At 63.2% G+C, this 57671-nt stretch carries 53 protein-coding genes and 1 other RNA gene (1 of these 54 running past the window's edge); 7 read left to right on the forward strand and 47 right to left on the reverse strand.

The genetic code is table 11. The features are described from left to right. Positions 1-851 precede the first annotated feature (851 nt). The 13 genes from fliP to VC212_RS16605 all read right to left on the reverse strand — a co-directional run bounded on the left by fliP (position 852) and on the right by VC212_RS16605 (position 14852). Positions 852-1697, reverse strand: a complete 846-nt coding sequence (gene fliP, locus VC212_RS16545; protein ID WP_055854522.1) for a flagellar type III secretion system pore protein FliP — start codon at positions 1695-1697, stop codon at positions 852-854. Position 1698: 1 nt separating this feature from the next. Next, positions 1699-2106 (reverse strand): flagellar biosynthetic protein FliO, encoded by a 408-nt coding sequence (gene fliO, locus VC212_RS16550; protein WP_323526404.1) that lies wholly within the window; start codon positions 2104-2106, stop codon positions 1699-1701. Further along, the gene (fliN, locus tag VC212_RS16555; protein ID WP_055854516.1) at positions 2103-2441 is read right to left on the reverse strand and encodes a flagellar motor switch protein FliN; all 339 of its coding nucleotides are present in this window, start codon (positions 2439-2441) and stop codon (positions 2103-2105) included. The genes fliO and fliN overlap by 4 nt, the downstream gene beginning before the upstream one ends. Then, on the reverse strand, positions 2438-3451 hold the full coding sequence (gene fliM / locus VC212_RS16560; RefSeq protein WP_005996003.1) for a flagellar motor switch protein FliM: 1014 nt from the start codon (positions 3449-3451) through the stop codon (positions 2438-2440). The genes fliN and fliM overlap by 4 nt, the downstream gene beginning before the upstream one ends. A 9-nt stretch (positions 3452-3460) precedes the next feature. Continuing rightward, the gene (locus tag VC212_RS16565; RefSeq protein ID WP_193552442.1) at positions 3461-4012 is read right to left on the reverse strand and encodes a flagellar basal body-associated FliL family protein; all 552 of its coding nucleotides are present in this window, start codon (positions 4010-4012) and stop codon (positions 3461-3463) included. A 165-nt stretch (positions 4013-4177) separates the two neighbouring features. Then, on the reverse strand, positions 4178-5455 hold the full coding sequence (locus VC212_RS16570) for a flagellar hook-length control protein FliK (RefSeq protein ID WP_323526405.1): 1278 nt from the start codon (positions 5453-5455) through the stop codon (positions 4178-4180). Then, positions 5452-5907, reverse strand: coding sequence for a flagellar export protein FliJ (fliJ, locus tag VC212_RS16575; RefSeq protein WP_055854512.1), 456 nt, complete (start codon positions 5905-5907; stop codon positions 5452-5454). The genes VC212_RS16570 and fliJ overlap by 4 nt, the downstream gene beginning before the upstream one ends. A gap of 3 nt (positions 5908-5910) precedes the next feature. Then, positions 5911-7287 (reverse strand): flagellar protein export ATPase FliI, encoded by a 1377-nt coding sequence (gene fliI / locus VC212_RS16580; RefSeq protein WP_005997126.1) that lies wholly within the window; start codon positions 7285-7287, stop codon positions 5911-5913. Further along, positions 7284-7904, reverse strand: coding sequence for a FliH/SctL family protein (locus VC212_RS16585; protein ID WP_055854509.1), 621 nt, complete (start codon positions 7902-7904; stop codon positions 7284-7286). Before VC212_RS16585 ends, fliI begins: the two co-directional genes overlap by 4 nt. Further along, positions 7901-8890 (reverse strand): flagellar motor switch protein FliG, encoded by a 990-nt coding sequence (gene fliG / locus VC212_RS16590; protein WP_055854507.1) that lies wholly within the window; start codon positions 8888-8890, stop codon positions 7901-7903. The genes VC212_RS16585 and fliG overlap by 4 nt, the downstream gene beginning before the upstream one ends. 10 nt (positions 8891-8900) lie before the next feature. Next, positions 8901-10625, reverse strand: a complete 1725-nt coding sequence (gene fliF / locus VC212_RS16595; RefSeq protein ID WP_115553762.1) for a flagellar basal-body MS-ring/collar protein FliF — start codon at positions 10623-10625, stop codon at positions 8901-8903. A 13-nt stretch (positions 10626-10638) separates the two neighbouring features. Next, the gene (fliE, locus tag VC212_RS16600) at positions 10639-11010 is read right to left on the reverse strand and encodes a flagellar hook-basal body complex protein FliE (RefSeq protein ID WP_055854604.1); all 372 of its coding nucleotides are present in this window, start codon (positions 11008-11010) and stop codon (positions 10639-10641) included. 344 nt (positions 11011-11354) lie between these two features. Further along, the gene (locus tag VC212_RS16605; protein WP_323526507.1) at positions 11355-14852 is read right to left on the reverse strand and encodes a glycosyltransferase; all 3498 of its coding nucleotides are present in this window, start codon (positions 14850-14852) and stop codon (positions 11355-11357) included. A gap of 441 nt (positions 14853-15293) precedes the next feature. Here VC212_RS16605 and VC212_RS16610 point away from each other — a divergent pair, with 441 nt between their 5' ends. Continuing rightward, complete coding sequence (locus VC212_RS16610) at positions 15294-16211, forward strand: hypothetical protein (RefSeq protein WP_323526407.1); 918 nt, start codon at positions 15294-15296, stop codon at positions 16209-16211. Between the two features lie 341 nt (positions 16212-16552). Here VC212_RS16610 and VC212_RS16615 read toward each other — a convergent pair whose 3' ends face one another. From VC212_RS16615 to rpoN, 13 genes are all read right to left on the reverse strand, one after another. Further along, positions 16553-17917: a polysaccharide pyruvyl transferase family protein gene (locus VC212_RS16615; RefSeq protein WP_323526408.1), complete on the reverse strand. Its 1365-nt coding sequence runs from the start codon at positions 17915-17917 to the stop codon at positions 16553-16555. 25 nt (positions 17918-17942) lie between these two features. Next, positions 17943-19160 carry an FkbM family methyltransferase gene (locus tag VC212_RS16620; protein ID WP_323526409.1) on the reverse strand — a complete coding sequence of 406 codons (1218 nt, stop codon included), beginning with the start codon at positions 19158-19160 and terminating at the stop codon, positions 17943-17945. 14 nt (positions 19161-19174) lie between these two features. Then, entirely contained in the window at positions 19175-19798 is a 624-nt protein-coding gene (locus VC212_RS16625; RefSeq protein WP_323526411.1) for a UDP-3-O-(3-hydroxymyristoyl)glucosamine N-acyltransferase, read from the reverse strand. Further along, the gene (locus VC212_RS16630; RefSeq protein ID WP_323526412.1) at positions 19788-20933 is read right to left on the reverse strand and encodes a Rieske 2Fe-2S domain-containing protein; all 1146 of its coding nucleotides are present in this window, start codon (positions 20931-20933) and stop codon (positions 19788-19790) included. The genes VC212_RS16625 and VC212_RS16630 overlap by 11 nt, the downstream gene beginning before the upstream one ends. A gap of 3 nt (positions 20934-20936) precedes the next feature. Further along, positions 20937-21590 carry an acetyltransferase gene (locus tag VC212_RS16635; protein ID WP_115561979.1) on the reverse strand — a complete coding sequence of 218 codons (654 nt, stop codon included), beginning with the start codon at positions 21588-21590 and terminating at the stop codon, positions 20937-20939. Further along, a complete protein-coding gene (locus tag VC212_RS16640; protein WP_323526413.1) occupies positions 21587-22321 on the reverse strand; it encodes an SDR family oxidoreductase in 735 nt (244 codons plus the stop codon). Before VC212_RS16640 ends, VC212_RS16635 begins: the two co-directional genes overlap by 4 nt. Next, positions 22318-23082 carry an SDR family oxidoreductase gene (locus VC212_RS16645; RefSeq protein ID WP_323526414.1) on the reverse strand — a complete coding sequence of 255 codons (765 nt, stop codon included), beginning with the start codon at positions 23080-23082 and terminating at the stop codon, positions 22318-22320. Before VC212_RS16645 ends, VC212_RS16640 begins: the two co-directional genes overlap by 4 nt. Continuing rightward, positions 23079-24116 (reverse strand): ketoacyl-ACP synthase III, encoded by a 1038-nt coding sequence (locus VC212_RS16650; protein WP_323526415.1) that lies wholly within the window; start codon positions 24114-24116, stop codon positions 23079-23081. Before VC212_RS16650 ends, VC212_RS16645 begins: the two co-directional genes overlap by 4 nt. Before the next feature lie 4 nt (positions 24117-24120). After that, positions 24121-24342 (reverse strand): acyl carrier protein, encoded by a 222-nt coding sequence (locus VC212_RS16655; protein ID WP_323526416.1) that lies wholly within the window; start codon positions 24340-24342, stop codon positions 24121-24123. 63 nt (positions 24343-24405) lie between these two features. Then, complete coding sequence (locus tag VC212_RS16660) at positions 24406-25515, reverse strand: DegT/DnrJ/EryC1/StrS family aminotransferase (protein WP_115561984.1); 1110 nt, start codon at positions 25513-25515, stop codon at positions 24406-24408. Positions 25516-25632: 117 nt separating this feature from the next. Further along, positions 25633-27117: a sigma-54 dependent transcriptional regulator gene (locus VC212_RS16665; protein ID WP_055854474.1), complete on the reverse strand. Its 1485-nt coding sequence runs from the start codon at positions 27115-27117 to the stop codon at positions 25633-25635. Next, positions 27110-27493, reverse strand: coding sequence for a response regulator transcription factor (locus VC212_RS16670; protein ID WP_005997154.1), 384 nt, complete (start codon positions 27491-27493; stop codon positions 27110-27112). The genes VC212_RS16665 and VC212_RS16670 overlap by 8 nt, the downstream gene beginning before the upstream one ends. Before the next feature lie 8 nt (positions 27494-27501). Beyond that, positions 27502-28905: an RNA polymerase factor sigma-54 gene (gene rpoN, locus VC212_RS16675; RefSeq protein WP_055854472.1), complete on the reverse strand. Its 1404-nt coding sequence runs from the start codon at positions 28903-28905 to the stop codon at positions 27502-27504. A 98-nt stretch (positions 28906-29003) separates the two neighbouring features. On the opposite strand from rpoN, the gene VC212_RS16680 reads away from it, so the two are divergent. Continuing rightward, on the forward strand, positions 29004-29177 hold the full coding sequence (locus VC212_RS16680) for a hypothetical protein (protein ID WP_323526419.1): 174 nt from the start codon (positions 29004-29006) through the stop codon (positions 29175-29177). Here the strand turns inward: VC212_RS16680 and VC212_RS16685 are convergent. From VC212_RS16685 to VC212_RS16770, 18 genes are all read right to left on the reverse strand, one after another. Further along, a complete protein-coding gene (locus VC212_RS16685) occupies positions 29159-29791 on the reverse strand; it encodes a response regulator transcription factor (RefSeq protein WP_055854470.1) in 633 nt (210 codons plus the stop codon). The two genes, VC212_RS16680 and VC212_RS16685, sit on opposite strands and share 19 nt — an antisense overlap. A 70-nt stretch (positions 29792-29861) precedes the next feature. Further along, complete coding sequence (locus VC212_RS16690) at positions 29862-30428, reverse strand: PilZ domain-containing protein (RefSeq protein WP_323526420.1); 567 nt, start codon at positions 30426-30428, stop codon at positions 29862-29864. After that, entirely contained in the window at positions 30428-30721 is a 294-nt protein-coding gene (locus VC212_RS16695) for a hypothetical protein (RefSeq protein ID WP_055854464.1), read from the reverse strand. Before VC212_RS16695 ends, VC212_RS16690 begins: the two co-directional genes overlap by 1 nt. Before the next feature lie 8 nt (positions 30722-30729). Then, positions 30730-31143: a flagellar export chaperone FliS gene (gene fliS / locus VC212_RS16700; RefSeq protein ID WP_055854461.1), complete on the reverse strand. Its 414-nt coding sequence runs from the start codon at positions 31141-31143 to the stop codon at positions 30730-30732. Between the two features lie 150 nt (positions 31144-31293). Then, positions 31294-32619 (reverse strand): flagellar filament capping protein FliD, encoded by a 1326-nt coding sequence (gene fliD / locus VC212_RS16705; RefSeq protein WP_311240113.1) that lies wholly within the window; start codon positions 32617-32619, stop codon positions 31294-31296. A gap of 236 nt (positions 32620-32855) precedes the next feature. After that, positions 32856-34055 carry a flagellin gene (locus tag VC212_RS16710; protein ID WP_323526421.1) on the reverse strand — a complete coding sequence of 400 codons (1200 nt, stop codon included), beginning with the start codon at positions 34053-34055 and terminating at the stop codon, positions 32856-32858. A 318-nt stretch (positions 34056-34373) separates the two neighbouring features. Then, positions 34374-35579 carry a flagellar hook-associated protein FlgL gene (gene flgL / locus VC212_RS16715; RefSeq protein WP_055854455.1) on the reverse strand — a complete coding sequence of 402 codons (1206 nt, stop codon included), beginning with the start codon at positions 35577-35579 and terminating at the stop codon, positions 34374-34376. After that, complete coding sequence (gene flgK, locus VC212_RS16720) at positions 35579-37453, reverse strand: flagellar hook-associated protein FlgK (protein ID WP_115512935.1); 1875 nt, start codon at positions 37451-37453, stop codon at positions 35579-35581. The genes flgL and flgK overlap by 1 nt, the downstream gene beginning before the upstream one ends. An 11-nt stretch (positions 37454-37464) precedes the next feature. Continuing rightward, positions 37465-38655, reverse strand: a complete 1191-nt coding sequence (gene flgJ, locus VC212_RS16725; protein ID WP_323526422.1) for a flagellar assembly peptidoglycan hydrolase FlgJ — start codon at positions 38653-38655, stop codon at positions 37465-37467. A gap of 1 nt (position 38656) precedes the next feature. Beyond that, a complete protein-coding gene (locus VC212_RS16730) occupies positions 38657-39775 on the reverse strand; it encodes a flagellar basal body P-ring protein FlgI (protein ID WP_055854446.1) in 1119 nt (372 codons plus the stop codon). Between the two features lie 10 nt (positions 39776-39785). Further along, positions 39786-40478 (reverse strand): flagellar basal body L-ring protein FlgH, encoded by a 693-nt coding sequence (gene flgH / locus VC212_RS16735; protein ID WP_323526423.1) that lies wholly within the window; start codon positions 40476-40478, stop codon positions 39786-39788. Positions 40479-40516: 38 nt separating this feature from the next. After that, positions 40517-41302, reverse strand: coding sequence for a flagellar basal-body rod protein FlgG (gene flgG, locus VC212_RS16740; RefSeq protein ID WP_006452262.1), 786 nt, complete (start codon positions 41300-41302; stop codon positions 40517-40519). A 992-nt stretch (positions 41303-42294) separates the two neighbouring features. Next, positions 42295-43050: a flagellar basal-body rod protein FlgF gene (gene flgF / locus VC212_RS16745; RefSeq protein WP_055854442.1), complete on the reverse strand. Its 756-nt coding sequence runs from the start codon at positions 43048-43050 to the stop codon at positions 42295-42297. 144 nt (positions 43051-43194) lie between these two features. Then, positions 43195-44418, reverse strand: coding sequence for a flagellar hook protein FlgE (gene flgE, locus VC212_RS16750; RefSeq protein ID WP_055854439.1), 1224 nt, complete (start codon positions 44416-44418; stop codon positions 43195-43197). A gap of 31 nt (positions 44419-44449) precedes the next feature. After that, positions 44450-45121, reverse strand: coding sequence for a flagellar hook capping FlgD N-terminal domain-containing protein (locus VC212_RS16755; protein ID WP_055854436.1), 672 nt, complete (start codon positions 45119-45121; stop codon positions 44450-44452). 37 nt (positions 45122-45158) lie between these two features. After that, positions 45159-45566 (reverse strand): flagellar basal body rod protein FlgC, encoded by a 408-nt coding sequence (gene flgC / locus VC212_RS16760; RefSeq protein WP_005914451.1) that lies wholly within the window; start codon positions 45564-45566, stop codon positions 45159-45161. A gap of 3 nt (positions 45567-45569) precedes the next feature. Beyond that, a complete protein-coding gene (gene flgB / locus VC212_RS16765) occupies positions 45570-45971 on the reverse strand; it encodes a flagellar basal body rod protein FlgB (RefSeq protein WP_055854433.1) in 402 nt (133 codons plus the stop codon). A gap of 578 nt (positions 45972-46549) precedes the next feature. Next, positions 46550-47494 carry a chemotaxis protein CheV gene (locus VC212_RS16770; RefSeq protein ID WP_016901727.1) on the reverse strand — a complete coding sequence of 315 codons (945 nt, stop codon included), beginning with the start codon at positions 47492-47494 and terminating at the stop codon, positions 46550-46552. Positions 47495-47875: 381 nt separating this feature from the next. Here VC212_RS16770 and flgA point away from each other — a divergent pair, with 381 nt between their 5' ends. From flgA to VC212_RS16785, 3 genes are all read left to right on the forward strand, one after another. Then, the gene (flgA, locus tag VC212_RS16775) at positions 47876-48520 is read left to right on the forward strand and encodes a flagellar basal body P-ring formation chaperone FlgA (RefSeq protein ID WP_055854430.1); all 645 of its coding nucleotides are present in this window, start codon (positions 47876-47878) and stop codon (positions 48518-48520) included. Between the two features lie 66 nt (positions 48521-48586). After that, a complete protein-coding gene (gene flgM / locus VC212_RS16780) occupies positions 48587-48898 on the forward strand; it encodes a flagellar biosynthesis anti-sigma factor FlgM (RefSeq protein WP_055854427.1) in 312 nt (103 codons plus the stop codon). A gap of 15 nt (positions 48899-48913) precedes the next feature. Next, the gene (locus VC212_RS16785; RefSeq protein ID WP_055854424.1) at positions 48914-49246 is read left to right on the forward strand and encodes a flagella protein; all 333 of its coding nucleotides are present in this window, start codon (positions 48914-48916) and stop codon (positions 49244-49246) included. Between the two features lie 226 nt (positions 49247-49472). Here the strand turns inward: VC212_RS16785 and VC212_RS16790 are convergent. Next, positions 49473-49548, reverse strand: a non-coding RNA gene (locus VC212_RS16790) — sX9 sRNA. 132 nt (positions 49549-49680) lie between these two features. Between VC212_RS16790 and VC212_RS16795 the strand changes: the two genes are divergently transcribed. Further along, entirely contained in the window at positions 49681-50907 is a 1227-nt protein-coding gene (locus VC212_RS16795) for an ATP-binding protein (RefSeq protein ID WP_055854422.1), read from the forward strand. Positions 50908-51056: 149 nt separating this feature from the next. On the opposite strand, the gene VC212_RS16800 is transcribed toward VC212_RS16795, so the two are convergent. Beyond that, the gene (locus VC212_RS16800; protein WP_046964054.1) at positions 51057-52778 is read right to left on the reverse strand and encodes an EAL domain-containing protein; all 1722 of its coding nucleotides are present in this window, start codon (positions 52776-52778) and stop codon (positions 51057-51059) included. Between the two features lie 3 nt (positions 52779-52781). Further along, positions 52782-54914 carry a PAS domain S-box protein gene (locus VC212_RS16805; protein WP_323526427.1) on the reverse strand — a complete coding sequence of 711 codons (2133 nt, stop codon included), beginning with the start codon at positions 54912-54914 and terminating at the stop codon, positions 52782-52784. Between the two features lie 119 nt (positions 54915-55033). Between VC212_RS16805 and VC212_RS16810 the strand changes: the two genes are divergently transcribed. Beyond that, positions 55034-57671: the 5' portion of an EAL domain-containing protein gene (locus VC212_RS16810; RefSeq protein WP_193552856.1), read on the forward strand. Its footprint extends 149 nt past the window's final position; only the first 2638 of its 2787 coding nucleotides appear in the window; the start codon lies at positions 55034-55036; its stop codon lies off the right edge, out of view.

Here is a 57671-nt window from a genome sequence, read left to right on the forward strand (position 1 = left end):
TCGCTGTCGCTGTCGCTGTCGCTGTCGCTGTCGCTGTCGCTGTCGCTGTCGCTGTCGCTGTCGCTGTCGCTGTCGCTGTCGCTTTGGATGTTGGCTTGGCTTGGCTTGGCTCTGGTGTGAGCTTTGCCCTTGCCCTTGCCCTTGCCCTTGCCTTCGCCTTTTGCCGTTGGCTTCCCATCCCCCATACCGCAGCGGCAAGCCGGGTAGATACAACCCGCAGGGCGGCGCGCATGGATGCGCGACGTTTTTGTAAGGGACATGGATGTCCCTTACAAAAATTTCTACCCGGCTTGCTTACCCGGAGCGCCTTGGCGCGGAGGGGCGCGAGGACGGGGGTGTGTTTCTTTGGTTACTTTCTTTGCACAAGCAAAGAAAGTAACTCGACCCCCGAAGGGGGCCGAAAGCTCTGCAATTGCTTGTGCTTGTGCGCTTGCTTTGATATCGGAACAGTAGGTCAAATGCTTTCACGCCCTACGGGCGCGAGTCACTTTTCTTTGCTTGTGCAAAGAAAAGTAACCAAAAGAAAGCACACCCCGTCCTCGCGCCTTCCGCGCTACGCGCTCCAGGTCCGCATGCCATCCGGGAATTTTTCAAAGGGACGTCCATGTCCCTTTGAAAAACGTCGCGCATCCATGCGCGCCGCCCCTGCGGGGTTTGCCCCGGATGGCCTGCCGCTGCGGTATGGGGCCCCGGAGAAGCGGGAAGCCGGAGAGAAATACAAAGACAAAGCGAAAAGGCGGAAGGCAGAAGGCGGCGCAGATGCTTGAGTGATACAGCTTTGCTGTGCCGACGCTTTAACAAACTCAGTCAGCTGGGGGGAGTGCTACCGCGCGCGCAACGCGCGCCCACACTTACGACGCATTAAAGCTCGCAGCCAGCGTCCCCACCACCAATACCCACCCATCCACCAGCACGAACAACAGAATCTTGAACGGCGCAGAGATCAACATCGGCGACAGCATCATCATGCCCATCGACATCAACACACTCGCCACTACCAGATCGATGATCACGAACGGAATGAAGATCAAGAACCCGATCTCGAATGCCGTCTTCAGCTCGCTGGTCACAAACGACGCCACCAGCACCGGGAACGGCACCGCGTCCGGGCCGGCGTACTTGCCGTCGCCGGCCATGCCCGCGAAGGTCATCAGATCGGTTTCGCGGATCTGCGCCAGCATGAAGGCGCGCAGCGGCTGGGTGGTCAGCGTCCAGGCAGTGGAAAAGTCGATCTGGTTGTTGAGGTACGGCTGCAGGCCGGCGCCCCACATCTTTTGCCACACCGGCATCATCACCAGGGCGGTCAGAAACATTGCCAGGCCCAGCAGCACCTGATTGGACGGGGTCTGGCCGGTACCCAGTGCCTGGCGCAGCAGGCCCAGCACGATGGTGATGCGGGTAAAGGCGGTGAGCACCAGCAGCATCGACGGCAGCAGGGTGATCGCCGTCATCAGCAGCAAGGTTTGCAGCGGCAGGCTCACCGGCTGGTCGCCGATACGGCCGACGCTCACGTTCGGCAGGGTCGGCAACTGGTTGGAGCCGGGTGGCACCGCCGCCGGTGCGGCAGCGGGCGCGGCAGCCTGCGCCATCGACGGCAACGCGGCCGGTGTGGCGGCGGCCAGCAGCGGGCAGCTCATCACCAGCAGGATCAAGATCAGGCGGAGGCTGCGCCCCCAGCGATTCCAACAACTGAACATGTCACGGGTCCTTGCGCAGCTTCTGAGCGAGCAGCTGGGCGAAATTGGGGAGTTGCTTGAAATTGGGCAGCGTGGGTGCAGGCGTGGGCGGCAGCGGTTCGGGCAAGGTGTGCAAGGTGCTGATGCCGCCGGCGGTGACACCCAGCAGTAGCTGCTGGCCGTTCACCTCCACCACCACCACGCGTTCCTTGGCACCCACCGCCAGGCTGGTCACCATGCGCAGGCCCTCGCTGTTGCGGAAACCGCTGCCGGGCATGCGCTTGAGCAACCAGCCCAGGCCGACGATCAGCGCAAGCACCAACAGCAATGCAAAGACCGCGCCAAACAGGCTGGGCGAGGATGGCGCGTGCGCGCCGACCTGGGTGGCCTTGGCCGCGACGGGCGCGGCGGCAGCCAGCAGGCCGATCACCGCAGCCTCCGGATCCGTTCGCTGGGGCTGACCACGTCGGTCAGGCGGATGCCGAAGCGGTCGTTGATCACCACCACTTCGCCATGCGCGATCAGGGTGCCGTTGACGTACACGTCCAGCGGTTCGCCGGCGCCGCGTTCCAGTTCCACCACCGAGCCCTGATTGAGCTGCAGCAGGTTGCGGATCGGAATGCGGGCGCGGCCCACTTCCAGCGACAGCGTCACCGGCACGTCCAGGATGACGTCCAGATTGAGGTCGGTGGCGTTGTGGTCGTGCTCGGCCTGCAGGTTGTCGAAGGTGGCGGGCGCGGCGTCGAGGATGTCGGAGTTCATCATTTGCTGGGGTCCTGGGATGGAACGGCACGCGGGGCTTGCACGCCGGGCGGGCGGACGGCGGTGATCTTCACGGCGTTGTTGCCGTTGGAGACCCCGAATTCGCCGGTGAACATGGGGATTTCTTCCACGCACAGCGGTACCTGTGCGGGCAGATCGATCGGCAGGATGTCGCCGACCTTCAAACCGGTGAGCTGGCGCAGGCTCATGCGCTTGCTGGCCAGCACGCTCGACAGCGTCACCTCGGCGGTGTTGAGCTGCTCGCGCAGCATCACGTTCCAGGAGTCGTCGCGGTCGTTGCGGTCGCTCTGGATGCCGGCATCGAGCAGCTCGCGGATCGGTTCCAGCATCGAATACGGCAGGGTGATGTGGATCTCGCCACCGCCACCCTCCAGCTCCACATGGAAGCGGCACACCACCACGTACTCGCGCGGGGTGACGATGTTGGCGAAGTGCGGGTTGATCTCGGAGTTGATGTACTCGAAGTCCACCTCCATCACCGGCGCCCAGGCTTCCTTCAGATCGGCAAAGGTCTGCTTGAGCATCAGCTGGATCACGCGCATCTCGGTGGCGGTGAATTCGCGGCCCTCGATGCGGGTGTGGAAGCGGCCATCGCCACCGAAGAAATTGTCCACCACGGTGAACACCAGCGTGGGTTCGAACACGATCAGGCCGGTGCCGCGTAGCGGTTTGAAGCGGATCAGGTTGAGGTTGGTCGGCACGTACAGCGAGTGCATGTACTCGTTGAACTTGACCAGGTCGATGCCACGCACCGACAGGTCGGCCGAGCGCCGGATCAGGTTGAACAGACCGATGCGCCACAGCCGCGCAAAGCGCTCGTTGACCATCTCCAGGGTCGGCATGCGCCCACGGATGATGCGGTCCTGGCTGGACAGATCGTATTGCCGCGCCTCGCCGGGCAGCGGCTCCGGCTCGGTATTGACCGCACCGGAATCCACGCCATGCAGCAGGGCATCGATCTCGTCCTGGGAAAGCAGATCACTGACGCTCATGGGCAGGCCTTACTGGGTAACGAAACTGGTGAACAGCAATTCTTCGACGCACTTCTTGCCGGTTTCGCTGGTCATGACCTTTTGCGCTTCGGTCAGCGCGGCCTTCTGCAGCTTCTGCTTGCCGGGCAGATCGGCCACATCGGTGGCCTTGGTCTGCGACAGCAGCATCAACAGGTGTGCGCGGATGGCCGGCGCGTTTTCGGTGATGAGCTTGAGTTCTTCCGGGTCGCGGGTGACCAGCTGCACTTCGACCTGCAGGTACTGCGGGCCGTCGCCGGGGTCGGCCAGGTTGACCACGATCGCCGGGTCCATCGGAAAATACTGTGCCGGCTTGGGCACTTCGGCGACCTTGGGCGCGGCGTGCTTGCCGCCTTTTTCATCGCCCTTGTGGCCCAGAAAGAACCACGCGCCGCCGCCGGCCGCGGCCAGCACGACCACGCCGATGGCGATCAGCAGAAGAGGCTTTTTGCCGCCTTTCTTCTTCTCGTCTTTCTCTTCGGTCTTTTCGGTCTTTTCAGGTTTCTTGGCCGCTGCCACGTTCTGCTCCAGGAGAATGCTCATCCAAGGGATGCAATTGGCATGCCAAAACCGCGACGGTTTCCTGGCACGGCAGGCGCGCGTACACAAAAACCCCCGCGAGCCTTGCGCCGCGTGGGGGTTGGGATGGTCGCAGCGTCGGTGCGACACGCGTTTGTGCAGCGCGCCGGGCTAATCCGGCGCGGTGGCTCAGGCGTAGGCGTCCAGCAATCCACGCTGGCGTAACACCACCGACGGAATTCCGACGGGCGGGCTGTCGTCCAGGGTGAGGCCGTTGCCATCGCGCCCACCGCCGTTGCGGTTACCGGTCTGGTTCTGCTGTTGCTGGCTGACATCGGCCTGGCCCAGCTGGAAACCGTTCTGGCCGAGCATTTCGCGTAACCGCGGCAGGCTCTGTTCCAAGGCCTGACGGGTGTCGGCGTTGGCGGCGGTGAAGCTGGCGTTGACCTTGTCGCCGTCCAGATGCAGACGCACCTCGACCGGGCCCATCTCGTTCGGGGTGACCTTGATGTGCGCGTGGCCGATCTTTTGGTCGGCCAGCCAACTCAGGCGGGCGCCGATGGCATCGTCGAAGGTGTCGCTGCCCATCTCCGGGGTCGGGGTAGGCGAGGCGGCAAAGATCGGCGCCGGGTCCTGCAGGCGGGTAAGCGTAGGCGCGGCGGTCGGCAGCACAAACGCCGGGGCATCCGGCGCGTCCGTTGCGGCGGTGTCGTCGGCCGGGTCCAGCGCCTTGACCGCCATGCTCATCAGCGCTGCGGCTTGCGCATCGCCGCTGACTGCGGTGGTCGAGGTGGGCTTGGCGCCTGCGGCGGCAGCCGGCGCGAGCGCACCCAGGGCGGGCAGGGCGCTCGCGGCGGTTGCGGCAGCAGTCGCTGTAGGTGCGGTGGCGTCGGTCGGCAGTGCGGTTGCGGTCGGCGTGGCGCCGGCCGCATTGGCAATACTGGCGGCCAGTGCGGCGGCAGCGGCGGCGAGCACATCGCCGCCCGGTACCGCCTGGGCCAGCAGGCTCATGCCAAAACCGCCGAGCCCCGCTGGCGGCCAGCCGGCCTCGGTCGGCGTGGCGGCATCGGTGGGGGCGTCCTTGCTGTCCTTGCTGGCGGTTGCGCTCTTGCCGGTCGCGGTGGCTGCACTGCTGTCCTTGGCCGTCGGTTCCTTGGCGGGCTGCGCAGACTTGGTATCGCCGTCCTGGGCGCGCGGGCGCTTGGTCGCATCGCCGGGCGCGTCATCGTTCTGTTCGTCGTCGCCGCGGTTCTTGTCGGGCTGGCTGGATTTGGCCGCGGGCTGCTTGGCCGGCACGCGCTCGGGCGCCTGCTGCGGGGCGTGGTTGGGCGTATTGGCCGGATTGAGCATGCGCGCAAACTGGTCCTGCGCCGGGTCCTGTTCGGACGACGGGTCGCTGTAGCTGGACTTCTTGCCAGTGCTGGCAAGCGCGCCAAGGCCGGCGGCAAACGCGGACAGGGGGTTCATACGGAGTCTCCGTGAGTATCTTCGGCCCGCGCCAGGCGCGAGCGGCGTGCGCCAAGATCGTCCATCTCGCGCTGGTCGCGACGTTCGATCACCTTGTTTTCCTGGGCGCGGTAGCTGGCGGCCAGTTGCTCCAGCACCTGCTTCTCGCGGCTGGCCAGCAGCAGGCGGGTGCGCTCGGATTCGACCTTGGCGATATTGCTTTCCACGGTCTGGGCCTGCTGCAGCACGGCGCTGTCGAGCCGATCAAGGAAGGCGCGGCGGTTGCTCAGCGCGACCGCACTGGTGCCGGCCAGCTGGCTGTTGGCGTATTCCTCGGCGTAGCGGCGCAGTTCTTCCAGGCGCGACTGATGGGTCTCCAGGGTGCGCTGGCGCTCGGCCAGATCGCGGGCGACCTTGTCTTCCTGTTCCTGTGCCCGCCGTAGCAGGGGATCGATTCGCTTGGACTGCATCATGGATTAGTTCTCGGGTTCCACCAGCTGCTGCAGCGCGGACAGGCTATCGCTCAGCAGCGATGCCTTGTGGACGTCCTGGCCAAGGAATTCGACGATCTCCGGCCAGCGCGCCAATGCTTCGTCGGTGGCCGGGTCGCTGCCGCGCTGGTAGGCGCCGATGGCGATCAGGTCGCGGTTGGCGGTGTAGGCAGAGAGCAGGCGCTTGAGCTTGCGGATGCGCAGGCGCCAGGGTTCGTCGGCGATGTCCTGCACCACGCGGCTGACCGACGATTCCAGGTCGATGGCCGGGTACAGGCCGCTGTCGGCAACCCGACGCGAGAGCAGGATATGGCCGTCCAGAATGGCGCGGGCGGCGTCGGCAATCGGGTCCTGCGGGTCGTCGCCTTCGGTCAGCACGGTGTAGAAGGCGGTGATCGAGCCACGGCCCTTGGCGCCGTTGCCGGCACGTTCCACCAGCGCCGGCAATTTGGCGAACACCGACGGCGGGTAGCCGCGGGTGGTGGGCGGCTCACCGACCGACAGGCCGATCTCGCGCTGCGCCTGGGCGAAGCGGGTCAGCGAATCCATCAGCAACAATACGTTCAAGCCCTGATCGCGGAACCATTCGGCAATCGCCGTGGCGCGGTAGGCGCCATGCAGGCGCGCCAGCGGCGGGCGGTCGGCCGGGGCGGCCACGACCACGGCGCGGCGCAGGCCTTCTTCGCCCAGGGTGGTTTCGACGAAATCGCGTACTTCGCGGCCACGTTCGCCGATCAGGCCGACCACGATGACGTCGGCCGAGGTGAAGCGGGTCATCATGCCCAGCAGCGTCGATTTACCGACACCGGAGCCGGCGAACAGGCCCACGCGCTGACCACGGCCGATCGGCAGCATGGCGTTGATGGCGCGCACGCCTACATCCAGCGAGGTGGTGATGGGCTCGCGCGCCAGCGGGTTGATCGACATGCCGGCCATGCTGACGCTGCCTTCGCCGCGGATCGGGCCTTTGCCGTCCAGCGGGGTGCCATCGCTGTCGATGACGCGGCCGAGCAGGCCTTCGCCCACTTCCACGCCACCGCGGCGCCGCGAGGGCACCACGCGGGCGTTGGGCAGCAGGCCGTGCAATTCGGCGCTGGGCATCAGATAGGTCCGTTCGCCGGCAAAGCCGACCACTTCGGCATCCACCCAGCCGCCATCGACTTCGACCTTGCAGGTGGCGCCCATCGGCGCTTCGCAGCCGGTGGCTTCCAGGGTCAGGCCGACGGCGCGGCGCAGGATGCCTTCGCGGATCAGGGTGCGGCCGGCGGTGGGTTCCAGGCCAAGCGTGCCCAGGCGGGTGGCCAGGCGCAGATTGCGTGCATCCAGCCAATCGGCCGGGGTGGCACCGAACAGGGCGCTCACAGGCCCGCTCCGGATTTGCGCATGACTGTCTCCAGCGCGGCCCGCAGGCGCGCTTCCAGGGTGCCGTCCACGCGTACGCTTTCGGCATGTACGCGCAGGTCGCCGCGGCTCAGGCTCATGTCCGGGGCCACGCGGGTGGTGCTGCTGGGCGCCAGATGCGGCAGCAGCGCGGTGATGTCGTCCGGGTGCAGGCGCACTTCGACCTCGCGGCCGGCGCCGCCGACCGCATCCACGGCCTCGCCGACCAGGTCGGCCAGCAGTTGCGGTTCGACCTGGTAGGCACGCCCGACCAGCTGACCGGCGATGCGCACAGCCAGCTCGCCGAGCGCGCCGACCACTTCGTTCTCCAGTCGCGCCAGCGGGCGGGTGAAGTTGTCCAGGATGCCGTCGATCTGCGCGGTCAAACGGCGCACTTCAGACTGGCCCTGGGCAAAGCCTTCGGCATGGCCGCGGGCAAAGCCTTCCTGCTGGGCGGCGTCTTCGATGGCCTGGATTTCTTCCAGGGTCGGCGGGCGCAGCACCGGCTCGTATACGGCCGGTTCGTCGAACTCCGGTTCCGGCGCGGCCAGGGCCATGTGCAGGTCGGGTGCCAGCCAGCGGGTGACCACGTCGTTCATACCATGGCCTCCGCACCGGCGCCGCCGAGGCTGATGGCGCCTTCGTCAGCCAGGCGGCGGACGATGGTGAGGATTTCCTTCTGTGCCGCTTCCACGTCGGCCAGGCGCACCGGGCCACGCGCTTCCATATCTTCGATCAGGATCTCGGCAGCGCGCTGGGACATGTTGCGGGTGATCTTTTCGCGCACCTTGGTGTCGGCACCGCGCAGGGCCAGGCCCAGGCGCTCGCCGGAGACTTCGCGCAGCAGCGTCTGCAGGCCGCGGTCGTCCAGGTCCACCAGGTTGTCGAACACGAACATCAGGTCCTGGATCTTGCTGGCCAGGTCGGCGTCGATCTTGCCGATCTCGCCCAGCACGCCTTGTTCCGGGCCGGTGTCCAGGAAGTTGAGGATGTTGGCGGCCACCTTGATGCCGCCCACGTTGGACGACTTCAGGTTCTGATTGCCGGCAAATTGGCGCTCCATGATGTCGTTGAGCTCGCTCAGCGCATTCGGCGGGATGCCGTCCAGGGTGGCGATGCGCAGCAGCACGTCGGCGCGGGTGCGCTCGGGCAGCAGCTTCAGTGCCTCTGCGGCCTGGTCGCTATCCAGATGCGCCATCACGATGGCGATGATCTGCGGGTGTTCGTTGCGCACCAGGTCGGCGACCGCGCGCGGGTCCATCCATTTCAGGGTATCCAGGCCGGTGGTGTTGCGGCCCAGCAGGATGCGGTCGATCAGGCCGCCGGCCTTGTCGGCGCCCAGCGCCTGGATCAGCACGTTACGGATGTAATCGTCGGCGCCAACGCCCAGCGAGGTCTTGCCGGCTAGTTCGCCGTTGAAGTCGTCCATCACCTTCTCGACCTGATCGCGCGAAATGCCGGTCATGGTGGCCATGGCGATGCCGATCTTTTGCACTTCCTTCGGGTCCATGTGCTTGAGCACTTCGGCAGCATCGCTTTCACCCAGCGACAGCAACAGCACCGCGGCGCGCTGCACTCCAGTCATCGGTTGTGTATCAGGCTTCACTGGCGACCCATCCCTTTACGACTTGTGCGACACGTTTTGAATCGGCTTTGACTGCTTCGCGCGCCACGCGCATGCGTTCTTCGTAGGCGTCCGGCAGGGCGATCGGGGTCTTGCGTTCCTGACCGATCTGCGCGGTGTCTTCTTCCAGGCCGGGCATCAGGTCGTTGTCGTCGTTGACCATCCGCACGTCGGCGCTCTGTGGAGTGCCATCGTTGCCGCCCTTGCGGTGTTTTTCCTTGATCGCGGTCACGCCGGTGAGTTGACGCAGGGTGGGGCGTACCACGCCGAACAGCAGCGCCAGCACCACCACCGCACCGACCAGCAGGCGCAGACCGTTCTGTACGCGCGGGTCTTCCCACCACTTGGGGCCTTCCTCGCCCGCAACCGCTTCCCGCACAAACGGGGCATTCATTACCGACACCGTGTCGCCACGTGCCGCATCAAAGCCTACCGCCTGCTTGACCAGGCCCTCGATGCGGGTGAGCTCGGCGGCGGTGAGCGGCTGCTCGACCATCTTGCCCTTGGCACCGGGGCGCGGGACGTTGTCCAGCAGCACCGCCACCGACACCCGCTTGATGCGGCCGGCCGGCTGACGGGTGTGTTGCAAGGTTCGGTCCAATTCGTAATTGCGGGTGGCGCTCTTGGAACTTTCGGTCGGCGCGGCCGGCGCTGCGGCCTGGCCATTGGCGGCGGCCGGGGTGCCCGGCGCACCGGCGACGGCCGGAGCCGGCGGCTGGCCGGGGCTGTTGCTGGTGGCGCCCGGAGGGCCCTGCGGGCCGGTGGCGCTGGTGCTGCTGTCGCTGACCTGCTCGCTGCGCAGCTTGGCCGGCTCGCCGTTATAGAGCTCGCGGGCTTCTTCGACTACCGAGAAGTCCATGTCCACGCTGACTTCCGGGTTGACCCGGCCCGGGCCGGTCATCGGTTCCAGCAACTCGCGGATGCGCTGGTTATAGGAGCTTTCCTGGCGACGCACCTGTTCGAACTGGGCGGCGTGCTGGGCGGCGTCGCTGTTGGGGTCGGCAATGGAGAGCATGCGGCCGCTCTGGTCGACCACGGTCACGCGCTCCGGGGTCATGTCCGGGATGCTGGACGCCACCAAATTGACGATGGCATCCACCTGGTTGCGCTCCAGGCCCTGGCCACCGCGCAACTCCAGCACCACCGAGGCGCTGGCGACGTCACGCTGGCGGGTGAAGGCGCTGGGCTTGGGAATGGCCAGATGCACTCGCGCCTCGCGTACCGGACGCAGGGTGCTGATGGTGCGCGAGAGTTCGGTTTCCAGCGCGTGCTGGTAGCGGGCGTTTTCCACGAACTGGCTGACGCCGAAGCCCGGGTCCTTTTCCATCAGCTCGAAACCACCGCCGGTCTCCTTACCGGTCAGGCCGGAGCCGGCCAGCTTCAGGCGCGCGTCGTACAGACGGTCCTGCGGTACCGAGATGGCGCCGGTGCCCTGGTCGATCTTGAACGGGATTTGCGCGGTGCGCAGCAGGTCGGCCGCCTCGGCGTTGCCCTTTTCGTCCAGGCCGGTGTACAGCGACTGATAGCCCGGCTGCTGCGACCAGAAGAACACCGCCAGGCCGGCACCTACCGCCAGGGCGATCATCGCCATCATGGTCAGCTTGCGGGTGATCTGCAGGCTACGGACACGGTCGAACCACTGGCCCGCCTTTTCGGCGTTCTGGTTCATGTTTTCTCTGCTGATTGCGAGTGCCATGGGTGTTCGACCTTTACAGCGGCATGTTCATGACGTCCTGATAAGCCTGGACGAGACGGTTGCGGACTTCGACAGTGGCGCGGAAGGCCACCTGGGATTGCTGGGAGGCGACCATGACCCGTGCCAGATCGGCACTGGGGTCGCCCATTTCGAATGCTTTGGCCAGTGCGCCGGACTTCTGCTGGGCCTCGTTGACGCCGCCGATGGCGCCGCGCAAGGTCTCGCTGAAGCTGGGCGCCTGGGTTGCCGGCGTTCCCTGTGCGCCAGCCAATCCCTGGATCTGATTGCCGCGCGCCGCATCGCCCACCGCACCCATCGGGCCTTGGCCCATCTGAGTCTGGTAGCTGCGGATCTGCGAAAGAATCGAGGTAACGGAGTCGCTCATGGGTGCGGTCAGCCAGGGAGGCATCCACACCAATGCAAGCGGCGTGCCGAAATCGCGTCGGGATTCCGGCACGGGGGAATTCCTGTCGCGCCCGTCGGCGGGAACGTTGCAGCGAGATCGCCCCCATCCGCCCTTCGGGCACCTTCCCCCGCAAGCGAGGGAAGGGAGCCGGTGAGCGACCAGTTGCAGTGCAACCGATCAGTCGCGTGCAGCCAGGCTTTCCCTTCTCCCGCTAGCGGGAGAAGGTGGCGCGCAGCGCCGGATGAGGGCACCACCGTCAATTCACACACAGCCACGCATCCCTTTCACCGCAAGCGGGAGAACGCTGAAGCAGCGTCCCCGCGCTAGTCCGGCAACCAGGCGGCTCGCCAGGTGTCCAGATGGCTGCCGCTCAACATCCAGTCGCGGCGCACTGCCTCGCGCAACGCTGCGCCTTTCGCTGCTGAAGCGTCCGGGTCGGCCAGATGCTCGCGGATCGCACCGATCCAGTCGCGGTAGCGGTTTTTCACCAGCGTCACCGGCAGATTGCCCTGGTAGCAACGCACGTCGCTGGCGATCACCGGATAACCGCAGGCGCCGTACTCCAAGAGTCGCAGATTACTTTTGCATTCGTTGAACAGGTTTTGCTCCACCGGTGCCAGCGCCAGATCGAGATCCAGCGCGGCCAGCGCGGCCGGGTAGTGATCGATCGGCACGCCCGGCTGGAACTGGTGCAAGTGCTGGCGCAGCGCGAACGGGTACATCCCCATGAACACCCATTCGACCTCGTCGGCTAGCTCGCGCACCACGTCGGCGATCAGTTCCAGGTCGCCGGTATGGCTGGCGCCGCCGGCCCAACCGATCCGCGGCTTGCCGCCGTGGCGGACGTTGCGCTCCGGCAACGCCGCCCACCAATGCGGCGGCAGGCGGTTCTCGGCCACGCGGATATCGCTGTGCAGCCCGGCAAACGCTTCGGCCAGCGCAGGTGTGGACACCACAAAGCGGTCCACCAGGCCCAGCCCGCGCCGCACGGTCTTGAGAATGTCCTTGGGCATCTGCGCGCGATGGGTGTTTTTCAGCGGCAGGTTGGGCAGGTAATCGTCCAGCTCATAGACCTTGAACGCACGCGACAAGGCCTTCATACGCCGCATCGCCTCCAGCCGCGCTTCGCCCACCTGGCGTTGCAGGATCACCACGTCGGGATCCTGACGTGCCAGCTCGCTGATCTCCAGATAGCCGTTGAACAACACGCCCTCGGCCAGCCCGGCCTCGCGCAGGGCGCGCAGCGGCTGGATCACCCGGTAGTGTCCGCAGCCTTCGATATCGGCCGGCAGTGCGATCACGCTCGGTAGCGGCCGCCACGACTGCAACGGCCGCCAGCTGGCGCGCGGGTCGGCCAGCGCAAAGCCGGCGCCCGGGTCCAGCGAAAACCCCGGGTTGTAGGCCGGATCGTTGGCCATCACCGGCAGCCAGCGCGCGTACATCGCTTCTTCGTCAAGCGCAGTGGCAGGCGCCTGCTCGGGTGGGTCGATCAACAGCTGCGCGCGCGCGGCAAACACATTCAAGTATCCGGCCTGGTGCAGGCGCAGGCACAGGTCGACATCGCTCCATTGCGCCAGTGCCGGCTCCAGCGCAAAGCCGCCTGCGTCGATAAATAGCTGACGCGGCAGCATCAGGCACTCGCCGCTCAAGGCGGTGTAGTTCTGATCCAGCTGCAGGCGCTGCAGATAGCCGGATTCGTCGAAGGCACTGCCTTCAAACGCGCGCGCCACCGGTGCCCCCAGGCCCAGCAGCAGGCCGGCGTGATGCACGGTGCCGTCGCCGCGCAACAGCTTGCCGGCCACCGCACCCACTTCCGGACGGAGTGCGTGGTTGAGCAGTTGCTCCAGCCAATCGGCCTTCATCACCGCAGCGCCGGCCGACAGCCACAGCAGCACGTCCCCACGTGCATGCTCGGCGGCCGCGTTGCAGACCGCTTCACGCGTAGTCTCGGCGGCAAAGCGCAGCACGCGGATCTGCTGCATGCCCAGCGCTTCGATGCCGGCCAGCCAATCGCGCAGGTCCGGAGCGTTGCTATCGCGATCCAGTAGCAGCACTTCGTAATGCGGGTAGGTCGTGTTGGTCAGGATGCTTTCCAGACAGCGCTGCACCTGCGGCAAACGGCCATCGACCAGCACCAGGATGCTGACCAGCGGCTGCTGGGCATGTTGGTAATCCACCGCATGCCGACCAGGGCCGGCACTGTGCACGCGCGCGTCTGCATACCCGCGCGCGGCCAGATGGCGGGCAATGGCATGTTGCGCGTCCGCATCGGTGTGCCGGGTCTGGGCCGCGGCCACCAACAAGGGCTCGGCGATGTGCTGCACGCAGGCCAGGCCGTAACGCTCGACCAGGCCAAGCTGATAGCCGAGTTCGAAGGCCTGCCCAAGGTCTGCCGGAAAACCGCCGTCGGCCACCAGACTGCTGCGGCGGAACAGCCAGTGCCGCGACAGCGTGGACGGCGCACTCAACAGCGCATCCAGATACAGCGCCGGCCGCAACGCCAGCCCAAGCTGCGCGGTGTCCAGCGCGACCACTTCGTCCGCATAGACCGCCTGACACTGCTCCGGCAGCCCGATCATGCCCAGCGCCAGCATCGTCAGGCCGCTGGTCGTAAAGACACTGCCGGCATCCACCAGCACCACCCAATCGACATCCTGTTGCCTTGCAATGGCCTGGTTGAGTGCGGCCACCAGACCCGCGTCGTCAATCAGTACCGCACGCTCGCCGTGCTCGGCCAGCTGGTGCGGTGCGCTGCTGACCACCCAGGTCTGCTGATGTCGATAGCAGGCCACCGCGTCGATGCTGGCCTGGGTTGCGGCCACTGCGGCAGCATCGCCATCGCGGTCGATCAGCATCACCGCAATGCGTGGCCCGCCGGCATGCGCTTGCAGGCGGGCATCGATCAATGCGCGCTGCACATCGCTGGGATGGCGCACGCCCAGCCAGGTGGCCGGCGACACCCGCTCGGCCATGCCGGCGCTTTGCATCAGCGCATTGACCAGGTCTACCGACTTGAACACCCGCGCCTTGTGCGGGCTGAGCGGCGCAACCCGCACCAGCCGGTTGTCGCCGGTCTCGCGCCGCCAACCCAGCTGGCGGATGCCCTGGCGCAGATCCTCGTGGCCTTGGTCGCCGATGCCGGGCTGGTTACGACCGGCCTGGCTGAACTGCGCGTTGGACACCCGAAAGTGCGTGAGCGGCCTGGACAGCAGCGCCAGGTTGCCGTGGCGCAGCAGCTTGACGTAGATCGCCAGGTCGCCGACCCAATGAATCGGCTTACCGTTCAACGACATCAAGTCGGCGCCTATGGCCAGCAGATCGGCGCGCCGACACAGCACGCAACTCGGCTCGCCGATGAAGTTGATGGTGTGATCGGCCAGGAACGACACCAGCTCCGGCCCGTCGATCAACGCATCTTCGGCAAACGGAAAGCAGGTCGCCAGGATGTCCGGCAAAGGCGCACCATCGTCGTCGATGCGCACCCGACGCGACGATGCCATCGCCGTGCCCGGATTGCGCTCGATCGCCGCCACCAACTGCTCAATGCAGTCCGGCTCAAGCACATCGTCGTCATGCAGGAACTTGACGTACTCGCCTTGCGCCAGGCCGATGCCCTTGACCGTGCTGCCGAGCTCGCCAAGCCGTGATGTGTTGCGGTGGTAGCGAATGGGGTAGGGCGCATCCGCCAGCCTGGATGCCAGCACCGTCTCAATAGCGCCATCGGCGTTGTCGTCGCAGATCACCAGCTCCAACGCTGCGTAGGTCTGCGCCAGCACGCTCTCCAGCGCCTGCTCAAAGTAGCGCGGCTTGTAGGTCGGCATGACGATGCTGACTAGAGTGGTAGAAGTCATGCAGAGCGGACCATGTTCGAGGATTGGAGGACTGGTACTCATCGCATTGTCGGGGATTCGGTAACTATGCGTATACAGGCAGCGGCGCAAGCACGGTTCGTTGATTGAAATATTCGTACTTGATCAACGTGCGTGAGGTGCTGAGTTCAGCCCAGTCCAGCCTGCAATGCGCATAGGCACGGATGGCTGTGCCGAGGCGGATCTTCAATTGAGGGCTGGTTCTCAATAATCGATTGATGCTGATGGTAAATTTGGAAAATAATAATATGCCTTAAACCTTTTAAAGTTAAATTTAATATCCAGAAGAAGGGGGGTGTTAATATGAAAAAATCCTGAGCTTTAATTAAAATAACAATGGAAAAGATTTTTAATACCATTTAATTTTGAATATAAATTCAAGGAGCTAACATCATGGTCGATGCAATGCTAGGTGCCAATATTTATGTGAAACGCGGAACGCGTGCGCAATTTGATGCTGCTGCGACAGCTGGTGAACTTGCTGCCAGCGAGCCGTATTTCATCAGTGATGAAGGTCGGTTCGCGATGGGTACCAGCGCGAATAGCTACGCCACTTATGCCATTGCCTTGACGCAGGATTTGTCTTTTTACGTCTCAAACACAGGCAGTGATTCCAATGATGGGCTAAGCGCTGCGACGGCATTCCAGACCATTCAGCGTGCTGTGAATGTGGTTCGAACGCGCTATTCATTGTGTGGCTATACGGCAATTATCAATGTTGCAGACGGAACTTACGTGGAAAATGTTGTGATGGGCGGCGTCGCAGGTGGCATTGTGCGGTTTGTAGGTAGTATATCTGCTATTTGGCGTAACACCACTGGATGGCTTCTTACTGTGGATGGCACTAGTACGGTTCAGGTTTCTGGTTTCACTATAGGTGGTGGGGGTACAGTAAACGGTGTTATTGCAATTAGTAGGGGGTCTTGTAACTTCCAGGGTGGCCATGTGTTTGCAGCGATGACCGGCTTTCATATGAACGTCGTTCGCAATAGCGTTGGTATTGTTTCAGGTAACTACAGTATCACTGGAGGAGGCTACGCCCATTATGCGGCATTTGATGGCGGTCAACTTACTATTTCTACCATCACCGTCACCCTTACAGGTGCGCCGGCTTTCGCTGCTTCCTTCGCTAACGTAGGTCGTGCGGGCAGCATAAATGGCGGTGACTATGTTTTTACGTTCTCCGGAGCGGCCACGGGCCCCCGGTATGGAATAAATGCAAATGGGGTGATTTGGGTCAATGGTAAAGGCGCAAATGTCTTCCCAGGAAACGTGGCCGGGTACATTCTTACCGGCGGGAGTTATTCTTGATGTTAGACCTTATGAAGGCTGTCGTTTTCTGAGATCCGGCACTCCTCATTCAGTCAAGCGATTGATTAATCTAACGCGCTGCCAGCACAGCTCGCGTACGCGCTATCGGAAATCGATATATTCCTAATAGCCAATGCTTGGCTGGTTGCTGGTAGCGAAATGGGACAGACGCTACCAGCAACCTGGACGCCAACACTGCCTTAATGCGGCCATGGGCATTGGCGTTACAGATCACTTAGCTGCAACGCTGCATAGGTCTGCGCCGGCACGCCACCTAGCGCCCGCGCGCACTAGCGCGGCTTGTAGGTAGGCATGACGATGCCGACCAGATTCGGTTTCAATTAGCTTGTCGTAAATCGGCTGAGATAATCCAGATACTCTCTGCGCGTCAGCCCTGGATAGCGCCGTCTTAGTAGTTGGAATCTATTTACCAACCGTCGAGACATCTCTCCGCCATGCTCTCTGCGGACAACGACTTCGCGGTCCAGATTCTCTACGAGTTCGGTGTAGGCCTCATGTAGCTCAGCTGCAACTGAGGGGCTAGTACTTTTCTTCAGATCCGGAAATTCAAAGCTGGGTCTGTCATGAGATACAGTGCAAGGAACAAGGCCGACTGCGTCGAGAAAATCAAGAAATTCCTTGTGCAGAGCCGGGTAAGCTTTGTTCATTTCCGAGAGGTCGAGGTTCTCGAAAACTTCACGGATGTTGCTTCGGCTGTGAATGGTAGGGTCATAAGGGATGCGGAGATATTCGCAAGTTTCCCTGGCCCTGGAATCCGGATTGGTCACAATGGCGGGGACGCCGCTATTAATCGAGAGAATTCCGGAGTGAAGCCGGGTTCCAATCGTGAGGCAATGGTCGTTGCTTTTGAAGAACGTGGCCCACTGGTTGTAATCTGAGAAAAACTCCAGTCGTCCAGCCATGGCTTTTGCCAGTAGTTGGAAGGACGTAGGTATTTCGTCGAGGTTGAAAGGTTGCGCTGTGATGTTGCGGGTCGATGGCAGTGCTTTCTCAAGGTAGAGCAAGTTGATGAAATACAGTTCATCCTGCAGCAGATGGGATGTCCGCGGCAGCCCAGAATTGAAGAATGTGGCCGTGGTGATGACTTTGTCCGCATCCCATGGCTTTTTTTGCAGAGTCCGGGTGGGTCCGTTCTCAAAGTAGCTCGGGCAGCCAATCACTCTGACGTTCTTTATGCCAAGGCTATTCAAGATTTCGGCGGAATAATTTCCGCGAACACCAATCAACTTGGACTTTTCAGAGAGAAGGGAGAAATTTCGCTTCTGATTGGGACTGAGGCGCTCGGCCAGGCCCGGGTCGTAGCCGTTGAATGAGTTCGCGCAGAGGCTCACCGGCACGATCGGGATCATGATTTTTTCAAGAAAGTGCGTAATTCGCTCAACAGGAAGGCCCGAGAAGTCCTCCCGGATGTCATCCTTCATCGTCCAGACAAGATGCGAATATTTTCCATTGATCTCTTCTGCGAGTTGATCTGAGAGCTTTGCCTCCAGTGCGTTAGAAATGTGGTCAAGCTTCACCGGGCGTCCAAATAGCGCTTTCAAAAAACCATAGGCGATGTAGCCGTTTCCGATGTTCTGGCCTCTGACATTGTCTTGGGACGGCCCCATGCCTTTCAGGAAATCCGACATTTCCAGGGATTCAGGAAGGGCCGAGTTGAAAAGGAAAATCTTGCTTGGGTCAGTCATCGATCCGCTCATTTTTGGCAGAGCGTCAATAAAAATACAGGCAGGTATCCCAGCGATCCGGGGTGTGATGGCGCAGGCCGATCTTGTAATCCGGGTTCAGAGATAGGGCGAAATCGCTTAGATCCAGCAGGTCGGTAGCTCTGTGATAGGCGGAGATCGCCATTTTTGGCTTGCACTGAACAATCGCACTTTGCGCGCCTTTCAGTGCCGAAAGTTCCGACCCCTCTATGTCCATTTTGATGAAGGTGGGTGCATCGTCGATGAGATCGTCTATGGAGCATACGTCGATCATGTCTGCCGGTTCGCAAGCCTCACTCGCAGGCTTGACGAAGCCGCCGTGGCCGCCCTCGTGGTTGAATGGAACCCTGCCTCGTGTCTCGCCTACGCCGCAGCCATGCAGACTGATTCTGGACGCCAGAGGTGTGCCGTCGTAGCGGCGTAACACGTTCTTGAGTGTGCCGATGTTGATCCGATCGGGTTCAATCATCCACGAACGCGAGAATTGACCTTTCGTGGCGTCAATGAGGCCTGCGAGCGACTCGCCGATTGAGGCTCCGCAATCAACCATCTTTTCCGCGCTGCCGAATTGCAGCAGGCCGGAGCGGAAGTACAAAGTGGTGTAGGGTCGCTCGATTTCGTGGTAATACTCGGGATTACAGGTCAGGTGGAAGTTGAGGACAGAGAACAGGGTTTGTGCCGAGTAGGCATCGGAAAAGCGTTTTGCCAAGCGCTGAAACCTGGGAACATTGCGCGCGATTTCCCGTCCCCAGTCGTCCACCCGGAAATCTACGCGCCCCTGCAGGCCGAAAGCGCGAACGGCCTGTTCAAAGTTGATATGAGCAATCCCGTGCTGCCTACAGACCTGGTCAAAAAATCGCTTGGGTCCATCATATCGGCAGGTGTTGAGGGCGATGATGTCACCAGACTTTGCAAGTTCGATGAACTTGTCCGTAGAGATGATCGGAGTGCCGTAATACAGCGCACCGGAGTGATAGCGGAAGTCATCCACCGAGGCGACTACATTGCAGTGCCGGTCCTGCTTCAGGTTCAGTAAGTGCGCGCCGAATCCCCCAGTTCCTAAAACGATCACCTTGACTTCGTCACCAAATTTGGCAATGAGGTGGCGAACATCCTCGGGAATACCGAACATCGGATCACCAGTCAGGCCTTCGGCGGCGATCTGAAACGTTTCTTCCATTGCCTGCGGGTCGATGTTTAGTTTGAGTTGGATAGCGGGTTGCATGATTGGTCCCTGGCTTAGCTTTCATAAACATGGATTGGAGTGTCGTAGCGGGCGTCGAAATAGGTCTTAGCAGGCACGTCCTCGCAGTAGACACGCGGCCAGCCAAGTTCGCAGCTTCGGCCCACTTTGACTCCGGCGCGCACGATGGCACCAGTACGCAGAATGCTGTTGCCACCGATTTCGACGCCCGTGCCTATTTGAACTCCATTTTCTATCCAGCATGAGGATTTGATGCGGCATGTCGGCCCGAGGTGCGTGCCGGCATGGATGACGGTGTTGTATTCGATCCTGCACCCGTGCCCAATGACGGCGTTGGCACCTACGAACGCGTTGAGCCCGATGACTGTGTCAGCGCCGATGGCGGCGCTAGGATGAATGAAGGGCTCCAGCTTGAAGCCACGTTCCATCGCTGCCTGCATCAATTCCATGCGCTTGAAGTTGCCGAAGCGTTCGTCGAAAGCCACGAACATTGCCCCGTCGGCTACATTCAGTTCATCCAGCATGCTCAGATCGAACTCGTGGTCAGAGTCCTGTGGAACTTCAATTCTGATGACGGTCTCATCCGGACGAGCATGCTTCCAGGCGTGGAAGGCTATGTCGAGGTAGTCGCTGCCGCCGATGACCCACCTAGATTTCATGTTCGGTCTCCATCAGCGTCGCGTACCAGCGTTCGACCAGGCGATTCATGGATTCATAGGCGCCTTGGGTAGGCAGTGGAGCGTCTGCATGCAATGCGGACTGCACCCGCTCCATGATTTCCACGTCCTCGCCCACCACCGCTTTGCTGCCGTGCATCTGCGCCAGCAACACCTGCCCGGAGGAGCGGTAAGACTGCTTCTTGCGTGCGCTGAACCAGTAGATTTCCAGGTCTGTCCTGTCCGGTGCAATGGGGATGTGGTGTTCCAGCGTGAAGGAATAGCCGCCGTTGGTACTGGCGATATGCAAGTTAGGGAAGGCCAGCCAGTTGAAGTAGGCGTCCTGATTGCCCCAGCGTTCCACTTTCTCGTACCAGCCAAAGTGTTTAGCGGCCGGGATGGACGCTTCCGCGCCTCCGAAGCTGAAGCGGCGCATTTCACGCCTCAAGGCAGCGGGTGATGTGCCCTGCAAAGCTTCCGCGGACTCCTCGGCTTGCTCATCGTTAACCTGGGGGACGAAGCTGACATTCTTGGCCAAGGTTTTGGAGTGGACAAAGCGCGGGTGATTGGCATCCCGAAGGTTTTCGTAAGCCAGCTTCCAGTTGTACCGGCCAGGCCATGTGGTCACCATGACTTCTGTGTCGTAGGCGCTCGAACTACTTTCCAGCAAGGCGATAAAGTCTGGCGAAAACTGCTCTTCGATCGGCATCGGGTCGGGATCGAGATTGACAAACAGCAGGTTGCCAATCGCGCGCAGTGAGAATTCGCGCAGTTTCAGTTCGTTCTTTTCACCATCGTCGATGCGATAGATTGCGTCGCAGTCCGGGATCTTCTTCACCCGCCCTTGTTCGTCATAACTCCATGCATGGTAAGGACACACCAACGGCCGGCAACCGACAGCATCTTTCTGGATCAGCGCACTGCGGTGGAGGCACACGTTCTCGAATGCACGGATTTCGCCGTGGAAGTTCTGGATAACAAGGGGGATGCCCGCTAGCTTGCGTGTGATGAAGCAATTGTGATCCCGCAGCAGTGTCTTGAGGCCCGCAAACAGCCAGACCCTGCGAAAGATCTTGCGCTGCTCGCGATCAAAGATTTCCTGCGACAAGTAATAACGAGGGTGCATCCTGGAGCGCATGGATCAGTCTATCTGTATGTTTTTGTGGAAAACGATCTTGGCTGGATTGCCAAACACCGTGGCGCCCGCTGGCACATCCTTCAGCACCACCGCACCGGTACCGATGACGGCGTGATCACCCACCTTGATGCCTGGCACAAGAGTGGCGCGCGGGTGCACGACTGCGAAGTCGCCTATCTGCACGCCGCCGCCGATGAAAACCTGTGCGCCTACATGTGCATAATTTCCAATGCAAACGTCATGCCCAATCACCGCCCAGGTGAGCAGGTTTGCAAAATCCCCGATCCGCACATCGGGTCCCACGTGAACCTGATTGCCGAGAAAGCAGCCCGTGCCTAGGTGCACACGGCGACTCAGGTGCGCCTCGGTGCAGATCGGGATGAAAGTGGCCCCTTTTGTAAGTAGCGGTTGAACGTATTTACGACGTTCTAGCGGATCGCCTTGCGCGCAGACAAAAGCTTCCTTGTCGCGCGGTACGTAAGTCAAGGGGTCGCCGACGATGGGCACGCCGGTATCGAACCCATCCAGAATGTGCGCACGACTGTCCAGGAACCCGGTGACCTCCCATTCCTTCCGGTGCGCGACATCGCCCTGCATTTGCTCCAGTACCTCGCGACCCCAGCCGCCCGCGCCGACGATGAGCACGGGATAGGTCACAGCACCGCTCCACCGTCCATCACTAGGCTGGTCCCCGTCACCCAGCGGCTAGCATCAGACAAAAGATAGATCGCAGCGTTCGCCACGTCGTCTGGGGTACCTAATCCGAGTGGATGGCGCTTTCTCTGCGCTTCCAGATGGGTTGTGTCCCAGATGGGCGTTGCGACTGCCGAGGGCGAAATGCCGTTGACCCGGATCTTGCGTTTGGCTTGCTCCATGGATAAGCAGCGGATGATGCCGAGTAGGGCTGACTTCATAGCTGAATATGGTCCTACTCCGGGCGTGCCGATATGGGCTGCAGTGGAAAGCATGAAAATGATGGAACTTCGAGGTGCAAGCGCGTTGGCCTGCAACAGCCGCTGAGTGAGCATGACCGGTGCCAGGAAATTAACCGCATAGACGTCGGTCATCAGCTTTTCTGTCAGTTGCCGGATGGGGCTCAGCCGTTGCCTGCCAGCACAGTGCACCAGTCCATTCACGCTGGAAAGGCCCTGCACCAGTCGTTCACGGCCGTCGGCTTCGGTCAAGTCGGCCAGCACCTGGACATGTCCATGGCCTTTCAACAGGTCGAAGGTTTCCTGCAGGCGCTCTGCATCCCGACCGGTGACGACAACGCGCGCCCCGCGACGCGCGCAGGCAACCGCGATTTGCCTGCCGATGCCCGATGAGGCACCCGTCACCAGAATTGTCTTGTCAGTCAGTGAAAAGGCTTGTTGCGCCGCACTGCTCATGCGTAGATGTCCATAGGCGCAGAAAATCCGCCATCGAGAATGAAGTAGTTGCGCGTGATCCAGCGGCTGGCATCGGAAAGATAGAACACGGCTGCGTAAGCCACGTCTTCTGGCTCGCCCATGCCAAGTGGCGTCAATTCAAACAGGCTGTCCATGTTGCCGCCGCTTCCCTGCAAGCCTTCCAACAAGGGCGTGCGCACATAACCTGGTGCGATGCAGTTCGCACGTATGCCCTGCTTGGCCACTTCCATGCCCAGCGAGCGCATCATGCCCAGCAGGGCGCTCTTGCTCGCAGCGTATGCGCTGCTGGCCAGCGGTCCGATGTGGGAGGCAATCGAGGCAATGAATAGCAGTGAGCCGCCCGGCGCGATCTGTTTTTTTGCCAGCAGGCCCCGAGTCAACAGCATGGGGGAGTAGGTGTTGCCTGCAAATGTCTCGTCCAGGTGCGCGCGGTTCATCATGCGAAAGGGAGTTAGCTTGGACATGCCGGCTGCGTGCGCCAAACCGTCGATGACGCCGCTCGCCCCCACCACGCGGTCAATTCCTTCCTGTACAGCCAGGTCTGCCACGATTTGTATGTGGCCTTCGCCTTCCAGTTCATCGAATGTGGCCTGTAAACGCTCCATGTTGCGTCCGGTGATCACGATCTGCGCGCCCATTTGCGAGCAAGTGATGGCAATTTGCCGGCCAATTCCCGATGAAGCGCCGGTCACGAGGACGCGCTTGCCTTCCAGAGAAAATGGATCGCGCTGCGCGTTCATGCTTCGATCAGTGCCGGAAAGACGGCGTTCTCGACGTCCACGATAGCCGTGCCCCAAGACAGGCCAATACCGAAGCCTGCAAGGAGCAAGCGGTGCCTGGCCTCTCCCAGGACATCGTTGAGGCGTGCTGTCAAGGTGACGGGCAGGGAAGCGCCACTGGTGTTGCCGAAGTCGCGCAGGGTTGAGGGCACTTTTTCTGTCGGCAGCCCCAACTTCTTGCGGATGGTTTCGTTGATCATTTTGTTTGCCTGATGGAAAACGAAGAAATCAACGCTGTCTTTGGTGACGCCCGAATACTCAAGCAAATTCTCCACAGCTGGCGGCACACGCTGGGTCGAGAAACTCAGCACGGCAGGGCCATCCAGAATCAACTCTCCTGGCCAGTGGAGTGCACCGTTTTCATCACGGGTTGGAGAGATATGCTGGGGGCCGTAGGGCTCACGATGGCCTCCCACGGGCAACATGATGGCGCGGTAGCCGCTACCGTCGCTATTCAAGTCGAAATGCATGGGTGGCGCATTCTTGTCGAACTCCAGCGCCGTGGCCGTGCCTGCGTCAGAGAACAACGGATCCAGAAGTGTGGCGGAGCGGTCGCCGACCAGCAGAAGGGCCTTCTTGATGGTGCCCGCCGCAATCATGCTGCCCAAAAGGTGGAGGCCGAACGGATAGCCGGAGCAGCCAAGATTTACATCGAAGGCGATGGTGGTCTGCGGCAGTTGGAGCCGGTGTTGCATGATGATGGCTGTGGCCGGGATGGGATAGTCGGGCGATTGCGTGACGACTATCAGTGCATCGATTTCTCCCTTCTCCCATTGCAGGTCGGCCAGCAGCTTTTCCGTGGAGATGAGCGCCAGATCGGAAAACGTCTGCCAGCTGGGGCAAATGCGGCGGAACTCGATACCGATGTTGCGTACCAGACGCTCGCGTTCCGAGCGCATCTTGGGCGGGCAATCGGTCAGGTTGGAAATGATCCGCTTAGGTACGCAACTCGCCATGCCCGCGAAACGGACATTGCTAAGAGTGGACAGTCCCATGGTCTTATCCCAGCAGTTTGTGGAGATCGTTCACGGTGGCGCATTTCTTGAGGTCGTCGCCGGTAATGACCTTGCCGTAATCCACGTCGAACATGACGATGACGCCCAAAGCTGAGAGCGAATCCCATTCAGGCAAGTCAGCCAGGGCGGTGTCCATGGTGACCTCCACCGGTTCCTGGAAGTCGGTGGCGGAGAGGAAGTTCTCGATAAATGTTGCCTGGGTCATGCGATCTCGCCTGGTTGCCTGTTGAGAGATGGAAGTCTGAAATGCAGGTGCAGCGTGTTGCGATCATGTTGCCTGTGCGCCGGCGATCAGGTCGGCGATGGTGTCGACCTGATCGCTGTGCAAGCCGGGGAAGATCGGCAGGCACAACACCTGCGCGGCCACCGAGCGCGCCACCGGCAACCACGCCGGCGCCGACGAGGGCAGGGCGCGATACATCGGGAAGTCGCTGATCAACGGATAGAAGTAACGCCGTACCAGGATGCCGTGTTCGCGCATCAACTGATACAACGCATCGCGCGACAGCGGGTAGTCGTCCTGCACCAGGATCGGAAAATACGCGTGATTGGCGCTGGAATGCTGCGGCGATGCCACGCAGCGGATGCCGCGCACTGCGCTCAGCCGCTGCCGGTACTGCGCGTCGATCGCGCCGCGTTGCGCAATGGCCTCATCGATGTGTTTGAGCTGCAACAGGCCGAACGCGGCGCTGATCTCATTCATCTTGCCGTTGATGCCGGGTGCGACCACCGTGGTTTCGTCGACGAAGCCGAAGTTCTTCAGATGCCCGATGCGTTGATAGGTTCTCTCATCAGGGCACACGATGGCGCCGCCTTCGAAAGTGTTGAACACCTTGGTGGCATGAAAGCTCAACACGCTCAGGTCGCCGTGACGCAGGATCGAGCCGCCGTCATCGCGCACGCCGAACGCATGCGCCGCGTCGTAGATCACCTTGAGGTTGTAGATGTCGGCGATGCGCGTGATCGCAGTGGTATCGCACGCGGTGCCATAGCAGTGCACCGGCATGATCGCGGTGGTCTGCGGGGTGATGGCCGCTTCGATCTTGGACGGGTCCATGTTGAGCGTCACCGGGTCGATATCCACGAATACCGGGGTGATGCTCTTCCACAGCAACGAGTGGGCCGTGGCCACGAAGGAGTAGGGCGTGGTGATGACTTCGCCGGTGATGCGCAGCGCCTGCAAGGCGGTGATCAACGCGGTGGTGCCGTTGGTCAACAGGGCCAGATGCGGCACGCCCAGGTAGTCGCACAGCGCCTGCTCGAGCGCACGGTGCATCTCACCGCCGTTGCTGAGGATGCGACTGGTCCAGATCCTTTCCAGATACGGCAGAAAGTCTTCCAGCGGCGGCAGCAGCGGACTGGTGACGGGGATGGGCATCAATGCCTCGCTGGGACGGGTGAATGTCGGGATTCCGCCGCAACCGGTGGCTGCGGACGGAGTGATCCTGTTGAAGCAAGCGCTATGCCAGCGGGCGCTGGCGAAGCAGTGGCCCGCTCAGTTCGCCAGCTCGGTCTGCTCGCGGTCGATGCCGTACTTGCGCAGCTTCTCCACCAGCGTGGTGCGGCGCAGGCCGAGCAGCTGGGCCGCATGCGCAACCACGCCCTGGGTGCGTTCCAGGGCCTCGTTGATCAAGGCCAACTCAATGGTGGCCATGTGGCCACGCAGGTCGATGCCGTCGTCGGGCAGGCTGGCGGCAGCGGCCGGTTCGGCATCGGCCGTCTTGGGCTGCAGCGTCACCACGTTGCTCGGCAGTGCGCCAGCGTCGGTGGGCGCCGCCACAAAGGCTGGTTCCGGCGGCAGCTCGACCGGAATGGACGATGCGAAATCGCCGCGATAGCGCGCCGGCAGGTCCTGCACGCGCACCAGCCCACCGGGATGCAGCACCGCCAGGCGCTCCACCAGGTTGGTCAGTTCGCGCACATTGCCCGGCCAGTCGTAGCTGCGCAGCGCCTGCAAGGCTTCATCGGCAAAGCGCACTTCGCCGCGCCCGGTACGCGCCAGCTGGCCGGCAATCGTCTGCACCAGGATGGCCAGATCGTCGACGCGCTCGCGCAACGCCGGCATTTCGATCGGGAACACGTTGAGGCGATAGAACAGATCCTCACGGAACTGCCCGTCGCTGATGCGCGTTTCCAGGTTGCGGTGGGTGGCGGCGATCACGCGCACGTTGCAGCGGATGGTCTGGCCACCGCCAACGCGCTCGAAACTGCGCTCCTGCAGCACGCGCAACAACTTCACCTGCATCGGCAAGCTCATGTCGCCGATTTCGTCCAGCAGCAGGGTGCCGCCTTCAGCCATTTCGAAGCGACCCTTGCGTGTGGTCAGCGCGCCGGTAAAGGCGCCTTTTTCGTGACCGAAGAGTTCGCTTTCGAGCAGATCCGGCGGGATCGCGCCGCAATTGATTGCGACAAACGGCCCGTCGCGGCGCGGCGAATGTTGATGGATGGCGCGGGCGACCACTTCCTTGCCGGTACCGGATTCGCCCAGCACCAGCACGGTGGTGTCGAACGCGGCCACCTGGTCGATCAAGCGACGCAGGCGGGTGACTGCCTCGCTGTTGCCGGTTGGACCGGTGTCCTGCTGCACGCCGGCCTGATGCTCGGCATCCAGACGCTTGAGGCTTGCGCGGCGCAGCAGGGCTTCCAGCTGTGCGTGACGCAGGGGGGTGTCCAATGCCCAGACATTGGCTTCGTGCAGGCCGTGCGTCTGCGCAAACGTGATCGGGCTGCCTTCCATCAACAGCACCGGCGGCGGCAGCTTGGCATCGGCCAGCCAGTCGAAGAATTTGTCGGCCTGCGCGGCGTCCTGCGCCGAGCCCACCATCACCGCCATCCACTCATCGTGGCGGTGACGGCCAGGATTGATGTCGGCGCCGTCGGTGACCCAGCGGGGATTGAAGTCCATGAACTCGAGCAGCGACACGGTGCGCTCGGCGCGCACGGCGTCACTGTCGATCAACAGAATGCGGGACTCACTCATTCCTGGCTCCTTCCGTCAGGCCCTCCAGGATTGGCATGACTTCCTGGATATAGGACAGCTTGCTGACAAAATTGTCAGCACCCGCGCGAAGAGCGTGTTCACGATGCTCGGCATCGTCGAAGTGGCTCGCGATGACAATATACGGCGGATCGTCCTGCGTCTTGATCAGACGCGTTGCCTGCAGTCCGCCCATCTCGGGCATGGCCAGATCCATCAGCACGACATTGGGGCGCAGCGACTCAGAGCGCTCTATCGCTTCCAGTCCATTGGCGGCACTGCCCACGATGTTGAGCCACTCCACTTTGCGAAAATGACGCATCGCAGCGTTGATGAAGCCCTCGTGGTCGTCGACCAGCAGCACGGTGAGTTTGCTCATAGTAGTCCTTATCCCGCTCGCGCAAGCAGCGGTTTGTTATTACGGCGGCGCTCGCGGGCCGGGGCGATCTCGAGTTGTTCGCGGTATTTGGCCACGGTCCTTCGCGCAATATTAACGCCCTGGCGCGACAACAGGCCGGCGATGGCTTCGTCGGCCAGCGGGCGACCCACCGGCTCGCTCTCGATCAAACGACGCACCATCGCCTTGACCGCTTGGCCGGAGACGCTGGCGCCTTCCAACCGCACGGCGAAGAAATGTTTGAGTTCGAAGGTGCCACGCGGGGTTTGCAGGTATTTGCCGGTGGTAATGCGCGAAATCGTCGATTCGTGCATGCCGATCTCGTCGGCGATTTCCTTCAACGTCAGCGGTGCCATCGCTTCTTCGCCGCGCGCCAGGAAGGCGGCCTGGCGTTCGACGATCGCACGCGTGGCGCGCAGCAGGGTTTCGTAGCGCATCGACAGCCCGCGGGTCAGCCAGCGCGCTTCCTGCAGCATGTCGCGCAGCGGCTGCGCGGCATCGCCGGCCTCGGCCAATGCGCGTTCGTGTACCGGGTTGATGCTGACGCGGTGCGTGGTGGCCGGATTCAACGCCACGCGCCAGCTGCCATCGGCATGCCAGGCGAGCACATCCGGAATCACGCTGGCGTTGCTTTCCTGCAGCAGGTCGTCGCCCGGGCGCGGCTGCAGCGACAGGATCAGCCGCACCGCTTCGCGCGCATCGTCCACTTCGGCATCGTGCGCACGCGCCAGCAGCGCGTAGTCGTGGCTGGCCAGCAGATCCAGATCGCCGGACAGGATGCGCGCAGCCAGATGACGGGCCGGGACGCGGCCGGGCAGGGCGTTCAACTGGGCTTGCAGGCACTCGCGCAGGTCGCAGGCGGCCAGTCCGGCGGGGTCGCCGTGCAGCAGGCGCTGACGGATCGCTTCCACTGCCTCAACGGTCATACCCAGGCGGGTAGCGCCAAGCTGCTGCAGCGTCGACAGCGCCTCGGTCAGATACCCCGCGTCATCGGTCTGCTCCAACCAGAACGCGGCGGCCCCCAAAGCGGCCTCGTCCAGGTCCAGCGCCAGTTCGCGCAGGATGCGCACATGCGGGTCGGTGGACTCGCCGGCGGCCACGCGCTGCATGCGGTCGTCGTCGCCATCGTTCCAACTGCTGCTCTGCACGTCCCACATCGTGCTTTCCGGCAGCTCATCGAACGCAGCGATATCGCCGGCGCCATCGTCGTTGGTGGTGGCCTCATCCCCGTTATCGGCCAGCTCTTCCAACTCCAGCAACGGATTGGTTTCCAGGGCACGACGGATTTCCAGTTCCAACTGCATGCCGTCCAATTGCAACAGACGGATCGACTGCAACAACTGCGGGGTGAGGTGCAGTTGCTGGCCAAGCTGGGCGGAAATGGTCGTCTTCATGGAAGCGCTTCCGAAGGGCGCTGCATGCAGCAGCGATGGAACGCATCTTGCAGGACAAAGTGACGGGTTTCTAATCAGGGAGTCAGGTGAGGTGACTCATGATTTTCCTGACAGTCTGTCAGGAACTCCCTGACATGAAGGGCGAGCTCAAGCGTGCCCGCCGGAATTCCGTCACTGTTTTCGTCGCGGCGGCCCTGTGCGGGCCGCGCCGGGTGTTTCGAATGACCAATACGGCGATTGCGGCTGCAATCGCTCAGACCAGTTCGTTGTGATGCTTGGCGGCGAGCAGGACCAGATCGTTGGCGCGGCGGCAGCCCAGCGATTCCATCATGCGCGCGCGATGGGTTTCGACGGTCTTGACGCTGATGCCCAGGTCGGCGGCAATTTCCTTGTTGCTCTGTCCGCGGCCGATCTCACGCAGGATTTCGCGCTGACGCGGTGACAGCGCGGCAATACCGACCGGTTTTTCGCGGCCCAGCATCGGCGCGATCATCTTGGACGAGATCTGCGGGCTCAAGAACACCTGGCCGGCAGCGGCGGCACGTAGCGCCAGCTCCAGCTCCAGCGGCGCGGCGTCCTTGACCACGAAACCGACCGCGCCGCGATCGAGCGCATCGCGCACGTGCACCGGGTCGTCGTGCATCGACATCATCACCACATGCGTGCGCGGCGCAGCGCGCAGCACGTCGGTCATGGCATCAAGACCGCTACGGCCGGGCAGGGACAGGTCCATCAGCACCAGATCCGGGCGATGCAGGGATGTCATATCCAGGGCTTGTTGCGCGTTGCTGGCCTCGGCGACGACATCGATGCCGGCGAAGGTTTGCAGCAGCCTGGACAGGCCTGCACGGACAAGGGTGTGATCGTCGACGATGATGACTCGCACGGCGCAGATGAGACCTTTTTTCGGTATGGGGCACCTTAGCCGACCCGGCGCCTGGCGCCAACTAGCGGGATCAGCGCTGGCGGCGGGCGTCGGCGATCTGACGGCGATGTAAACGAAACAAATGACGTTCCAGGGCGTCCTGCAAACCCGGCGACAGGGGCGTGAACCGTAGCCACAGCCACTGATCGTGACCATCGCTGACGCTTGCCAGCACCTCGGCAGGAAGCTGTACCAATTCAGGAAGCCAGTCGGATGGCTGCAGGCAGACACTGCCCGTGGTGCCCGGTACGTGGCTGGTTGCGCAATTCAAGCGGATGCCGCGGACCGACCAATGCACCACATTCTGGATCAGGCCACTGTCGCCCTGGCGGACCAGGCGGCCGATCAGTGCCAGCATCAGGTCGAGCTTGGCATCCATGCGTTGTACCAGCAGCGGCAGTTCGCCACGGTCTTCGCTGGTTTCTTCGCTACGCAGGTCTTCGACCTGGCCGAGGCTGCGCAGCAGGGTTTCTGCGGCGCTGTGCGAGCCGGCGTCGGCACCGGCGTGGAAACCGGCCGGCAGACGCAATTCGCAACTAAGCGTGTCGGCAAACAGCTCGGCATCGGCGGATGGCGCGAGTGTGCCGAGCGCGGTCATCAGATCCGTCCGACCCGGGCGTAAGCGAGGCTGGCCGAGGACGAGGTGCGCTGCGCGCGGATCAGGTCCAGCAGCTTGCGGCGACGGTCGAGCATCATCCGCATCAAGTCCTGCTGCATCGTCTGCAAGGTCTGCAGCGCGTCGCGGTCCTGGCTTAGATCCACGTGCTGCGCATACTCGCGCAGGTGCAGGTCATGGCTGTCGAGCAGGAACGGCATCGCCTCGAAGTCCTCTTGCGCCATGGCGAGGCGGAGATCGGCGATTTCGGCTTGAAGGCTTTGCGCGTTATGCATGGCTGGACTCAGGAAACCGCAGCGAGGCCGCGTTGTTCGAGGGGGATGGAGTTCCACGCCGAGTCGATTTCGCTGAGCAACTCCAGCGCTTCGGTCAACGCAGTCTCGTCGTTGTGCAGGTTGGCGGCAGTCAGGCGCTGCATGACGTAGTCGTACAGGGCCGACAGGTTACCAGCGATCTCGCCGCCGGCTTCGTGATCGAGCGAGCCGTTCAAATGACCGACGATTGCGCAGGCTTCGCCAATGGCCTTGCCCTTGCGCGCCTGGTCGCCCTGCGCCAGGCAGGCCTGGGCCAGACGGATGCGCTGGCAGGCGCCAGCGAACAGCAGCGACACCAGCTTGTGCGGGTCGGCTTCGGTCACGCTGGTGGACACACCGACCTTGCGGTATTGCTCGGCATATTGACGATTGGAACCGTACATGGATGACTCCTCAATGGGCTGACCTTCGCTGGTCCCGGAGCGCTGTGCTCCTGCGACGACGCTCCTGCCAGAAGGCAAGGCCGAAATCACGATAGGCCCTTCTTGTATCGGCAAGACCCTTGCGGGACTTGAGGATCGGCATCACGGAAATCAGCTGTTCAACAGACTGCTGAGCGAACTGGCACTGCTTTGCAGCTTGCTGATCATGGTTTCCATCGCGGTGAACTGCGCGGTGTAACGATCGGTCAGCTTGGTCATGCGTGCGTCCAGGTCGTCCAGGTCGGCCTCATAGCCCTTGATGGTCTTGTTCAAGCTGTCCGAGCGCAGGGTCAAGGTGCCGTTGTTGGCGTTGACGTTGCTGTCCAGCAGCTTGGTCATGCCGGAGCCGAACTTGCTGTCCTTGCCGAGTACCTCGGCGGCAGCGCCGCCGTCGGAGGCGATGGCGGTGTCGAACTTGGCACCGTCGAAGCTCATCACCCCATCCTTGTCGATGGTCAGGCCCAGCGCCTTGAGCTCGTTGACGTTGCCGCTGACCTGGCCGCGCAACTGCTGCTGCAGGCCACGCACCAGCGAGTCGCCGGTCAGTGCCGAGGCAGTCTTGGTGGTGGCGTCGTAGGCGCTGCTCTTGGCTAGCAAGGTGTTGGCAGTGTTGTAGGCGGCGGCGTACGCAGTCAGATTGGCCTTGAGGCCGCTGGTGTCGGCAGCGACGCCCAGGTTGAACTTGGTGCCTTCGGCGGCCTTGGTCAGGTTGAGCACCACACCCGGCACGATGTCGCTGATGGTGTTGGAGCTGGAGGTGCGCTCGAAGCCGTCCACGCGCACCAGCGCATCGGCGGCAGCCACCTGCTGTGTCAGGCCGCCGGTGACGCCGGCGCCGAAGGTGAGGCTATTCAAGCTCGGGTCGCTGGCACTGACGGTCAGCGCCCCCTTGGTGCCGGAGTCGACCGCGTTGAAGACCAGGTGCTGGCCATCGTTGGCGGTCACCACACTGGCGGTGACGCCCTTGCCGCCGGCGGCCTTGTTGATGGCTGCAGCAATGTCGGTGAGCTTGTCGGTGCCGCTGATGTCGACGGTAACGCTCTGGTCGCCGTAGCCGATCGTCAGCGTGCCGCTGCCGACCGTGGCATCGGCGGTGAATGCGCCGGAGGCCAGTTTCTGCGACGCGGCCAGCGAGACCACTTCCACCGAATAGTTACCGGGCGCGGCCGAGCTGGTGGTGGTGGCGGTGAAGCCGGCATCGGTCGGGACCGTCGCCTTGTAGGCGTTGGTATCGGCACTGCTGACCACCTTGTCCAGCGCAGACTTGAGCGTGGTCATGCTGCTCTTGATCTGACTGATGGCCGACAGCTGCGTGGTCGCTGCGGTGCCGGCCTTGTTAATGCGCGCCTGCTCCGGATCCTTCTGACGGGATACCAGGGTGGACACCACGGTGGGGATATCCAGCCCGGAGCCGGACGTACTAATCACCGATGCCATGTTGCATTCCTCGTCTGGGCATCCGGACAGCGGATGCATGGGATTACGAGACGGGTATCGGCCGCATCCGGGAGGACTTTAGCGGCGCCGACGCGTCTTGTTGACCACCAAGCGGATGCAACTTCCGTGCCGGCCGCGCCACACGACCGGCGTCAAAAAACCCGCACCCACAAAAAAGCCCCTCCGAAGAGGGGCCTTTGATTTGCTGCGAAGCGCTTCTGAACGACTACGGCAAGTTACTGCAGCAGGCTCAGCACGTTCTGCGGAACCGACTTGGCCTGGGCCAGCATCGCGGTACCGGCCTGCTGCAGGATCTGCGTGCGGGTCAGCTCGGCGGTTTCCTTGGCGTAGTCGGTGTCGCGGATACGGCTACGCGAGGCCGACAGGTTTTCCGAGGTTGCGCTCAGGTTGGCGATGGTGGAGGTGAAGCGGTTCTGCACCGCACCCATGTCGGCGCGCGAGGAGTTGACCGCGGTCAGCGCCTTGTCGACGATTTCCAGGGCCTTCTGCGAGCCGGAGAACGTGGAGATATCCAGGCTGCTCAGGGTCGAAGCGGTGGAGCCGGAAGCGGCCGAGGCGGTGGTGATGCCGGCGCCGACGGTGATGCCGGTGGCGCTGGAGGTGCCAGCGGACAGCGAGGTGAAGTCCTGGCCGGCCTTCAGCGATTCGATCTGCACCGAGCCGTCGCTCTTGATCGAGGCATACATGCCGGTCTGGTCCAGCTTGTCGTTGATGGCCGCAGCGACCTTCTTGTTCACGTCGGCTGCGGTGTCGCCGGCGCCGACCTTGACGTCAGCGATGGAGACGCTCTTGGCCGAACCGCTGGCGTCCTTGAACGACAGGCTGATGCCGGTGACCGAACCCGACGCGGTGGCGGTGCCGGTCACGCCAGCGCCGGAGACGGCGGCAGCGAAGTTGGCCTTGCCCAGCGAATCGACATTGGCGTCGACGATGCTGTTGATGCCGATGGTCTGGCCGGCGTCGGCGCCGACCTGGAACAGCGCGCCGGAGAAGTCGCCGTTCAACAGCTTGGTGCCGTTGAAGTTGGTCTGGTTGGCAACGCGGTCGATTTCAGCGGTGAGCTGCTTGACTTCGGAGTTCAGCGCGTCGCGGTCGGTGGACGAGTTGGTGGCGTTGGACGACTGCACCGACAGCTCGCGGATACGCTGCAAGTTGCTGCCGATTTCGACCATCGCGCCTTCAGCGGTCTGAGCCAGCGAGATACCGTCGTTGGCGTTGCGCGAGGCAACGTCCAGGCCGCGGATCTGCGTGGTGAAACGCTCGGAGATCGCCAGACCGGCGGCGTCGTCCTTGGCGCTGTTGATGCGCAGGCCCGACGACAGACGCTGGATGCTCGTCGACATGCTGGCGCTGCTGGTGTTGAGGTTACGCTGAGCGTTCAGCGACATTACGTTGGTGTTGATTACCTGTGCCATTTTGATTTCTCCTAAGCGATTTTTCCGGCAAGGGGGACTTGCCCGGAGCCTCCGCAGGGGGGCCATCAAGTTGGCCGTTGCCGCTGCTGAGATGAATAACGGCGTTGCGTCGGGAACCTTTAGCGAAATTCAGTATTTTTTTACTGTTTTTCTGCTGCGGGACGAAATGCGTAAGCGTTGTGTATCAAGGGGTTTGGTTTATTCGGCAGCACCCCTTAAATCTTTAGCGTTGGTATAACCGTTCGAAAAATAAACTCCGTCCGCCTGCGCAAGTGCTCACGCGCAGGAGCGAAGAAAACGCAGGTTTTCTGCTGCAAATCAGCGGATCATGTTGAACAAGGACGACGACTGCATCTGCTGAAAAATGGTCTGAGCGGCCTGCAAGGAGGCCTTCTCGAGTTCGTACTGCCCGATCGCCGAGGCGTAGTCCAGATCGCGGATCGACGACAGGGTGGTCTTGAGCGTGACTTCGTTGGATTCGAGCAAGGAGTTGGCATTGTCGATGGCCGACAACTGCGCGCCGCCAGAGGCGCGCGCGTCGATCATCTTCGACGAGGCCTGCGCGATGTCGCGCATGGACGTCTGCAGCGTATTGATCATCGCTGCCTTCTGCGGCTTGGTCAGCGTGTCGGAATTGAGCGCGCCAACCAGATCGTCAATGGTGGAGAACACGTCCTTGGTGGTGGAGGCCCCGATCTGGAAACTGTCGCCGACCGCCGGTGCGCCGCTGATGCGCATGCGCACGCCGGCCGCGGTGATGTCGTCGCCATCCTTATAAGTACCAGTGCTGACCACTGCATTGGTGCTGTCGCGCACCTCGTAGGTGTCGGCAGCGGTGAACTGCACGCTGTAGCTGCCGCCGTTCCAGCTGCCGGTACTGGCATCGCGGCTGAAATCCAGCAATAGCCCGGTGCCGGTATTGGCGTTGGAAGGGTGCGCGTCCACGGTGCCGTCGCCGGTGCGGATGCGCATGAAGATTTCGCTGCCGGGCAGGGTGTCGCTGACAAAGGTGTCCGGCGCCACTTCGACCTGTTTCTGGGTCTGGTCGCCGTTATAGACGACGCCGCCATTGCTCTTGATAAACGGTGCGCTGCCATCGGCGCTGCCGCCGAACAGATAGCGCCCGGTGCCGTCGGTGCTGTTGGCCAGGCTCACCATGCTGTCGCGCAACGCGGTCAGTTCCGATGCGATCGCCTTGCGATCGTCGGGGCTGAGCGAGGAGTTGTTGGCCTGCACCGCCAATTCGGTGACGCGCGCCATTTTGTCGCCGGCTTGCGAGAGCGCGTTTTCCTGCAGGCCCAGGCGGTTCTGCACGTTGTTGGCGTTTTCGCCGAAGCGGGTAATCGCGGCCAGCGCGCGATCCAGACCCACGGCAGTGCCGGCAGCGACCGGGTCGTCCTTGGCGGTCACCAGGCGCTGCCCGCTGGACAGCTGCGATTCGAGCTGGTTCAGCCGCGTCTGCTTGGCGCCCATCGAGGCGATCGACTGGCTGTACATCATGCTGGTGGAGATACGGTCGGTCATCAGCGTACGGCGCCCAGGATGGCTTGGAAGATGGTGTCGGCGGTGGAGATCATCTGTGCGGCCGCCTGATAGGCCTGCTGCAGCTTGAGCATGTTGGCGGCTTCCTCATCGAGGTTGACGCCGGAAATCGAATCGCGACTGGCCTGCGCCTGGTCGTTGATGACCTTCTGCGCGTCGGCGGCGTAATCGGCCGCACGCGCGGCCGAGCCCACCGAGGTGGTCAGGCCCGACAGCGCGCCGTTGAGCGTGACGGTGCCGCCGCTGAGCGCTTTGGCATCGTCGATCTTGGCCAGCAACTTGGCATTGCCGTTGTCGCTGGAGCCGGCGCCCGTCGGACCGACGCCAAACGTGTCGCCAGCCTTGGGCGCGCCATCCAGCGCGAAGCTCCAGCCGTTGGCGCTGATGGTCTGGCCGGGGGTGTAGGCGAACGGGCCGGCGCCGTCGATGGTGTATTGGTTGGCATCGATGAACTCCACCGACGACGGGGTCAGCAGCGCCGGGTTCTGCGCATTGGTGATCTTGACGTCGCTGATCTTGCCGGAGCCCAGGTTGGCGACGGTGGCGGTGGCCTTGACCGGCGTTGCTGCGGCAATGCGCGACGGGTCGGTGATGGCCACCGACACGGTGCCGGCCAGCCCGGAAGTGGGCTGCAGCAGGAATTTGTCGCCGCTGGCCGGCGTGCCGCCGACCACCATGCTGACGCCATTGAGCACCAGCGGGTTGGCAGCGGTGCCGGTGCCGGTCATCGGCACGGCCGCGCCGGTGCTGGCGCTGGTGGCTTTCCACGCGGTGCCATCGAAGCTGAGCGTGACGTTCTGCCCGTCCACGGCCGACATATTGCTGAAACTGGCGGTCAGCGAAGCGGTGCCGGTATTGCTAGGGTTGGCCGCAGTGGTGGGCGAGCCGATGTTGAAGAAGTTGCCGCCCATCGCGCCATACAGGTCCATACCCTGGGCGTGACCGGCGTTGAAGGTGCTGGCCATGCCCACCGCAAGGCGGCCCAGTTCGGCCTGGGTCGGCTCCAGCACGCTGCTGCGGAATTCCAACAGGCCGCCGATCTGGCCGCCCAACGAATTGGCGCTGAGGCTGACGTTCTGCCCCTGGGTCTGCATCGCCACCTGCAGCTTGGTCGGCTGGTACGGATCGGCAACGGTGGTGAGCTTGGACGAGGTCGTCCCCACCACCAGCGCTTGGCCGCCGGCGGTGAAGACATTCATGAAGCCGCCATCCTGGATCACCGCGGTGCCGCCGGTGTAGCCCACCAGTTTGCTCACCAGCGCATCGCGCTGATCGAGCATGTCCGGCGCAGCGTTGGCCGCGCTATTGCCGATGGTGCCGTTGAGCTTGGCGATCTGCTGCGTCAAACGGTTGACTTCGTCCACCGATGACGTCAATCCGCTGTTGACTTCATTGCTCAGGCTGTCCATCTGCCCGTTGAGCTGCTTGAAACGCGTCGCCAGCGAGTTGCCGCTGTCGAGCATGCTCTGGCGCTCGGCGGTGGAGGAGGCATTGGACGACACCGCGCTGGTGGAATCGAAGAAGTTCGACCACAGCCCTGCCACGTTGGTGGCGGTGTTGGAATACAGCGCGTCCACGCGGTTGGACAGCGACGACAGCTGCTGCAGGCGCGAGAGTTCGCCGCCGCTGTCGAGCAGGCGCGAGATGGCCAGCTGGTCCGCCACCCGGCCCACATCGGTGATCTTGGCGCCATTGCCCACGAACGCGTAGCCCATGTCGGTGGGCGTGCGCGTTGCAAATTCCACGCGTTGGCGGCTGTAGCCTTCGGTATTGATGTTGGCGACGTTATGGCTAACGGTCGACAACGCCCGTTGGAAGGCGATCAGCGCGCTGGTCCCGGTGGACATGATGGACATGGGCGTTTACCTCAACGACGGATGGTGCCAAGCCCGGCAGGCTCGGCGGTGCTGGCGTAACGGTTGGACAGATCTGCCGCTGCGTTGCCGATGGCGGCGACCGCACGGTCGATGGTCGGGCCGTTGGCGATCGCCGCGATCTTGGCTGCGTAGCCCGGATCGGTGGCGTAACCAGCCTGTTGCAAGCCGCGTGCAAAACCCTTGATATCGGTGCCGGCCTGCAACGCGGATTGGTAGCGGCTGTTGTTTTTCAGCAGGCGCACGTAGTCGGCAAAGCTCTCTTCGGCCGAACCATAGGCGCGGAAGTCGGCGGTTTCGGTGGTTTTGACGCCGTTGACGTATTCGTGGGTGCCGGTGGTGACCTTGTTGCCGCTCCAGCCGGTCGCCTTGATGCCGAACAGGTTGTTGGAATCGCCACCGTTGCCGATGCCGCGCCGCCCCCAGCCGGTTTCCAGCGCGGCCTGTGCGACCAGCGCACGCGGGTCCACACCGAGTTCGCGCGCGGCCTTCTGTGCGTGCGTCCAGATCTTGGCGACAAAGCCTTCCGGCGTGCGCTCGCCCAGGCTGGCAGCAGCACTGCTGGCCGCGCTTGCGTTGACGGCGGTATTGGCATCCACGGCGTCGCTGGCGGCTACATCGGACCAGCGATCGTTGGCCGACGGCCAGCTCAGCGCGGCCGCCTCGTCGCTGCCGGCATCGCTGCCGCCGCTGCGCCCGGCGATCAGATCCAGCACCTGGCTCATGCCGATACCGGTCAGGCCGCCTGCGCCGATGCCTGCAGCGGCGCCGACAGCTGCGCCGAGGCTCGCACCGACGCTGGTTGCCGCGCCGTCGCGGGCAGGCAGCGGCAACGAGGCATCGCGCTTGCCGGCAACCAGGGCATAGGCCTTGGCCGCTTCGGCGGTGCTCAGCGAGGTGTTCAACGCCGGGCCGCCAGTGTCGCCACTCAACTGCTTGGAGATCATCGCCGACAGGCCCAGTCCCTTGCCTTCGGTCAGCGCCTTGGCCATCTGCTGGTCGTACATCTCGCGGAACATCTGGTTTTCGCCAGGAAACATCGGGTCGCCGGAGCTGGCATCGCGCATGCTCTTGACCAGCATCTGCGCGAACTGGCCTTCGAGCTGACGTGAGACCTTGTCGATCTTTGCGGGATCGGCCTTGGTGCTCGGGTTGAGATCAATGGGCGAGGCTGCGATACGCATGTCAGATGACCTCTAGCTCCGCCGTCAGCGCGCCAGCCTGCTTCAGGGCTTCGAGAATGGCGACCAGGTCGCCGGGAGCCGCGCCCACTTCGTTGACCGCGCGAACGATCTGATCGAGCGTGGTGCCGCCTTCGAACTTGAACATGCGGCTGCCTTCGGAGGTCGCCGTGATCGTGGACTGCGGTGTCACCGCCGTGCGGCCGCCACTGAAGGCACCCGGCTGGCTGACGTTGGTGTTTTCGCTGATGGTGACGGTGAGCGAGCCATGCGCGATGGCGGCCGGCATCACCCGCACCAGCTGGCCGATGACCACGGTGCCGGTGCGTGCATTGACCACGACCTTGGCCGGTGCATCGCCCGGCGAGAGTTCGACATTTTCCAGCCGCGCCAGCAGGCCGATACGCGCGCCCGGGTCGGTGGGCGAGCGCACCGCCACGGTCACGCCATCCACCGCACGCGCGGTGCCGGCGCCGAAGCTGCTGTCGATCGCTGCGACCATGCGCGAGACGGTGGTGAAGTCGTTCTGGTGCAGGTTGAGGGTGATCTCGCCGCTACCGGCGAACACGTCCGGCAGGGCGCGCTCAACGGTGGCGCCATTGGGAATGCGGCCGACGCTGGGAATGTTGACCGACACCCGCGAGCCATCCTTGCCCTGCGCACCGAAACCGCCAACCACCAGGTTGCCCTGGGCCATCGCATAGACCTGGCCATCGGCGCCTTTCAGCGGTGCCATCAGCAAGGAACCGCCACGCAGCGACACCGCGTTGGCGATCGAGGACACGGTGATGTCGATCGGCTGGCCCGGCTTGGCGAACGGCGGCAGCTCGGCGTGGATCGCCACGGCCGCGACGTTTTTCAGCTGCGGGTTGACGTTCGCCGGAACATTGACGCCCAGCTCGCCGAGCAGGTTTTTCAGGCTCTGTACGGTGAAGGGCGCCTGGCTGGTGCGGTCGCCGCTGCCGTCCAGGCCGACCACCAGGCCGTAGCCGACCAGCGCGTTGCCGCGCACGCCGCCGACCTGGGCGAGATCCTTGATGCGTTCGGCCGATGCCGGCGCGGCAATCGCGCACAGCGCGACGGCGGCGGCGAGCAAACGGAAGGGCAGGGATGACAGATTCATGGTCGCAGGCTCAGTAGGGCGACAGACGGGAATTGAAGAAGCGGCTCAACCAGCCCATCGCGTTGGACTGCGCGATCGCGCCGCGGCCGCCGTAGGCGATGCGGGCATCGGCCACCTTGCTCGACGGCACGGTGTTGTCCGGGGAGATGTCGGCGGCGCGCACGATGCCTTGCACCTGCACCAGCTCGTCGCCCTGGGTCAGGCGCAGATTCTTCTGCCCCTGGATCACCAGATTGCCGTTGGGCAGGCGCTGCATCACGGTGACGGTCACGCTGCCCTGCATGCGGTTGCTCTGCGCGGTGTTGCCCTTTCCGGCAAAGCTGCGGTCGCCGTTGGTGGAGTTGCGCAGCACGTCGGTGCCGTTGACGGTGAGCGGCACGCCAAGCAGCGTGGGCGTGCTCATGTCGACGGTGTCGGCCTTGCTGATGCTGGTGTTGGCGGTGGACGAGGCGGTGGTGCTTTCCACCAGATTCACCGTCAGCAGATCGCCGACGTCGCGGGCGCGGCGGTCGCCATACAGGTTCAGCCCCGGGCCGGCGGCATAGATCGCACCGGCGCTGGGCTGCACCACCGGCGCGACCACCGGCACGATCGGCGCCAGTTCGGCGAACGGCCGCACATCGCCGGCTGCCACGCAGCCACCCAGCAGCGCGCTGCAGGCAATGGCAAGAGACAGCGAAGAGAGAGAGGGCAGGCGTGACATGGCGTGGATTCCTGAGAGGGCAGCGACCGGCAAACCGATCAGACGTTGTTGTTCAAGTAACCGAGCATCGAGTCGGTGGTGGAGATCGCCTTGGCATTCATTTCGTAGGCGCGCTGCGTCTCGATCATGCTCACCAGCTCTTCCACCGTATTGACGTTGCTGCCTTCCAGCGCGCCCTGCACAGTGGTGCCCAGGCCATTGAGGCCGGGGGTGCCGTTCTGCGCGGGACCGGAGGCGGTGGTTTCGACGAACAGGTTCTCGCCCTTGGACTGCAGGCCCGAGGGGTTGATGAAGTCGGTCAGCGTCAACGCACCGATTTCCTGCGCTGCGGCCTGGCCGGCCAGGGTCACGCTGATGGTGCCGTCGTTGCCGATGGTCAGCGACTGCGCGCCTTCGGGCACCTGGATGCCGGGCTGCAGCGGGTAGCCGCTGTTGGTGACGACTTCGCCCTGCGCATTGATCTGGAAGGTACCGTCGCGGGTGTAGGCGGAGGTGCCGTCGGGCATCTGCACTTCGAAGAAGCCGCGGCCGTTGACCATCACGTCGAGCGCGCGGCCGGTCTGCTGCTGGCTGCCCTGGTCGAAGCCCTTGAAGGTAGAAACCACCCGCACACCGGTACCCAACTGAAGGCCGGTCGGCAGCTGCGTCTGCGCGGAGGTGGAACCACCCGGCGCACGCACTTGTTGATAGAGCAGGTCTTCGAACGCGGCACGGTCGCGCTTGAAGCCGGTGGTATTGGTATTGGCCAGGTTGTTGGAAATGACCGACATGCGCGTCTGCTGCGCATCCAGTCCGGTTTTGGCGACCCACAAAGCCTGATTCATGACCCGATTCCTCGTTAGACCCGGGGATGTGTTCCGGGTACGGCTGGGTATATGCACGTGCTGTGCCAAACCCGCGTCGGAATCTTGCCGGCTGTGCGGTGGATCACGCGGCGCAAGGCCGAGACGCGGCGGCCGGGAGACGATGCATCGGTGCGTCGGAGACCGCGGACGCCTGCGGGATGTGTCGGCGTACAGACGGCAAGGCAGTGAACGTTGATGCCTTCCGCTATTGCCTGCCGATCAGCAGTGGCTAACCGTGGAAGCGCGGCGTCGTTTCCGGGGGCGGGACCGTGTAGCGGCATGGATGCCGCTACCGAGCCTCCACGGACGGATTCACGGCGTGTCCCGCTTCCGGAGACGGCGCCGCGCATCGACCAACCCTGTCCGGTCACGAGGGCTCCACTTCATACTGACCTCCTCCAATTTACGGCGGGCGGCGGTCTGCTGAGGGCGCTTGCACGCGTGTAGGCGTGGGACACGCCGTGAATCCATCCCTGGAGGCTCTTATGCGGCATCCATGCCGCATAAGGTCCCACGCCTACACGCGCGCAAGCACCGCCGGTTTTGGTCGGCGACTGAGATAAGCGCGGTGTTGATAGACGCGGGGTTTAAATCAGGTGCCGTGCGTTGACTGATGTCTTCGCTGGCGAATGGGTTCAACGGCTTGGAGCGACGCCATGCGCACTGCGCGTTTGGACCGCTTGCAGGCCGGCCGCTTTCAGGCCTGACGCCGAAGACGGCAGGTACGATCAACGCGCCGCGATAACGCGGTCGTCGTGCTTCAAGCAGCCGAAACACCGCCATAGGCACCCGCCTGACGGTGCAATCGCTTCGGCGATCACGTTTGGAACATCTGACGGTTTTAGAACATCTGACGGTGGCTGGATGGCCAGCAGACAAGCGCATCCGGTGCCCGGAATCGGCAGGTATCGCTGCGTACTCGGGTCCTCCGCGCGGGACGCACCCGCCTGGCCAACGCTCGCCAGGCGTTGTTAGCCGCTGACCCGCAGCAACGAATTGGCCGACTGCGCGTTGTCGTCGCCGTTCTTGATGATCTTGACCTGCATTTCGAACTGGCGCTGCAGCTGGATCATCTCCACCAGCGCGCCGGCGGCATCCACGTTGCTGCCTTCCAGCATGCCGCTGTTGACGGTCTTGCCGGTGGCCACCGCAAACGCCTGCGCCGGGTCGGTGCTGGTATTGCGCATCAACCCGTCCGGGCGCCGCGTCAAACGGTCGGCGGGCGCATCGACCACCTTCATCTTGCCGACGATATCCATCGCCTGCGGGCCTTCGCCCTGCGGGATGATGGAAATGCTGCCGTCGCTGCCGATTTCCATCGCCTGGTGCGGCGGGATGGTCATCGGGTTGCCGCCTTCATCCAGCACCGCATGTCCGTTGGCGGTGACCAACTGGCCATTGGCGGTGAGCGCCAATTCGCCGTTGCGGGTGTAGGCCTCGCTGCCATCCGGCGATTGCACAGCCAGCCAGCGGTCCTGTTGCAGCGACACGTCCAGCGGGTTGCCGGTGACTTTCTGATGGCCCTGGCTGCGATCGAAGCCCTGATCCACGTGCAGCGCATCGATCCGCGACGGATACCCCTTGCCCTGGATCTTGAAGGCCTCGGTATTGGCCAATGCGGCCTTGAACCCCACCGTATCGACGTTGGCAAGGTTGTGCGACACGGTGCTCTGCGCCTGCAGGGAGGCGCGGGCACCGGTCATTGCGACGTAGAGGGCTTTGTCCATTTGACACCGGGAATCGAGAGTGGGGAATCGGGAATCGTATAAGCGGGATTGCTGGAGACTGGGAGAGGGGAGGTAAGGCCGTTGTCCGCTAGACGTGACGCCGGCTCTTACGATTCCCTATTCCCGATTCCTCATTCCCAGCCCTTAACGAATATTGATGATCGTCTGGGTGACCTGATCCTGGGTCGAGATCATCTGCGAGTTGGCCTGGAAGTTGCGCTGGGCCACGATCATGTTCACCAGCTGCTCGGTCAGGTCCACCGTGGAAGCTTCCAGCGAGCCGGATTCGATCTGGCCCAGGTCCGAGGTGTCCGGTGCGCCAATGCGGGCGGCGCCGGAGGTGTAGCTTTCGGCCCACATGTTGTTGCCCTGCGACTGCAGGCCCTGCGGATTGACGAAGCTGCCCAGCGCGACTTGGCCCAGCGGCTTGTCGGCGCCGTTGGAGTAGCGCGCGAACACCACGCCGCTGGTGTCGAAGCTGATCTCGTTGAGCTTGCCGCTGGCGTAGCCGTCCTGGCGGGTGTCGCGCAGCGCGAAGGCTTCGCCGTACTGGGTCGAGCCGCTGACATTGAGCTGCATGTTCAGCACACCGGCACCGGTGCTGGGGGTGAACGGGTCCATCGCGATGATGCCGTTGGCCGGGGTCGTCAGCGCGCCGGTGTCGGAGAACTGCAGTGTGGTCGGCGCACCGACTGCCGTGCCGTCCACATAGTTGTGCACCTGCCACTCGTTCGGATTGGCGGTCTTGACGAAGTAGGAGGTCTGCACGTGGCTGACACCCAGCGAGTCATAGACATTGATGCCGCCGGTGGAGTGGCTGTAGGTCTTGTCGTCGGCCGGGCTGAACGGGGTCACCGTCGGTGCGGTGGCGTTGCCGGGCAGGGTGAAGGCCAGGTTGACCGTGGAGGTCGACTTGGGCGGGCTGTCGGTGGTCAGCAGCTGCAGGTCCGACAGGCGGCCCACGTCGAAGCCATTGCCACTGGGGTTCGGCGCAAACACCTGCAGGCGCGCGCCCTGCGGATTGACCACATACCCGTTGGCATCGGTCTGGAAGTTGCCGGCGCGGGTGTACATCTTGGCGCCGTTGGAGGACACGGCGAAGAAGCCTTCGCCGGAGATCGCCAGATCCAGGCTGCGCCCGGTCGGGTCGATATTGCCCTGCGAGAACTGCTGCGCCACGTTGCTGACCCGCACGCCCGAACCGACCGCATTGCGCGACAGGCCGTAGCTGGTGCTCTGGAACATGTCGGCAAACTCGGCGCGCGATTCCTTGAACCCGGTCGTGTTGACGTTGGCGATGTTGTTGGAAGTAACGTTCAGATCGGCATTGGCTGCGTTGATGCCGGACAACGAGGTATTGAAAGCCATGGATGAGTTCCTTTAAGTGTCGGTTGCCGGCTCAGCTGACGCGGAGCACGTTGGCGAGCGGGGAAGTGCCTAGCCCGGTCAGGTTGAGATACAGGCCGTCCGAGCCGATCGTGACGCTGTCCACCGGTGCGTCGACATAGGTGGACAACTTGCTCTTGGCACCGGCGGTGTCGGTTTGGGTTGCGGTAATGCCGTATTTGCCGGCGGCCATGCGGTTGCCGTTGGCGTCGGTGCCGTCCCAGGCAAACGAGACCTCACCGGCGGCGCTGGCCGGCACGCTGATTTGTTTGACGAAGGCGCCGTTGGCATCGGTGATTTCAAAATTGACGAAGCCAGCCGAGGTTGCGGCGACCACGCCCTTGGCCGAGCCGGTGGCATCGATGGCGACCTGCGCCGAGGGCACCAACACGTTGTGGCCCACCAGCGCGGCGCCCTTGAGCACCTGGTCGGCGTTCATCGAATCGGAGAAATTGCCGACCTTGGTATTGAGGTCGCCAATGCCCTGCACGGTGGAGAACTGCGCCAACTGGCCGAGAAACGCGCTGTTTTCCATCGGTTTGAGCGGGTCCTGGTGCTGCAGCTGTTCGGTCATCAACTTGAGGAAGTCGGCCTGGCCGAGTGCTTCCTCTTTCTTCTTCGTCGATGTGGCGCTGCTGGAGGTCAGCCCGAGGCTGGTGTAGAGGTCGCTACCGATCGTGCTCATTGGAAAGGGTCCGTAGGAAAAAGGTCAGCAAGGAGGGTCAGCGACCCATGGTCAGGGTCGCGAGCGCCAGTTCCTTGGCGGTATTGAGCATTTCCACGCCTGCCTGGTAATTGCGCGAGGCGGAAATCATGTTGACCATCTGCGAGACCGGGTCCACGTCGGGCGAGAACACGTAGCCGTCGGCATCGGCCAGCGGGTGGCCGGGCTCGTAGCGACGGATCGGCGGCGCGTTGGTGGTGGTGATCTCCTTGACGTTCACCGAGGTCAGGCTGGGGTCCTGACGGCTCTGCTGGGCCTGGAAGATCGGCTCGATCGGCTTGTAGGTGGCTTCTGCAGAACCGGCCACCGAATCGGCGTTGGCCAGGTTGGAGGCGATGGTGCTCAGGCGGACCGACTGCGCATGCAGCGCCGAGCCGGCCACATCGAAAATGGGAAGGTTGCTCATGACTTATTGGCCCGTGATCGCGGTGAGCATCGAGCGCACCTTGGATTCGAGGAAGCTCAGCGACGCGCGGTATTCCAGCGCGGCGCGGCCGTAGGCGGCGCGTTCTGCATCGGGATCGACGGTGTTGCCGTCCAGGCTAGGCTGATCGGATTCGCGGGTGATCTGGAACGGGTTGAGCCCGGCGCCGCCGCCCACTTCGTAATGCTTGGCGTCGGTGGCCTGCATCAGGCCGCCATCCTGCACGCCCTGGGCCGACTTCAGGGCCGCTTCGAAGTTGAGATCCTTGGCCTTGTACCCAGGGGTGTCCACATTGCTCAGATTGCTGGCAATGAGCTTCATGCGCTGCTCGCGCAGCGACAATGCGTCGCCGTGGACGCCGAGGAAGGACGAGAAGGGATTGGACACGGTGCTCTCCCGCGAAGTGTTGCCAGAGAAGAAGCAATGTTTGTGCCAAATCAGGGGTGCTGCTGAACCCGTCGATCGGGTAGGGCGGCTGGAGCGCCCTGGCGTGGCCTTGATCGGCCAAGGCCGCGGTTTCAGCCAGGAAGGCGAACCTGGACGACCGGTTCGGGGCCCTTAAGCGCTACCGGACTAGTTGATGCAAGTCTTGTGCGAGGCGCTGCTTGGCTAGCGGCTGCGGCCGGCAACGGTCGGGATCATCGTGAAGGGTCAGGTGACACAGGCAACAGCTCGCAGCCCTAGAAAGGCGCTGCGCCCAAGGTGGGCGTCTTGCCTGACGAGATTAGGTGGGGAGTGTTGCGAACTCCTATTGACGGTAATTCACGCCAACAGGCTGCCAATCCATTCCATTCAATGCGCGTCGCCAATCTACTCAAGGCGCGTCGCCAAGGCAGCTTGGGTGTCGCCGGAGTTCTACGCCGGGAATGCCTGCAAGGCATTCCTTACTCATCGCTATCGGCACCTGCACGCGGCCGGCGCTGCGAACGTTCCGCCGCCGGCGAACCGGTCAGTCGATCTCTTGCTCAGGCCGCTTCGGCAACCACTTTCAAGCGTGCCAACACGTAGTCGGCCAGCTCGTGCGCGCTGTACTTGGCCACGAAGGCATTGGCGCCCACCTGCTCGACCATGGCGTTGTTGAACACGCCCGACAAGGAGGTGTGCAGCAGCACGTACAGGCCTTGCAGGCCCGGCGTGCGCCGGATTTCCGTCGTCAGCGTGTAGCCGTCCATTGCCGGCATTTCGATATCGGAGATCACCATCGCATAGCGGTCGGCCGGGTTTTCGCCCGACGCCGCCACCTGCAGCAGATGGTCCAGCGCCTGGCGGCCGTCGGACAACAAGGTTGCCGACACCCCCAGCTGGTCGAGCACGCTGCGGATCTGCTGACGCGCCACCCGCGAGTCGTCCACCACCAACACCTGGAACTGACGGTCGTAGGCCACCAACTGCAGCGATGGGTCCAGCTGCACGTCCTTGCTGACCTTGGCGATGTCGGCCAACACGCTTTCTACGTCGATCACCTGGATCAGCTCGCCCTGGAACCGCGTCACTGCCGTCAAATAAGTGGCTTCGGCGCCTAGTTCCGGCGGCGGGTGGATATCTTCCACCGCAATATTGACGATGCGCTCCACGCCGCTGACCAGAAATCCCTGGACCGAGCGGTTGAACTCGGCCACCACCAGGTAGCCGGGCCCATTTTCGGAGTGCGCGTCGCGTTCCGGGTGGCCGATGGCCAGGCCCAGATCCAGTACCGGGACCGAGCGCCCGCGCACGTCGGCAACGCCGGCGAATTCGGTCGGCAGGCCAGGCACCTGGAACAATTCCGGGCGGCGCAGCACTTCCTGCACCTTGAAGACGTTGACGCCAAAAAGCTGGCGCCCGCCTAGCCTAAACAGCAGCAGCGCCAGTCGATTGTGGCCAGCCAGTCGGGTGCGCTGGTCGATGCGGTTGAGCAGATCGTGGGTCATGGGGCAGATATCGACAGCGCCGCCTGGAAACTTGAGGGCTTTGTGGTTGGTCGGGGGGGCTGTCGGGATTCGCTTAGAGGCAGGGATTGGTGATTGGGGGATTCGGGATTGGTTTTGGAGCGGGATCAAGCTCCAAAGCCAAAGCCAAAGCTGGAGCAGGGATCTGGCGGTTGAGCCGCGACGGGCTGCCGGAAGATGTCCTGGGTCTGGGTACCGCCACTCACTTGAGTTAGGCCTACGCAGATCCAGCTGCAGTCACCCCAACCCTGCAAGATGCGCAACAGCCCGCTCCAACCAATCCCAAATCCCAAATCTCCAATCCCGGCAAAAACAGGCACACCGCTTGCATGAGCTTCCGCGTCTTCCTACGGATCTGGTCCCATGCGCCTGCTCCTGCTTGTCATTTTGTTGGTCGCCGCCCCGGCCTGGGCCGATGGGTACCAGTCGGTCGATTCCATTCGCGCAGCGGCGCTGGCCACGGTTGGCCCCGATGCCGAAGCCGAGGCTACGCTCGATCCGGGTCTGCGCATGCCGGCCTGTCCCATCGCCCTGCAAGCCCAGCCCACCGGCACCAACACCGTCGAAGTGGCCTGCCCGCAGCCGGCTGGCTGGCGTTTGTTCGTGCCATTGAAGGTGCGCCGCAACCAGGATGTCCTGGTGTTGCGTCGGGGCATCAGCGCTGGAGAAACCATCTCGTTAGCCGATATCAGTATCGAGAAGCGTGACGCCGCCCGCATCGTCGGTGCGGTACTGGCCGACCCGGTGGCCGCAGTGGGCAAGTCCGCCCGCCGTGTCCTGCCGGCCGGCTCGCTGCTCTCGGCCAATGATCTGGTGACGCAGCGGCTGGTCCGGCGCGGCGATACCGTCCCGCTGGTGTCGCGCAACGGCGGTCTAGAAGTGCGTATGAGCGGTCGCGCGCTCTCCGATGCCGGCGAAAACGAGCGGGTTTCGGTCGAGAACTCCTCGTCCCGCCGTGTGGTGCAGGGGATTGTTGAAGCGAGCGGAACCGTTGTGGTCTCCAGGTAAAAATTTTCTATAAAGTTTTTTTTCTGGGTGCCGTTATCCCCTACGACCTGTAGAGGAGTTCCTGACATGACCCAGAAAATTGAAGGCAATCTACCGACCGCTGCCACCCTTCGCACCGCGGCCACGAGCAGCAAGATCGTTCCGGCCGGTGAAGATCGCGCGTCCCCGATTGCAGCCTTACCGCCCACCGACAGCGTCAAGCTGACCGGCGAAGCCACCAATCTGCAGAACCTGCAGCGCGAGCTGTCGCAGTCCTCGGCGATCGACACCGGTCGCGTCCAGGCTGTGAAAGACGCCTTGCAGAACGGCAGCTACTCCATCAACCCGGATGCCATCGCCAGCCGCATGATGGATCTGAATCAGCAACTGGCGGGTTGATCCCCGACTAAAAGGATGAACGTGAACGAGTTCCTGCAACGTCTCAGCGATGCGCTGGCCGGCGAACGCCAGGCATTACTCGAGAACGACATCGACGGGTTGATGCGGCACACGCAGGACAAGCTGTCGGCGCTGCGCGCGCTTGAAGCGCGAATGCCCGAAGGCGAAGAAGAACGTCTGCGTGAGCTGGCCGAAGCCAACCGCGCCAATGGTGCGCTGCTGGCACGCCGCCGCCGCGAAGTGAACTGGGCGCTGCGTCATCTCGGGCGAACCGAAAGCGCGCCCTCGTACGACGCCAAGGGCCAATCCAACGTACTGCGCGGCGGACGTTCGCTGGCAGTCGCCTGAGGTAGCCGTCACTGCCGCGGGCGCACGCACCCAGGTGCTGCGCGCACGCAGGCCACGCAGGTTTGCTACGGTCGACACTGCCGGCTGGCAGACACCGTGCGCAATCGACCGACGGAAAGGGACGGCGTGGAATCAACGCTGTTCCAATACACGCACGCACGCCATGCCGATCAGCGGTCGCGCCTGGCAGTTGCCAATAGAGCAGCTTTAAGACTGCTCCAAGAACGGCTAACAAAACGTAGCGAGCAGCTGTTTGGTGTGTGTCCACGGCGCGCAGGAACCGGAGTGTACGAACGGTAGATGCCGCACCGAGCACCGGCCGCGCCCGCCTGGTGGCTGCACAGTCCTGTTGCTAGCTGCTCTAAGACCAAGTGGCGATATGGCCGCCCTATGGTTCGGCGTATATTGAAGCGTCCCTGCTGCCGCCGTGTCCCGTGACCGCCAAGTTTTTTCTCAATCAAGCATTGTTGCCGTCTTCGACCATCCTGCGCGCATTCGGCGACCAGATGCTTGAAGGCGTCTTGCTGTTCCGTGCCGATGGACAGCTGATTCTGGCCAACGCGGTTGCGCGTCAGAGCCTGTGCAAGGAAGACCCCGCCGACGATCGCAATCTGGGCGAGCGGATTTCGCAGGTGCTGCCCTCGGATGCGCTGAATCAGGCGCGCAGCAAGGGCAGCTGGACCGGCAGCCTGCCGGTAGCCGACCGCGTGGTCATCGCGCACTTGTATTACAACGAAGAGCAGGGCGTCGGGCATTTTCTGGCGTTGTTCCACAACATCGAAGGCCAGCAGGATTACGAGCGCGAGCTGCAACAGCGCCATGCCGAACTGCGCCAGGCCTACATGCGCTTGAACGGTGCGCAGGACAAACTGCTGCAGTCGGAAAAAATGGCCTCCATCGGCCAGTTGGCGGCCGGCGTGGCGCATGAGATCAATAATCCGATCGGCTACGTGCACTCCAATCTCGGCAGCCTGCAGGAGTACCTGCGCAGCCTGTTCACCCTGATCGAAGCCTACGAGCGCGCGCTGCAGGCGCCGGACCCGAAGGCCTTGATTCCGGAGATCGACGAAATCCGCAACCGTGCCGATATCGACTTCATCAGCCGCGATCTGCCGCAGTTGATGGCCGAATCGCGCGAAGGCATCGAGCGGGTCACCCGCATCGTGCGCGACCTCAAGGACTTCTCGTACTCGGACCGTTCCGAGTCGTGGAAGATGGTGGACCTGCATGCCGGCCTCGAATCCACGATCAACATCATCTGGAACGAGCTCAAGTACAAGGTGACGCTGGAGCGTAATTATGCCGAGCTGCCGTTGGTGGAATGCCTGCCATCCGAGCTCAACCAGGTCTACATGAACATGCTGCTCAACGCCGGCCAGGCGATTGTCGAGCGCGGCACGATCACCGTCACCAGCGGACGCGATGAAGCCGAAAACGTCTGGATCCAGTTCCAGGACAGCGGCGCCGGCATCGCCCCGGACCTGCTACAGCGCATTTTCGACCCGTTTTTCACCACCAAACCGGTCGGCAGCGGCACCGGCCTGGGGCTATCGATCTCCTACGGCATCATCAACAAGCACCACGGTCGTATCGACGTCGAAAGCGTGCCAGGGCAGGGCGCCAGCTTCCGCATCGTGTTGCCGATCCGGCAGCCGAAGTAGCGCTGACGCGCTGGGAATGGGGAATGGGGAATCGGGAGTAGGGAATCGGGAGAGCGGCATGCGCTGGTGCTTTGATTTTGAGGCACGATTTGGCACGCGGAGAATCAAGCGGTAGATATCTGCTCTACCAATTCTCCATTCCCGATTCCCTATTCCCGGCCGTTGCGTAGCTCGTCGTGGGTGCGGAAGGCCTGGCGAATATGCTCGCGCAGTTCGTCGTCGTTCCACGGCTTGGTCAGGAAGCGGTAGATCGCGCCACGGTTGATCGCCTCGGTCACCGTGGCCAGGTCGGTGTAGCCGGACAGCACCAGACGCACGGTATCGGGGTAGAGCATTTTGACGCGGCCCAGGAACTCGGTGCCGCTCATATCCGACATGCGCTGGTCCGACAGAATCACCTGCACATCGTTGGTGGCCAACAGGTCAAACGCATCGCGCACGTTGCCGGCCGCCAGGATGCGGTAGCCGTCGCGGCGGAACAGGCGTACCAGCGAGCGCAGCACGTTTTCTTCGTCGTCCAGCAGCAACAAGGTGCGGTCCGGGCGGCTTTCGGCGAACGATTCCGGACGCAGATAGCGCCGACGCAGTGCCATGCCGGCGGACTCGGCCGACATCGGTTCTCCGAACAGATAGCCCTGGAAGATGTCGCAATCGTTGCGTCGCAGAAAGCCCAGTTGCGCTTGCGATTCCACACCATTGGCGATCACCGTCATGCCCAGCTGGTGGCCCATCGCGATGATGGCGCGCGCAATCGCTGCCTCACGGCTGCCGGCCGGCGCGCTCTTGATGAAGCTGCGGTCGATCTTGAGCCGGTCGACCGGGTAGCGCACCAATGCGCTCAGACTGGAATCGCCGGTGCCGAAGTTGTCCAGACTCAGGCTGATGCCCTCGTTGCGCAGGTTGGCCATCGTCTCGTGGACGAAGTTGACGTTGTTGGTCAACGCGCTTTCGTTGATTTCCAGGGTCACGAACTGCGCCGGCACGCCCGCCGTTTGCAGCATGGCCATCACTTCGTTGAAGAAGCCCGGCCGCAGCAACTGCAGCGTGGAGACATTGACCGCAATGCTGAAATCGTCGAAGCCCTGGTCGCGCCACAGCCGCGCCTGACGCACTGCGTTCTGCAGCACCCATTCGCCGATCTGCACGATCACGCCCAGCCGCTCTGCGGTGCGCATGAAGCGCTCCGGCACCAGCATGCCCAGCGTGGGTGATTGCCAACGCAGCAGCGCTTCCATGCCGACGATGCGGCCGTCACGTGCGCTGACCAGCGGTTGGTAGCGCAGGCGCAGTTCGCCATGCGGGATCGCATCGACGATCTGCCGCGCAATGATGCTCTCGCTATGCGCGTTGGTCGCCGAATTGCGCGTGTACAGGCGCACCGTGTTGCCGCCTTCGCGCGCGGCCTGATAGCTGGCTTCTTCGGCGTAGTCGAGCAGGATGGAGAGCGAGGTCGAGTGTTCGGGACACAGGCTGATACCGACCTTGCCGGTCATGAACAACGTATACGGCAGCACCGATAACGGCAGTTCCAGCTGCTGGCGAATCTCTTCGGCAAAATCTTCCGGCAGCGGCGTGTCGTCGCGGCGCACCGCCACGATGATCATTTCGTCGCTGCCGTGGCGCCACAACTTGCCGCGCGTGCCTAAAAATTCCTGCAGACGGCGTGCGGCCAGCGTCAGTGCCTGATCGCCGACCTCACCACTCATGTTCTCGTTGATCGAGGCAAAGTGATCGATGTCGACATGGAAGATCATCAACGGCTGGCCGCCGGATGCGGCCGCGTCGACCAGATGCAGTAATTCGGGGTTGCCTGCGCCCAGGCGTGTCGGTTTGACGATTTCCAATCCGGGCGGGATTACGGGGCTCCACATGACTCAACGTCCACCATCTTCGTGGACGGACTCGCCGGCCGGGTGATAGGGCAGGCGCAACGTCACGCGCGTGCCTGCTCCGGGTGCTGAGTCTATCGCGAGCACGCCACCGACGGTTTGCGCACGCTCACGCATCACGATCAGTCCAAGTCCGCGCGGGCCTTCCGGCTCGAAGCCATCGCCGTCATCGCTGACTTCCAGACGGAACGTCTCGCTATCGATCGATTGCAGACTCATGCGCACTTCGCCGGCGCATGCGTGTCGCAATGCATTGGTCAGGCTTTCCTGCGCAATCCGGAAGCAGGCCTGTTCGATTTCGTTGCCGGGGCGCACATCGAGCGCCTGGATGTCCAGCTCCAACCGGACCTGCGAGGCGCGGAACAGCATCGAGGCCTGCCAACGCAACGCTGCTTCCAGACCCAGCGCATCGAGTTGCGGCGGACGCAACAGCATCGACAGATTGCGCAGCTTGTTCACGGTGGAATCGGCCAGCGACACCACTTCCAGCAGATCTTCGCGGCGCGCGACCGGGTCGAGTTCGTCCAGCGCCGCATGCGCAGACAACTTCATCGCAGTGATCGCCTGGCCGATGTCGTCGTGCAGATCGCGCGAGATCGCGCGACGTTCGTCTTCCTGCAACGAGAACAGCCGCTTGGCCATCGCCTGCAACTCGGCATTGCTCTCGGCCAGGGCATCGCGCATGCGCTCGGGCTCGCTCAGGTCGCGTACCACCAGCAGCTTGCAGCTGCGCCCGCCGTAACGGATATCGCCCGCCGACAGGCCTGCATAGAACGTGCTGCCATCGCGACGGCGCATCGCCCGTGCACTGGACACCGGCTCATTGCGATCGCTGCCGGCACGCAGATACTCGCGCACCACCGATAGGTCAGAATCGCCGACCAGCGTCTGCAGTGGCTCGCCCAGAATGGTTTCGCCCTGAAAACCGAACTGGGCGGAGCCTGCCGCATTGGCGTACATCACGTGCTCGTCGGCGAGGATCAGCACGCCATCCGGCAGCACCCGCACCAGCTCGCGGAACTGTTCTTCGCGCTCGCGCAGCAGACGCCGCGACTGTTCGCGTTCGCTGACATCCTGCAAGGTGCCATGCACATGGCTTGCGCCGCTGGGCAGGGTCACGCTCTCTGCCCGCAGATGCACGGTGCGCGGTTGCGAATCGCCACCGGTGAGCGGTAGCAGCACATCGATCTGTACCTCGCCGCCGGTGCACATGTCTTCGATCATGCGTTCGATACGCGCCTGGGTGGCGGTATCGGATGCGGTCAGCAGCTCTTCCAGACGATGTTCGCGCCGATGCATCGGCACGCTGCGCCCCAGGATGCGATACACCGCCGCCGAGTAGCGGCCGAGGCCGCTGGCGCGATCCAGTTGCCACGAACCCAGTCGCGCGATGCCCTGCGCTTCTTCCAGGCGTTCCAGCGCTTCGTCGCGCAGATGCTGCGCCTGGCGTTCTTCGCTGCGGTCCACCGTCACCACCAGACGGGCAGGGCCGCTGGCCAGATGCAGCTGATTGCTACGCACCTCGACGTGCCGCAGTCCACTGCGGGTCAGCAGATCTTCGTTCAACACGCAGGTGGTGTCGCCCTTGCCGCGGATCTCCGTGATGATGTCTTCCAGCCGCGCGCCATCGGCGTTGGGCCAGACCGCCTGCAGCGTCTGCTGCAGGAATTCGTCGCGCTCCCAGCCGAAGAATTCCAGCGCCGCCGGATTGGCGTCGAGAATGCGCATGGTCGCCAGGTCGTAGATGAAGGCCGGGCTGGGCAGGGCCAGGAACTTGGCCTGCAGCAAGGCTTCGGACTGCGCCAGTTGCGCATGTTCTTCCACGATCAGCGTCATGAAGCGCCGCAGCACCAGATGGATCACGATGCTCGACACCACTAGAAAGCTGGCATCGGACCAGCGTTCCGGCACTGCCGCGCCAGCCAGATTGAGCAATCGGTTGCCCAGCAGCAGCCACACCACACCGATCAGCAGGTACAGACCGGTCAGCGTCCACAGGCCTTGCTGCAGGCGTTCGGCCAGGCGAAGTCGGGACACGGGAGGGGACGAGAACGCGGGCGCGGCGACAGGTTGGTGCATGGGTCCGCGGACGACCTTTGGAGCGGGCGATGCGGCCATCTTAGCCGTAAGTCGGCCCGGTTCGGTTGCGCTCGAAACACTCGCCTCAACTAATCCGCTGGACGGCCGTTATCCATTGCGACCCCGAGGCAGGGGTCGATCCTTCGGAGTGTTCCAGAGTGGACTCAGGCGTCATTGCAAGCATGCTGCAGCACCCGCTGACCTCAGCGGTGGTGTTGTTGGATGCGCATGGCCAGCCCCTGGCGGCCAATAGCGTTGCGCAGTCCCTCGGGCTGCCGGCAACCCTTGGTGCGTATGCCGAAGTGCTGGAGAGCAGTCGCGCCCAGGTGGCCGACAGCGGCGGCATGGCGGCCTGCGTGTTGCCGGGAACGGGCGGCGGACGGCTGGAAGGCTGGCTGCGCGCGGTCTGCGACGAGCACGGCAAGGTCATGGCCTTCACCCTGAGCATTCCCGAGCCGATGGGCGCCGATGGCACCAGCCGCTGGGAAATGGGCCTGGACAGCGCCGATCACGGGTTGTGGGATTGGGATATCCCCGCCGACGTGGTGTACCGCTCCGAGCGCTGGACCCGCATGCTCGGCTATTCCGAGCAACCGCTACCGAACAATCTCACCGCGTTGTCCGGGTTGATTCATCCCGACGACCACGCGCAGGTCAGCGCCGCCGTCCAGGCGCATCTGGATGGTCGCACCGACACCTACGTAGCCGAATTCCGGCTGCGCCAGCACGACGGCCAATGGCGCTGGATCCTCGATCGCGGTCGCGTGGTCTCGCGCACCGCCGATGGCCGCCCGCTGCGCATGGTCGGCACCCATACCGACGTGCATCACCACAAATTGCTCGAGCAGCAGCTGCGCGAGCAGCAGGCCCAGCTCGAAGAAGCCCAGCGCATTGCCAGCATGGGCAGCTGGAGCTGGGATTCGCTGAAGGACCAACTGTGGATATCGCAGGACTTCCTGCAGCAGCTCGGCATGACCCAGCTGCGCCTGCACGGCGTTCGCGACCTGCTGCGTCTGCTCGCACGGCCTTCGGTGGCGCAACTGCGCGGGGCCTGGCGCAAGATCAAGCACGAAGGCCTGCCGGTGCATTTCGAGCTGGAGGTCAACGGCCTGCTCGGCGTCAATCCGCATCATCTGCGGGTCTGGGCGCAACCGGTGTTCGATGGCGATGGCAGCATGGTGCGTGTGCTCGGCCAGTTGCAGAACGTCACCGAGCAGCGGCAGACCGATGCCCTGATCCGTTGGCGTACCGAACTGCTCAATCGCGTGTCCGCGTTGGGCAAGATCGGCGGTTGCGAAATCGAGGTCGATACCCGACGCATGCAGTGGACCGAGGAGTGCTACCGCATCCACGGCTTGCGCAAGGAAAACATCACCCTGGAGCAGGCGCTTGCGCTGTACACCCAGGATTCGCGCGACGCTTTCGAAGCGGCGCTGCTGCGCATTTCCGATGGCGGTCTGCCCGAGCAGCTGGAGCTGTGCTTCTATCGCAACTCCGGTCAACGCATCTGGGTGCAGGTGCTGATCGAGCTGGATCGTCGTGAAGGGCTGCCGCCGCGGTTTGTCGCGTTGTTCCGCGATGTCACCCGCGAGCGCGAAGCCAACGAACGCATCGAGCTGCTGGCGCACTACGACCGGTTGACCGGCCTGCCGAACCGTTTTCTGCTGCGCGAGCAGGCAGAAAACGCGATCCGCGAAGCGCACGAGCGCGGCCAGGTGCTGGCCATGCTGCTGATCGATCTGGATGGCTTCAAGAGCATCAACGATTCGTTCGGCCATGCCACCGGCGACAACCTGCTCAAGCTCGCCTCGGCGCGCCTGCATCAGCATCTGCGCAACAGCGATCTGTTCGGCCGCTTCAGCGACGACGAATTCATCGTGCTGCTGCGCGATCTCTCCGAGCCGGAAGATGCCGGCCACGTGGCGCGCAAGTTGATCAGCGCGCTGGGCGAACCGCTACGCAAGGACCATGTCACCCTCAAGCTCGGTGCCAGCATCGGCATTGCGCTGCAGGGAGAGGGTCTTTCGGACTTCGACAGTCTGCTGCGCGCCGCCGATGCGGCGATGTACGCGGCTAAGGAATCCGGTCGCAACACCTTCCATTACTACAGCCAGGACGTGCTGCTGCGTGCGCAGCGCCGGCTGGAGCTCGAGCATGCACTGCAAGGTGCGCTCGAGCGCGAAGAGTTCACGCTGGTCTACCAGCCGCTGGTCAACACCGTGGGCGACGCATCGCCGGCGATCGAAGCGCTGATGCGCTGGAATCGCCCTGGCCATGGCCCGTGCAGCCCGGTCGAATTCATTCCGATCGCGGAAGAATGCGGCGAAATCGTGCGTCTGGGCGAATGGGTGATCGGTGAAGCCTGCCGCCAGGCGGTGGTCTGGGATCGCGCCGGGCTGCATTTCAGCCGCATCGCGGTCAATGTCTCGGCCGTGCAATTGCGCGAACGCGGCTTTGCCGAGCGCGTGCTGGAAATCTGCCGCGACAACGGCTGGCCGCCATCGCGGCTGGAACTGGAATTGACCGAGTCGGCGCTGATTCGCGATTCGGATTCGCTGCGCCGTTGCTTCGAGTTGTTCGAGCAAAACGGTGTGCTGCTGGCGGTGGACGACTTCGGCACCGGCTTCTCGAACCTGCATTACCTCAACCGCTTCCCGGTGCAGCGCCTCAAGATCGACCGCAGCTTCGTACAGGGCATGCTCGACGACGCCAACACCGCCGAGGTCACCCAGGCCATCGTGCATCTGGGCCACGCGCTGGGCATGCAGGTCGTCGCCGAAGGCGTGGAGACCGTGC

It is taken from the genome of Xanthomonas sp. WHRI 8932A (assembly GCF_035012785.1).
Classification (GTDB): Bacteria; Pseudomonadota; Gammaproteobacteria; order Xanthomonadales; family Xanthomonadaceae; genus Xanthomonas.

Coding starts and splice junctions, on each gene's coding strand:
- fliP (WP_055854522.1), bottom strand. CDS start 1,697: ATGTTCAGTTGTTGGAATCGCTGGGGGCGCAGCCTCCGCCTGATCTTG.
- fliN (WP_055854516.1), bottom strand. CDS start 2,441: ATGATGAACTCCGACATCCTCGACGCCGCGCCCGCCACCTTCGACAAC.
- fliM (WP_005996003.1), bottom strand. CDS start 3,451: ATGAGCGTCAGTGATCTGCTTTCCCAGGACGAGATCGATGCCCTGCTG.
- VC212_RS16565 (WP_193552442.1), bottom strand. CDS start 4,012: ATGAGCATTCTCCTGGAGCAGAACGTGGCAGCGGCCAAGAAACCTGAA.
- VC212_RS16570 (WP_323526405.1), bottom strand. CDS start 5,455: ATGAACCCCCTGTCCGCGTTTGCCGCCGGCCTTGGCGCGCTTGCCAGC.
- fliJ (WP_055854512.1), bottom strand. CDS start 5,907: ATGATGCAGTCCAAGCGAATCGATCCCCTGCTACGGCGGGCACAGGAA.
- VC212_RS16585 (WP_055854509.1), bottom strand. CDS start 7,904: ATGAACGACGTGGTCACCCGCTGGCTGGCACCCGACCTGCACATGGCC.
- fliG (WP_055854507.1), bottom strand. CDS start 8,890: ATGACTGGAGTGCAGCGCGCCGCGGTGCTGTTGCTGTCGCTGGGTGAA.
- fliF (WP_115553762.1), bottom strand. CDS start 10,625: ATGGCACTCGCAATCAGCAGAGAAAACATGAACCAGAACGCCGAAAAG.
- fliE (WP_055854604.1), bottom strand. CDS start 11,010: ATGAGCGACTCCGTTACCTCGATTCTTTCGCAGATCCGCAGCTACCAG.
- VC212_RS16605 (WP_323526507.1), bottom strand. CDS start 14,852: ATGCCGACCTACAAGCCGCGCTACTTTGAGCAGGCGCTGGAGAGCGTG.
- VC212_RS16610 (WP_323526407.1), top strand. CDS start 15,294: ATGGTCGATGCAATGCTAGGTGCCAATATTTATGTGAAACGCGGAACG.
- VC212_RS16615 (WP_323526408.1), bottom strand. CDS start 17,917: ATGACTGACCCAAGCAAGATTTTCCTTTTCAACTCGGCCCTTCCTGAA.
- VC212_RS16620 (WP_323526409.1), bottom strand. CDS start 19,160: ATGCAACCCGCTATCCAACTCAAACTAAACATCGACCCGCAGGCAATG.
- VC212_RS16625 (WP_323526411.1), bottom strand. CDS start 19,798: ATGAAATCTAGGTGGGTCATCGGCGGCAGCGACTACCTCGACATAGCC.
- VC212_RS16630 (WP_323526412.1), bottom strand. CDS start 20,933: ATGCGCTCCAGGATGCACCCTCGTTATTACTTGTCGCAGGAAATCTTT.
- VC212_RS16640 (WP_323526413.1), bottom strand. CDS start 22,321: ATGAGCAGTGCGGCGCAACAAGCCTTTTCACTGACTGACAAGACAATT.
- VC212_RS16645 (WP_323526414.1), bottom strand. CDS start 23,082: ATGAACGCGCAGCGCGATCCATTTTCTCTGGAAGGCAAGCGCGTCCTC.
- VC212_RS16650 (WP_323526415.1), bottom strand. CDS start 24,116: ATGGGACTGTCCACTCTTAGCAATGTCCGTTTCGCGGGCATGGCGAGT.
- VC212_RS16655 (WP_323526416.1), bottom strand. CDS start 24,342: ATGACCCAGGCAACATTTATCGAGAACTTCCTCTCCGCCACCGACTTC.
- VC212_RS16660 (WP_115561984.1), bottom strand. CDS start 25,515: ATGCCCATCCCCGTCACCAGTCCGCTGCTGCCGCCGCTGGAAGACTTT.
- VC212_RS16665 (WP_055854474.1), bottom strand. CDS start 27,117: ATGAGTGAGTCCCGCATTCTGTTGATCGACAGTGACGCCGTGCGCGCC.
- VC212_RS16670 (WP_005997154.1), bottom strand. CDS start 27,493: ATGAGCAAACTCACCGTGCTGCTGGTCGACGACCACGAGGGCTTCATC.
- rpoN (WP_055854472.1), bottom strand. CDS start 28,905: ATGAAGACGACCATTTCCGCCCAGCTTGGCCAGCAACTGCACCTCACC.
- VC212_RS16680 (WP_323526419.1), top strand. CDS start 29,004: ATGATTTTCCTGACAGTCTGTCAGGAACTCCCTGACATGAAGGGCGAG.
- VC212_RS16690 (WP_323526420.1), bottom strand. CDS start 30,428: ATGACCGCGCTCGGCACACTCGCGCCATCCGCCGATGCCGAGCTGTTT.
- VC212_RS16695 (WP_055854464.1), bottom strand. CDS start 30,721: ATGCATAACGCGCAAAGCCTTCAAGCCGAAATCGCCGATCTCCGCCTC.
- fliS (WP_055854461.1), bottom strand. CDS start 31,143: ATGTACGGTTCCAATCGTCAATATGCCGAGCAATACCGCAAGGTCGGT.
- fliD (WP_311240113.1), bottom strand. CDS start 32,619: ATGGCATCGGTGATTAGTACGTCCGGCTCCGGGCTGGATATCCCCACC.
- VC212_RS16710 (WP_323526421.1), bottom strand. CDS start 34,055: ATGGCACAGGTAATCAACACCAACGTAATGTCGCTGAACGCTCAGCGT.
- flgL (WP_055854455.1), bottom strand. CDS start 35,579: ATGACCGACCGTATCTCCACCAGCATGATGTACAGCCAGTCGATCGCC.
- flgK (WP_115512935.1), bottom strand. CDS start 37,453: ATGTCCATCATGTCCACCGGGACCAGCGCGCTGATCGCCTTCCAACGG.
- flgJ (WP_323526422.1), bottom strand. CDS start 38,655: ATGCGTATCGCAGCCTCGCCCATTGATCTCAACCCGAGCACCAAGGCC.
- VC212_RS16730 (WP_055854446.1), bottom strand. CDS start 39,775: ATGAATCTGTCATCCCTGCCCTTCCGTTTGCTCGCCGCCGCCGTCGCG.
- flgH (WP_323526423.1), bottom strand. CDS start 40,478: ATGTCACGCCTGCCCTCTCTCTCTTCGCTGTCTCTTGCCATTGCCTGC.
- flgG (WP_006452262.1), bottom strand. CDS start 41,302: ATGAATCAGGCTTTGTGGGTCGCCAAAACCGGACTGGATGCGCAGCAG.
- flgF (WP_055854442.1), bottom strand. CDS start 43,050: ATGGACAAAGCCCTCTACGTCGCAATGACCGGTGCCCGCGCCTCCCTG.
- flgE (WP_055854439.1), bottom strand. CDS start 44,418: ATGGCTTTCAATACCTCGTTGTCCGGCATCAACGCAGCCAATGCCGAT.
- VC212_RS16755 (WP_055854436.1), bottom strand. CDS start 45,121: ATGAGCACGATCGGTAGCGACCTCTACACCAGCCTCGGGCTGACCTCC.
- flgC (WP_005914451.1), bottom strand. CDS start 45,566: ATGAGCAACCTTCCCATTTTCGATGTGGCCGGCTCGGCGCTGCATGCG.
- VC212_RS16770 (WP_016901727.1), bottom strand. CDS start 47,494: ATGACCCACGATCTGCTCAACCGCATCGACCAGCGCACCCGACTGGCT.
- flgA (WP_055854430.1), top strand. CDS start 47,876: ATGCGCCTGCTCCTGCTTGTCATTTTGTTGGTCGCCGCCCCGGCCTGG.
- flgM (WP_055854427.1), top strand. CDS start 48,587: ATGACCCAGAAAATTGAAGGCAATCTACCGACCGCTGCCACCCTTCGC.
- VC212_RS16785 (WP_055854424.1), top strand. CDS start 48,914: ATGAACGTGAACGAGTTCCTGCAACGTCTCAGCGATGCGCTGGCCGGC.
- VC212_RS16800 (WP_046964054.1), bottom strand. CDS start 52,778: ATGTGGAGCCCCGTAATCCCGCCCGGATTGGAAATCGTCAAACCGACA.
- VC212_RS16805 (WP_323526427.1), bottom strand. CDS start 54,914: ATGGCCGCATCGCCCGCTCCAAAGGTCGTCCGCGGACCCATGCACCAA.